This is a genomic window from Actinoplanes flavus, from assembly GCF_017592555.1.
In the GTDB taxonomy this organism is placed as follows: domain Bacteria; phylum Actinomycetota; class Actinomycetes; order Mycobacteriales; family Micromonosporaceae; genus Actinoplanes; species Actinoplanes flavus.
In genome coordinates this window covers 1-57671 of sequence record NZ_JAGFNS010000015.1, presented here as the reverse complement: position 1 = coordinate 57671, position 57671 = coordinate 1, and the positions used below count along the sequence as shown (strand labels likewise).

36 protein-coding genes and 2 tRNA genes (1 of these 38 running past the window's edge) are annotated in these 57671 nt (G+C 70.0%); 24 read left to right on the top strand and 14 right to left on the bottom strand.

Annotated features, from left to right (window positions below; genetic code table 11):
- On the top strand, positions 1–1561 hold the 3' portion of the coding sequence (locus tag J5X75_RS22810; protein WP_208469529.1) for a recombinase family protein. It extends 158 nt beyond the left edge of the window; 1561 of the gene's 1719 nt are visible here — the last part of the coding sequence; its start codon lies beyond the left edge, outside the window; the stop codon is at positions 1559–1561.
- 766 nt (positions 1562–2327) lie between these two features.
- Here the strand turns inward: J5X75_RS22810 and J5X75_RS46050 are convergent.
- From J5X75_RS46050 to J5X75_RS22795, 3 genes are all read right to left on the bottom strand, one after another.
- A complete protein-coding gene (locus tag J5X75_RS46050) occupies positions 2328–3149 on the bottom strand; it encodes a phosphotransferase family protein (protein WP_208469528.1) in 822 nt (273 codons plus the stop codon).
- A 76-nt stretch (positions 3150–3225) separates the two neighbouring features.
- Positions 3226–3390: a hypothetical protein gene (locus J5X75_RS22800; protein ID WP_208469527.1), complete on the bottom strand. Its 165-nt coding sequence runs from the start codon at positions 3388–3390 to the stop codon at positions 3226–3228.
- Between the two features lie 4 nt (positions 3391–3394).
- Positions 3395–4516, bottom strand: a complete 1122-nt coding sequence (locus tag J5X75_RS22795; protein WP_208469526.1) for a radical SAM protein — start codon at positions 4514–4516, stop codon at positions 3395–3397.
- 661 nt (positions 4517–5177) lie between these two features.
- Here J5X75_RS22795 and J5X75_RS22790 point away from each other — a divergent pair.
- The 4 genes from J5X75_RS22790 (at position 5178) to J5X75_RS22775 (ending at position 8480) form a co-directional block, all read left to right on the top strand.
- On the top strand, positions 5178–6368 hold the full coding sequence (locus tag J5X75_RS22790) for a hypothetical protein (protein ID WP_208469525.1): 1191 nt from the start codon (positions 5178–5180) through the stop codon (positions 6366–6368).
- A gap of 19 nt (positions 6369–6387) precedes the next feature.
- Entirely contained in the window at positions 6388–7314 is a 927-nt protein-coding gene (locus J5X75_RS22785) for an inositol monophosphatase family protein (protein ID WP_208469524.1), read from the top strand.
- A 215-nt stretch (positions 7315–7529) separates the two neighbouring features.
- Entirely contained in the window at positions 7530–7727 is a 198-nt protein-coding gene (locus J5X75_RS22780) for a hypothetical protein (RefSeq protein WP_208469523.1), read from the top strand.
- 156 nt (positions 7728–7883) lie between these two features.
- Positions 7884–8480: a recombinase family protein gene (locus J5X75_RS22775; RefSeq protein ID WP_208469522.1), complete on the top strand. Its 597-nt coding sequence runs from the start codon at positions 7884–7886 to the stop codon at positions 8478–8480.
- 86 nt (positions 8481–8566) lie between these two features.
- Here J5X75_RS22775 and J5X75_RS22770 read toward each other — a convergent pair whose 3' ends face one another.
- Positions 8567–8830 (bottom strand): mycoredoxin, encoded by a 264-nt coding sequence (locus J5X75_RS22770; RefSeq protein WP_208469521.1) that lies wholly within the window; start codon positions 8828–8830, stop codon positions 8567–8569.
- Positions 8831–8913: 83 nt separating this feature from the next.
- On the opposite strand from J5X75_RS22770, the gene J5X75_RS22765 reads away from it, so the two are divergent.
- From J5X75_RS22765 to J5X75_RS22755, 3 genes are all read left to right on the top strand, one after another.
- On the top strand, positions 8914–11052 hold the full coding sequence (locus J5X75_RS22765) for an ATP-dependent DNA helicase UvrD2 (RefSeq protein WP_208469520.1): 2139 nt from the start codon (positions 8914–8916) through the stop codon (positions 11050–11052).
- A gap of 122 nt (positions 11053–11174) precedes the next feature.
- Positions 11175–11510, top strand: a complete 336-nt coding sequence (locus J5X75_RS22760) for a hypothetical protein (protein WP_208469519.1) — start codon at positions 11175–11177, stop codon at positions 11508–11510.
- A 144-nt stretch (positions 11511–11654) separates the two neighbouring features.
- Complete coding sequence (locus J5X75_RS22755; RefSeq protein WP_188119735.1) at positions 11655–12017, top strand: WhiB family transcriptional regulator; 363 nt, start codon at positions 11655–11657, stop codon at positions 12015–12017.
- 311 nt (positions 12018–12328) lie between these two features.
- Here J5X75_RS22755 and J5X75_RS22750 read toward each other — a convergent pair whose 3' ends face one another.
- The 3 genes from J5X75_RS22750 to J5X75_RS22740 form a co-directional block, all read right to left on the bottom strand.
- Positions 12329–13675, bottom strand: a complete 1347-nt coding sequence (locus J5X75_RS22750; RefSeq protein WP_208469518.1) for an ABC1 kinase family protein — start codon at positions 13673–13675, stop codon at positions 12329–12331.
- A gap of 27 nt (positions 13676–13702) precedes the next feature.
- Positions 13703–14839 carry a hypothetical protein gene (locus tag J5X75_RS22745; protein WP_208469517.1) on the bottom strand — a complete coding sequence of 379 codons (1137 nt, stop codon included), beginning with the start codon at positions 14837–14839 and terminating at the stop codon, positions 13703–13705.
- A 207-nt stretch (positions 14840–15046) separates the two neighbouring features.
- Complete coding sequence (locus tag J5X75_RS22740) at positions 15047–15208, bottom strand: DUF5679 domain-containing protein (protein WP_183217047.1); 162 nt, start codon at positions 15206–15208, stop codon at positions 15047–15049.
- Between the two features lie 498 nt (positions 15209–15706).
- Here J5X75_RS22740 and J5X75_RS22735 point away from each other — a divergent pair, with 498 nt between their 5' ends.
- Together J5X75_RS22735 and J5X75_RS22730 are read left to right on the top strand one after the other, a co-directional pair.
- The gene (locus J5X75_RS22735; protein ID WP_188119731.1) at positions 15707–16237 is read left to right on the top strand and encodes a M48 metallopeptidase family protein; all 531 of its coding nucleotides are present in this window, start codon (positions 15707–15709) and stop codon (positions 16235–16237) included.
- Between the two features lie 332 nt (positions 16238–16569).
- Entirely contained in the window at positions 16570–17166 is a 597-nt protein-coding gene (locus J5X75_RS22730; RefSeq protein ID WP_208469516.1) for a hypothetical protein, read from the top strand.
- Positions 17167–17223: 57 nt separating this feature from the next.
- Here J5X75_RS22730 and J5X75_RS22725 read toward each other — a convergent pair whose 3' ends face one another.
- A complete protein-coding gene (locus tag J5X75_RS22725; RefSeq protein ID WP_238488933.1) occupies positions 17224–18390 on the bottom strand; it encodes a zinc-dependent metalloprotease in 1167 nt (388 codons plus the stop codon).
- A 159-nt stretch (positions 18391–18549) separates the two neighbouring features.
- Here J5X75_RS22725 and J5X75_RS22720 point away from each other — a divergent pair, with 159 nt between their 5' ends.
- The 5 genes from J5X75_RS22720 (at position 18550) to J5X75_RS22700 (ending at position 27592) form a co-directional block, all read left to right on the top strand.
- Entirely contained in the window at positions 18550–19578 is a 1029-nt protein-coding gene (locus tag J5X75_RS22720; RefSeq protein ID WP_208469514.1) for a YlbL family protein, read from the top strand.
- Positions 19579–19705: 127 nt separating this feature from the next.
- Positions 19706–22666, top strand: coding sequence for a UPF0182 family membrane protein (locus J5X75_RS22715; protein ID WP_238488916.1), 2961 nt, complete (start codon positions 19706–19708; stop codon positions 22664–22666).
- Between the two features lie 62 nt (positions 22667–22728).
- Positions 22729–22802: transfer RNA gene (locus tag J5X75_RS22710), tRNA-Met, on the top strand.
- A 1128-nt stretch (positions 22803–23930) separates the two neighbouring features.
- A tRNA-Met gene (locus J5X75_RS22705) sits at positions 23931–24007 on the top strand.
- Between the two features lie 546 nt (positions 24008–24553).
- On the top strand, positions 24554–27592 hold the full coding sequence (locus J5X75_RS22700) for an AfsR/SARP family transcriptional regulator (protein ID WP_208469512.1): 3039 nt from the start codon (positions 24554–24556) through the stop codon (positions 27590–27592).
- A 69-nt stretch (positions 27593–27661) separates the two neighbouring features.
- Here J5X75_RS22700 and J5X75_RS22695 read toward each other — a convergent pair whose 3' ends face one another.
- Complete coding sequence (locus J5X75_RS22695) at positions 27662–27817, bottom strand: hypothetical protein (protein WP_208469511.1); 156 nt, start codon at positions 27815–27817, stop codon at positions 27662–27664.
- A 214-nt stretch (positions 27818–28031) separates the two neighbouring features.
- Between J5X75_RS22695 and J5X75_RS22690 the strand changes: the two genes are divergently transcribed.
- From J5X75_RS22690 to J5X75_RS22680, 3 genes are all read left to right on the top strand, one after another.
- Entirely contained in the window at positions 28032–28388 is a 357-nt protein-coding gene (locus J5X75_RS22690) for a hydroxyisourate hydrolase (protein WP_208469510.1), read from the top strand.
- A 31-nt stretch (positions 28389–28419) separates the two neighbouring features.
- Complete coding sequence (locus tag J5X75_RS22685; RefSeq protein WP_208469509.1) at positions 28420–30105, top strand: 2-isopropylmalate synthase; 1686 nt, start codon at positions 28420–28422, stop codon at positions 30103–30105.
- A 98-nt stretch (positions 30106–30203) separates the two neighbouring features.
- Positions 30204–32975, top strand: a complete 2772-nt coding sequence (locus J5X75_RS22680; protein WP_208469508.1) for a helix-turn-helix transcriptional regulator — start codon at positions 30204–30206, stop codon at positions 32973–32975.
- A 64-nt stretch (positions 32976–33039) separates the two neighbouring features.
- On the opposite strand, the gene J5X75_RS22675 is transcribed toward J5X75_RS22680, so the two are convergent.
- Positions 33040–33717, bottom strand: a complete 678-nt coding sequence (locus tag J5X75_RS22675; RefSeq protein ID WP_208469507.1) for a 4'-phosphopantetheinyl transferase family protein — start codon at positions 33715–33717, stop codon at positions 33040–33042.
- Between the two features lie 231 nt (positions 33718–33948).
- Here J5X75_RS22675 and J5X75_RS22670 point away from each other — a divergent pair, with 231 nt between their 5' ends.
- Positions 33949–35076, top strand: a complete 1128-nt coding sequence (locus J5X75_RS22670) for a hypothetical protein (protein ID WP_208469506.1) — start codon at positions 33949–33951, stop codon at positions 35074–35076.
- Between the two features lie 45 nt (positions 35077–35121).
- Here J5X75_RS22670 and J5X75_RS22665 read toward each other — a convergent pair whose 3' ends face one another.
- The 4 genes from J5X75_RS22665 to J5X75_RS22650 are packed head-to-tail and all read right to left on the bottom strand — an operon-like array spanning position 35122 to position 38310.
- On the bottom strand, positions 35122–35292 hold the full coding sequence (locus tag J5X75_RS22665; RefSeq protein ID WP_208469505.1) for a hypothetical protein: 171 nt from the start codon (positions 35290–35292) through the stop codon (positions 35122–35124).
- 5 nt (positions 35293–35297) lie between these two features.
- Positions 35298–36266, bottom strand: coding sequence for an ornithine carbamoyltransferase (locus J5X75_RS22660; protein WP_208469504.1), 969 nt, complete (start codon positions 36264–36266; stop codon positions 35298–35300).
- 19 nt (positions 36267–36285) lie between these two features.
- On the bottom strand, positions 36286–37284 hold the full coding sequence (gene sbnA, locus J5X75_RS22655) for a 2,3-diaminopropionate biosynthesis protein SbnA (RefSeq protein ID WP_208469503.1): 999 nt from the start codon (positions 37282–37284) through the stop codon (positions 36286–36288).
- Positions 37285–37314: 30 nt separating this feature from the next.
- Positions 37315–38310 carry a hypothetical protein gene (locus J5X75_RS22650; RefSeq protein ID WP_208469502.1) on the bottom strand — a complete coding sequence of 332 codons (996 nt, stop codon included), beginning with the start codon at positions 38308–38310 and terminating at the stop codon, positions 37315–37317.
- Positions 38311–38548: 238 nt separating this feature from the next.
- Between J5X75_RS22650 and J5X75_RS22645 the strand changes: the two genes are divergently transcribed.
- The 5 genes from J5X75_RS22645 to J5X75_RS22625 form a co-directional block, all read left to right on the top strand.
- Positions 38549–39397, top strand: coding sequence for an AfsR/SARP family transcriptional regulator (locus J5X75_RS22645; protein ID WP_208469501.1), 849 nt, complete (start codon positions 38549–38551; stop codon positions 39395–39397).
- Positions 39398–39463: 66 nt separating this feature from the next.
- Complete coding sequence (locus tag J5X75_RS22640; RefSeq protein WP_208469500.1) at positions 39464–40405, top strand: TauD/TfdA family dioxygenase; 942 nt, start codon at positions 39464–39466, stop codon at positions 40403–40405.
- A 37-nt stretch (positions 40406–40442) separates the two neighbouring features.
- Positions 40443–40649: an MbtH family protein gene (locus J5X75_RS22635; protein WP_208469499.1), complete on the top strand. Its 207-nt coding sequence runs from the start codon at positions 40443–40445 to the stop codon at positions 40647–40649.
- Positions 40650–40682: 33 nt separating this feature from the next.
- Positions 40683–45623: a non-ribosomal peptide synthetase gene (locus J5X75_RS22630; protein ID WP_208469498.1), complete on the top strand. Its 4941-nt coding sequence runs from the start codon at positions 40683–40685 to the stop codon at positions 45621–45623.
- Positions 45620–57671, top strand: a 12052-nt coding sequence (locus J5X75_RS22625) for a non-ribosomal peptide synthetase (protein ID WP_208469497.1), incomplete at its 3' end; no start/stop codon positions are given. The genes J5X75_RS22630 and J5X75_RS22625, both read left to right, overlap by 4 nt.

Sequence of the window (57671 nt, the reverse complement as noted above, 5' to 3'; positions counted from 1 at the left end):
CTCGCCGTGGATGCGCAGCTCGCTCGGAGACTGGCTCAACAACCGGCGAGACGAGTTCGATCACATCATCGTGCTTAAGATCGACCGCATCGCCCGGTCCGTTCGTCACCTCGACCAGCTGATGGAATGGTGCACGACCAACGGAAAAGGCCTAATCTCGTGCGAGGAGGGGTTCGATCTCTCCAAGCCATGGGGCAAGGCGATCGTTCAGATTCTCGCCGTCCTGGCGGAAGCTGAGCTGGACGCAATCACTGCTCGGATCCAAGCTTCGCGCGAAGCCATGCGGAAGCGAGGCCGTTGGCCCGGTGGTCTCGTTCCATTCGGCCGACGCTCTGTCAAGGGAGCGGACGGCTTCACGCTTGAGCTAGATCCTGACTACGGACCCATCCTCAAGGAGATGATCCGGCGGTTCATCGAGAAGCCCAGCTTCTCCCGGGTGGCGCAGTGGCTCAACGAGGAGAGGGTTCCCACAGCCCTAGACATCGCCCGAATAAGGGCAGCTAGCGGCGAGAGCACGACGCGCCTGGTGGACCCGCAGCCGGAGGGCAGGCAATGGCTCCCGGCAGCGGTCCAGTCGATCCTCACGAACCGCTCCCTGCTCGGCGAATACCAAACGACCGATGGCTCTGTTCTGCGTCACGATGACGGCACGCCCATCATGAGATCCCAACCGGTCCTCAGCCCGGAGGAGTGGGCAGTCCTCCAGGACGCCGTGCATTCGGTGAAGTACAAGAAGCCCCGAGGATCATCCTCGCCTCTGCTGGGAGTCGCGTTCTGCCTCACATGCGGAAACCCTCTGTACTTCATGAAGGAGGAGCCGGCACGCAGCAGGAAAGCCCGGTACCGGTGTCACGGAAACAAGAGCAAGGGGCAGCAAGCCTGCAAGGGTCCCGCGGTCACTGCTGAGCGTCTCTATCCATGGCTGGAGGAACTGCTTCTCCTCCAGATCGGCGACATGGAAGTCATGGAGTCCGTCACCAGAGTCGGTGACGACGAGCAGGCCAAGAAGCTGGCGATCATTGACGGTGAGATGAACCAGCTCACGAAGGAGTTCCGAGCTGGCCGTCTTGAAGCGATCGTATTCAGCTCGCAGCTCGCCAAGCTTGCCGCTGATAGAGACCTGGTCATGAAGGCGGGCCAGGCCAAGCCGGTGACGGAGTGGATCCCAACGGGAGAGACCTACGGAGACTGGTGGAAGCGATCGACGGTCGAGGAGCGTCGGGAGTTCCTGTCCAGGCGTGGGGTTAAGGCGTACGCCGGTCTAGGCCTGCTCGTAATTACTCCCGGCGACCTGCTCGGCTACCTCCAGGAACGTCGAGTGATCAGCTTCGGTGACTGGGCTCCCGAAGCTTTCGGCAAGCCTCAGATCTGGTGGGACCGAGGCGATCACGAGACTGCGGAAGAGGCGAAGGAGAAGCTTCACGCGTCGGGCTTCTTCACCCGGTTCTTCAAGGATCTTCCCGCCGATGCACCTCGTGCTATCGCGGAGATGAGCGACAACCTGTGGGTTCCTCTACAAAGAGAGCCGGAGCCGTCAAGCGACGTTTCCTTGCCTGGCTAGTCAACTCGTTATTGGCCCTCTTAGGAGGGCCTTTAGCATCGATGTGAGTCATCTATTTGGCAAATTTTGAGAGGTCTCAAACCGCATGCTATGGAGGAGTAATCAAGGGTATGATGTGAGCTTTGATTGCCGGTTAATCAGTTACCCATAGACGACCCCGGAGGGGTCATTAAGTGGATACTTGGTTAGCGGTTACACGACTACTGGTTTCACGGTATGCAGTAGAAGACCCCGAAGGGGTCTCTAGCTAGTTGACGGTTAACCAGCTATCGGTTAACCAAGTAAGTTGTAGAAGACCCCGTAAGGGGTCTCTAACGGCTAACCAGAGACCCAGGTCAACAGCTAACGGGTTAAGAAGATAACCAGGTAACCAGTAGAAGACCCCGAAGGGGTCTCTAACCAGCAATACAGCATACCTGGGTTAACAGGTATGACTAGGGTTAACGGTTAACAGCATAACTACGTTAGTAGTTATTCCTCATTTCGCGCGCACGCGAGGGACCCTCATCTTCCCTGGTCTTCGCCGGTGCATCAAGCGTCAGCCGCACTTGCTGAGACCGTCAACCGACTGAGCGGCTCGTAGCGGCGTTGAAGATCGAAACCCAGCCGGGGGTCTAGGTGTCCCCCTGTTCGGCCCTCAGCGTGGACGTGAGGCCCCTTGGCGGGCCTTCGTGATCAAGGTGCAGCGCCTCGGGTCGACCCTCTAGTCTACCGGCAGTCGACCTCCTTAGCCAAGGGTTCGCGCGAGCCTGTTCGCCGCAAGGCGCTAGAGCCTTCCATTCCCCTTCGCCGCTGAGCGAAATTCGCGCCAGGTCTTGGATGCTTCCATCAAACGTCGCGTCCAGCCATCCGGATTCGATCCGCCAATTTCACGCCAAATTAGCTCGGTTGCCTCAGCGAATGCGGTAATCCCTTCGCTCTCGGCTGTCCGCCATGAAGGCACATGCGCCGCCCATTGTTCAGCGGAGCGGGGCGCATGCCCTGCGGCAATTAGCCAGAGAACCCAATAGCCGGCATCGAGCCAAGGGGCGCCGCGGGTCGCCCACCCCCAATCGACGATACGAGCCCCGTCGTCACTTACGAGAACGTTCGCATTATTCAAGTCGGTGTGCAGGAGCGCATCGCCTTCGAAGAACTTCAAGTCCTTTGCATCTACATATGACCCAAGCCGCTGTTCGGCCCGTCGCAGTGGAATACCTGGGCATTCGATCTGCCCAATAAGCGTAAGCAGGTCCGCTACTAGGGGAAGATCAGGTGAGCCGGGAGCGTAATTGGCCTGGTGCCCTTTCAAACCCTCGAAGACTAGAACGTCCCACCCTTCCTCGACGATCCTTGCGTGCAGGGCTGGAGCGACCTCGCCCACGTACGGAGCGACCTCCGCTTCCCGTGCTTGCGTCCACGCCCAGCGATGATCGGACGGCAGGGCCTTGATGAAGAACGTGCCCTTCGGGCAGACCAGCTTGACGGCAACCGCGCTGTTCAAGCCATCGGCAACCGGCTTGGCTACCTCGTAGGCGCCGGTGGCTTCTTCGACGGCACACCGTACGGCTAGTGGCAGATCCTCGTAGCGGATACGGCTGATCGACACGATGGGCCCTTCCACGGGAGTGCCTCGGAGCACCGCGCCATGGCACGTCAGCACTCCGAGGCAGTGACTGGCTACGTCAGTTGTACGGGTTGTCGTTGCCGCAGCCGCGCTCGTTGCCCGTGGTCAGGGTGTCGATCTGGGTGATGACCACCCCGGCCGGCTCCTGCCTCCGGGTGAGCGGCTTGGCGGCGTTACCCGCGTGAGGCGGACGGCTGATGATCTCGACGGGGACAGCGCTCATGACTTCACTTCTCCTTCATGCCGTGCTGACAGTAGTGACTGAGCGGGGCCTTCGCTTCCTGGTACACGCGCGCCATGGGACGGCATACCCGGCAGGTGGACGAGAGCTTGCAGCCCGTACATCCACCCGTGCGAAGCATCTGGGCGTCTGCGATCGCAGGCAGACGCATGAGGCCCTCCGGGCCCTCTGTGATCAAGCTGATGGGGTTGTCCCGACCTACCTTGCACATCGTCGTGAATCCGAGCGGATCGACGTGGAAGGACGTGTGCCCTGCCGGACAGCCTTGGAAGATGTCGCTCTTGCCCACCAAGCTCGGCACCTGGGCCTCTAGCGTCGAACCCTTGCCGGTGTAGGTAGGCGAGATGGAGGCGTACTCCTTGAACGGCAGACCTAGCCCACGAACCATCGCACGCATCTCGTCGAGTTCCTCGACGTTGTGCTTGGTGATGATCAGCGTGACCTCAAGCGGCAGGCCAACCCCGGCTGCGGCCACCAAGCCGCGATAGGCGTTCCTGAACGCACCGCGTGTCTGTGTCAGGGCATCGGCCGTTTCTGGGCTCGCCCCGTACATGGAAACGGTGATCTTGTGCGGTCGACGTGCCGTGAAGGCGTCGAGCAGTTCCTCCCGGTAGAGCCTGGAGCCGTTTGTCAGGACTTCCATCATCATCCCGGCGGCATGCGCATGCTCGTACGCGGGCACGAAGTCCTGATCGATCAACGGCTCTCCGCCGGTGATCTCGAACCAGAGCACTCCCATGTCGTGGAGCATGTCCAGCAGGCGCAGCTTCTCGGGTAGAGGCAGGCCAGCAAAGGGCCGTTGTTCTAGGTAGCAGTGCTTACAGGTGAAGTTGCAACCCTTGTTGATCTCCCATGACGCTCGGCTGTAGGTGACCAGAGAAGCCGAAGGCGGGCGCACCATCAGGACATCCCTGATGGGAAGGTCGGCCAGCTCGATCCGCCACGCTTGGCGTGCGGCGTCGCTGAACCAGTCCGGCACGATGCCACCCGCGTCCGAGAGATCGGCAAGGTCGGCGTAGTAGGCGGAGGGCAGTTGCATGGCCTCCTGTCGGCCAGCTCGCACGGCGACGAACAAATCCTCTTGTGGGCTGACGATTGCCTGGTACATCCGATCCTCCTGTCTCGGAAGTGCGGAGCGGGCATGGCCAGCACGGGGGGGGACCTGCCATGCCCGCCGCAGACCCCGTCAGGCGGCGCTAGACCGTGACGGGCGTTCTCTTGCAGCGTCAGTGCGGCGTCCAGCTGGTCCGTGCTCTGACGGCTTCTCAGGCGAACTGGCCGACGGACGCATGCTGGGTGGCACCCAGCCCAGGAACCGGGGCCAGAATTCGATGTCGACGCCCATGGGGAAGCGCACGGCATCGTTGATCGCTTCTTGCATTTGCGATGCGAGGTACATGCGCAACGTCAGCCGGGCGTGCTTGAACGTCTCCAGCAGCGCAGCCTTCTCCGTGCTGCAAGGCCATGGTTCGCCGCATCCCGGTGCCTTGCAGTTCCAGTCCGGGCGGGAAGGAACGTGCATGTTCGTGGACTCAGACATACCGCCTCCCCTCGTTGAATCCGCTCGCCGCCTTCGCTCATTGCTGGGACGGCGAGCGGGAGCCCCGGTGCCTCGCCTATGCAAGGTCAACGCTGCAAGAACAGTCGCACCGGTACGGGAGTCGGCACACCTGCACAGCAGTCCGAACACGGTCGGATCTCTGGGCGGTGTTCACCTGCGGGTTCACGGCACGGTGACTTCATTGCCCACCAGGATGGGCAACAGTAAGGTGACCGTCACGACCGGTGAGAGCCACAGCCGCACGATGGGCGGACGAAGGGACCACATGGGCGTTACGGCTCAGCACAGCCAGTCCCCGCAGAAACGTGGGCGCGAGCTTGCACGGCAAGGCAGAGCCCTGTTCTTCGAGTGCGGATCGGTCAGGGCAGCGGCTCACGCGCTGATGGACCGGCACGAAGATCTGCCCAGCATCCAGGCCTTCCGGTACGCAGCCGGCCTCTCGCAAGACCAGGCCGCCGTACGCTACAACGAGGTTGCAGGCAACCAGACCAGCCTTGGCGGAACCACGATCAACGCCTGGGAGAGCTGGGCCCGAGCGCGCGGAAGCGCGGGAGCCGGGTCACCGCCCTCGTACGCGAGTCTCCTCATCCTGGCGACTGCCTACGGACGAGGCCCGCACGGCGTGGCTGACGAGGTGATTTCACCAGGCGACCTCATCCAGGAGGCCTACGAGAAGCTCCCACCCGAAGAGCAGTTGGCGTTGAAGATGGCCGCTGGCCGCTCCTCCATCCCGGCTACGAGCGACACGCTCCGGGTGAGGAACGCCGTAGTGGATGGGTCGCCCGACGTCGACAACATCATCGGCGCGGACTTCAACCTCTTGGTGCCGACGATCGACAACGGGAACCCCGCTATCTGCGCGTTCTCGCTGCCCAACCCGAACCCCGGTCACCTGCTCGACCTCACCTGGAACACATTCGGGTTCGGGATCCAGCGGCTGATGAGACAGATCAAGAGTCTTGGCCGTCGTCTCGACGCTGACATCTGCTTCGGCGTCAACGAGGCCGGTCTCGCGATGGCGACCTTCCTTGCATCGGCTCAGTTCAACCGGTGCTCGATCGGGTACCTGCGGTGCAATCGGGTCAGGAACGAGATCAGCTTCGCGCCAGAATCGCACTTCCCCGATGCCGTGGAGGCCCCGGTCATTGTGATCTGCGACTTCGAGGTCAAGCACGCAGATGTGGTCGGCTTGGTCGCACGCACGCTACGCGACCGGTACCCCGGCGCCGAGCTGTACTTCGCCGTCTTCGGTGCCATGACCAAGAGTCATTCCCTCGACGTCGACAGCTTCGAGGAACTCACTGGCGCAAAGATCATGCAAGCGGCCAACTTCGAGGCGGTCTTCATCGCGGCAACCATGAGTCCGCCCGGCATCGAGCCGCCGCTAGAGCTGCGCTAATCAGACGGGAGAGGCATTGATGGAGCAGGTCAAAGACATCCCAGCGCTCGCCAACCAGATCGCCGAGACGGTCCGAGGGGTGATGCTCGACCTTCGGCCACGCCTCATCCACGCAGCGCTGACGGGCGAGCGTGGCGAGAGCGAAAACCTGCGGCATGAGGACAACTTCCTCTCCGAGCACGATCTGTGGATGCACCGCCGGTACCGGGAACTCCTGACTCCCATCCTCGGCTCGTTCGTCTACGCCTCGGAAGAGGCAGAGCCGGAGGTTATCGGCGACGACTCCGACCCTGACCTCTGTGTGCTCGTCGATCCGCTCGACACCAGCGAGCTGGCTGTGCGTGGCCTGCTCGGCTACACGCACGTCATGGTCTACTCCCGTGCTGCGGCTCAGCCCGTCATCGCGGTGGTCGGTGACATCTTCCATCACCTCCAGCTCTACGTCGGTGCACGCGACGACCAAGGCGTTGACCGGGCGTTCGTCATCACTGCGGACTCCCAGGCCTACGAGTTGAAGCAACGCTCGAAGAAGACGCTCCCGGAATCTCTGGTCACCAACTTCCTCATGCGTCCGGGCGAGCGGTTCATCCCGTTGTCCCGACAGAACCAGCTCATGCAGGCACTCGATACGCCAGGGTCGGACGGTAAGAGCCGAGGCCGGATCGGCGTGGACTTCGGATCCGTCAGCCTCTGCCACGTCGCAGCCGGCATGACCGAGTCCGTCATCGAGTTCGCCAAGGGTTTCGCCGTCTGGGATCTCGCGCCAGGGCACTACATCCTCCACGCCTCTGGAGGGACAGTGCTCGACCTCGAAGGCAAGCCGGTACCCCTTGACTACGGCTTCGACACCTTCTCGGAGGTCGCCAAGGCAATGGACCGCAGGCAACGGTTCGTGGCTGCTGGAAATCTCGACCTCGCCAAGGAGATAGTTTCAGCCCTCGAATAGCCAGGGTTGTAACGCTGTTCTCCCTGGTCGCATGCCAGTTGTTGAAGGTTCGAAACGACTCCAGAACCGTGGCAGATTTTCGGCTGCTATCACCTGCCGGTCGTTCGCCCTTGACGGCGGGGGTCATACCCCCTGTACGCGGTCACTGCCTCGACCCCTGTCGTCAACCGGGCCCTAGGCTCTTGGGAACGAGTGGATGTGAGGTAGTTCAGACGTTGAAGGTCTACGAGGCGCGGGTGCGTAGGTCCGGGGACTGGTGGTTCGTCGAGGTCCCCGGCGTGGACATGGGGTACACGCAGGCACGCAAGCTGGCCGATGTCGAGCCGATGGTGCGGGACATGCTCTCTCTCCTGCTCGACGTACCGGCGGACAGCTTCGCTGTATCCGTAAGCGAACCGGGGCGTGTTACGTAGAGCATGCAAGAAGCCTTCGTAGGGGTGTTCAAAAACGAAGGGTTTTGAGACGGCTGTTGGTTGGCTCGTTGAAGGCTCGAAACGCTGTCCATAACTCATCTCAAAACATGGCTCTCAGGCTTGAGGTTTCGAGATGAGTTATGAGACAGTTGGATCATGACGACGCACGCCGCTACCGGCACACTCCTTGGTTACGCCCGAGTCTCGACCAACGCCCAGGACGCGCAGCTCCAGCGCGACGCGCTCAACGAGGCTGGGTGTGCCAGGGTCTTCGAGGACAAGGCGAGCGGGAAGAACACGGACCGGGCTGGCCTCGCCGCCGCGCTGGACTGGGCGCGCTCGGGAGACACGTTATGTGTCTGGAAGCTTGACCGCCTTGGTCGCTCAGTCAAGGACGTGCTCACGATCGCCGACGACCTTCACGGGCGCGGCATCGGGCTACGCATCCTCACGGGCAAGCTCGCGGGTAACTACACGCCGACCGGCGAGGGCAAGTTCTTCTTCACGATGATGGCGGCGTTTGCTGAGCTTGAGCGCGACATCATCCGCGAGCGCACCCGGGCTGGACTGGACGCGGCCAAGGCTCAGGGGCGTACGGGTGGTCGTCCGTCTGTGGTGAACGAGGACATCCTCAGTGCGGCGCGTGCTCGGCGAGCCAAGGGTGAGAGCGTCAATTCGATCGCTGACGCGCTGGGAGTCTCCCGTCCCACCCTTCACCGTCACCTCAAGGCTGACGCGTCAGAGAGCGCGTGATGCGACGCAGTAATAAGGAGAAGCCCCGGCTCATTACCGGGGCCTCTCTGGGTTGCGAGGCCGCTGAGGCGGCCATGGTGGCTGGCTCAGCCAGGGACGCCGATGCCAGCCAAGGCCTGCTTGACCTGGACGATCGTCGGGTTCGTCATCACAACTTCGTCACCGCCGTTGGGGGGAACTATGCGGATCGTCGGCACGGTCTGGTTGCCTCCGTTGACGCTGCGCACGAACGCGGCCGAGGCCTCGTCCTGCTCGATGTCGACGACGTCGTAGGCGATGCCCTCGCGGTCGAGCTGCGACTTGAGGCGGTGGCAGTACCCACACCAGGACGTCGAGTACATGGTCAGCATCGGTCAGGGCTCCTTCGATCCAGGTCACACGGTGGTGCGTCCGACAAGCACAACACCCCGTACGGGTGTCATGATTCCCTACCGTGCGGACTGAAGGGGTGCTGGCCGGGCTGGATCCGGAACAGCGGACGGCGGTGACGGCACCCGCGGGTCCGGTCTGCATCCTCGCCGGCGCGGGCACCGGCAAGACCCGGGCCATCACCCACCGCATCGCGTACCGGACCCTCTCCGGCGAGATCAGCCCCCGGCACGTGCTGGCGGTGACCTTCACGGCGCGGGCCGCGGCCGAGATGCGGGCCCGGCTCACCGCCCTCGGTACGGCGGGGGTGCAGGCCCGTACCTTCCACGCGGCCGCGCTGCGGCAGGTCCGCTACTTCGCCCCGCGGCTGCTCGAGGGCCGGCAGATGCCCGAGCTGATGGAGAGCAAGGTGCGCGTCGTCGGTCTGGCGGCCGCGAAGGCCGGGCTGCGCACCGACCGGGCCGCCGCCCGGGACCTGGCCGGTGAGATCGAGTGGGCCAAGTCCTCCCTGGTCGAGCCGGGGGAGTACGCGGTGGCCGCGGCCAAGGCGCTGCGCGAGCCGCCGTTCGAGCCGGCCCGGGTGGCCGAGGTGTTCGCCGCCTACGAGTCGCTGAAGCGCCGCCAGGGTGTGATCGACTTCGAGGACCTGCTGCGTGCCGCGGTCTGGGGCATCGAGGAGCACCCGGACGTCGCCGAGCAGATCCGCGCCCAGTACCGGCACTTCGTCGTCGACGAGTACCAGGACGTCAACCCGCTCCAGCAGCGGCTGCTCGACGCCTGGCTGGGCGGGCGCGACGACCTGACCGTGGTCGGCGACGCCAGTCAGACCATCTACTCGTTCACCGGCGCCACCTCGGCGTACCTCATCGATTTCCCGCGTCAGCGGCGTGCCGCCGTGGTGGTCCGGCTGGTCCGGGACTACCGCTCCACGCCGCAGGTGGTGGGGCTGGCCAACGCGGTGATCCGGCAGGCCCGCGGCACCGAGGCGAAACTGCGCCTGGAGCTGGTGGGGCAGCGGCCGCCCGGTCCGGAGCCGGAACTCAAGATCTTCCCGGACGAGCCCGGCGAGGCGGTCGCGGTGGCCCGGCGGTGCCGGGAGCTGATCGCGGCCGGCACCCCGGCCAGTGAGATCGCGGTGCTCTTCCGGACCAACGCGCAGTCCGAGGCGTACGAGGAGGCGCTCGCCGACGCCGGGGTGCCCTACGTGGTTCGGGGCGCCGAGCGGTTCTTCGAGCGTGCCGAGGTGCGGCAGGCGATGGTCGCGCTGCGTGCCGCCGTGCGGTCGGTCCCCGGTGAGACCCCGCTCGTCGAGGCGGTCGTGGAGGCGCTCGCCGCCACCGGGTGGAACCGCCACCATCCCCCGCCGGGCGGTGCGGCACGCGAGCAGTGGGAGGCGCTCGCCGCCCTGGTCACCCTCGCCGAGGAGTACGCCGCCGAGCCGGAGATCCTGCCGATCGGTGAGGCCGGGCGGATCCAGCGGGACGTGTCGCTGTCCACCTTCAACGACGAGCTGGCCCGCCGTGCCGAACAGCAGCACGCGCCCACTGTGGCAGGAGTCACACTCGCTTCGCTGCACTCGGCCAAGGGCCTCGAATGGGACGCCGTCTTCCTGGTCGGTCTCGCCGACGGGACGCTTCCGACGACGTACGCGAAGACCGCTGAGCAGCTGGAAGAGGAGCGCCGCCTGCTCTATGTGGGGGTGACCCGGGCCCGTCACCTGCTCTGGCTCTCCTACGGCCAGTCCCGCGCCCCCGGTGGCCGGGCCCGCCGCCCCTGCCGGTTCCTTCCGCAGCTGGAACGTTCGATCACCAAGGAACGCACTCCGGTCGATGGAAGTCGGAAACCCGACCGGCGTCCGTTGCGGGTGTCCTCGTGCCGGATCTGCGGCGCCACCCTGCTGGCCGGCGCCGACCGCAAACTGGGTCGCTGTCCCACCTGCCCGTCGGACCTCGACGAGGACCTCTACGAGCGCTTGCAGGTGTGGCGTGCGAGCACCGCGGCGGAGCTCAAAATCCCTGCGTACGTGGTGTTCACCGATGCGACCCTGGTGGCCGTGGCGGAGCGCCGTCCGGCCGGCCCGGCGGAACTGCTGGCGATCGCCGGGATCGGCCCCCGGAAGCTGGGTCAGTACGGCGACGCGGTCTTCGCTCTGGTGGCCGGAGCGAGCCCAGATGATCTTGCGCCGAAAAACTTCGGAAACTAGTGCGTTAATTCGTTTGCCCTCCCGTGTAGGGCAGGCATAGCCTCAGGACACGTCTTGGCGAGCGGTTCGCTCGCTGGGGTTCTAGCCACGAGTGCAAGGTCATGGAGAGGGAGGTGGCAACGATGAAGCTCAACATCACGATGACGATCCCGTCGATGCTGCCGACTGCTGCCTGGCCTCTGTCCGCCTCACTGCCCGCCACCGCCGCTCCGTCGGCGCAGCTGGTCGCTGAGCGGATCCCGTCCGAGCTCGTCCGGGCCCTGCCGACAGCGGCAGCGCTCGTCCCGGCTCCGCGGGAGCACCAGGTCCGCGCCCAGGCCGAATTGGGCAAAGCGACCGTGGTGCGCATGGGTGGAAGCAACGGGACCACTGGCTTCAAGGGCAGCAACATCACCATCTCCAGCAAGCGCTACACGGATGGTGGCAGCGGTGTCCCGCCTCGAGGAAGGCCGGTCTGACAAACAGACCTCCGGCTCACCTCGAGGCCGCGGAACCCAGAAATGGGATCCGCGGCCTCAAATCTTTTCCGGCCCTACCCGGCCGGTGCACGACCCGAAACACGATCCAGAAGATCGAGAAGAAGAGAGAGGTGACCGGGCTTTATGAGTCTGGCGCTGGCCCCGATCGACGTGAGCGTCGACATCGAGGCGAACCTGCCCTGTCGGAAGTTCGACCCGGACCTGTGGTTCTCCGACTCCCCGGCCCAGCTCGAGCTGGCCAAGTCGCTCTGCGGGGACTGCCCGCTGCGCGCCGAGTGCCTGGCCGGTGCGGTCGACCGTGCGGAGCCCTGGGGTGTCTGGGGTGGCGAGATCTTCGAGCGTGGCGCCGTGGTTCCGCGCAAGCGGCCCCGTGGTCGTCCGCGTAAGGCCGACGTCGCTCGCGACGCCGAGCTGGCTGTCGAGGTCGAGGAGCGGCTCGCCGCGAACGGTCTCGACTCCCGCAGCTCGGTCCGTCTGGCGGCCTGAGATGCACACCCTCCCCACATCCGAGATCGAAATCCGAAAGCCGAGTAACGACATGAACCCGAGTGGAGCCCCGAAGATGAGACTCATCCAAGAAGCGTTGTCCCGTGCCCGAATGCGTCGGCCTCAGAGTGACCGTGCACCTGAGGCCTACCGCTCCGCCCGCCAGATCACCATGGACGCCCGCAGCAGGGCTTCCCGTGATCGCGGTGTCGGGCTCTGATAACCGACCTTGATGGAATGACGGCCCGTCCGCTGGTGCGGACGGGCCGTTTCCTCGATGCGACCGGCTTCTTCGATGCGACCGGTTTTCTCTATGCGACCGGGGCGAAACCCGGCAACCATTTCTCCAGGATCTCGCGATAGGACGCTTCCGCCTCGAGCTGGCAGAGCACCCCGATCGATCCCAGTGTCACCCGGTGGATGAGCAGGTAGGACGGTGGCAGGTTGAGTCGCCGGCTCAGCTGGTAGGCCGGCCCCCGGGGATTGGTCAGCCTCGTCGCCTCCGACCGCAGCCAGCTCCGGGTGAACCGGAACCGCTCGACCGACACCGGCTCGATCATCGGCAGGAGGAAGTCGAGCAGCGCCTGGGCGTCGAGATCGTCGGTCGACTTGACGAAGCCCTCGTCGCGCAGCCCGTCGACCACCGCCTGGGCCTGGCCGTCGAGGGCGAGCCGGACCAGCCGGCCGATCGGCTCCGGGTGGCCCTCGGGGAGCCGGGCGACCGCGCCGAAGTCGATGACGCCGAGCCGGCCGTCGGGCAGGACCCGGAAGTTGCCGGGGTGCGGGTCGGCGTGCAGGAGACCGGCCCGGCCGGGAGCCGAGAAGTGCAGGACGGCCATGAGCCGGCCCGCCTCGTCCCGCTCGGCCGGCGAGCCACCGGTGATCACCTCGGCCAGCGGGGTGCCGTCCACCCACTCGGTGACCAGGACGCGCGGGGCGGAGGCGACCACGCGGGGCACGAAGATCTCCGGATCGTCCCGGTACGCCTCCTCGAACGCCCGCTGGGTCCGCGCCTCCATCTCGTAGTCGAGCTCCTCGGTGATCCGGTCACGGAGCTCGGCCAGCAGCGGTTTCACATCGATGCCGGGCTGGATGATCTTGAACATGCCGGCCAGGCGGGAGAGCTGCTTGAGGTCGGATATCAGGGCGTCGCCGGCTCCCGGGTACTGCACCTTCACGGCCACCGGCAGCAGCTTCGGCTTCGCGTTCCGCCGGGCCGGCGGCAGTTTCCACACGGCCCGGTGCACCTGTCCGATGCTGGCGGCGGCGGCCGGGCTGTCGTCGAACTCGGCGAACCGGTCCCGCCAGTCCGGGCCCAGCTGCTCGGCCAGCGCCTTGTGCACGTTGGCCACCGGCATCGGCGGCGCGGCCTCCTGGAGCTTGGTCAGGGCCTGGCGATAGGGCCCGGCCATCTCCTCGGGCAGCGCGGCCTCGAACACCGACAGGGCCTGTCCGAATTTCATCGCCCCGCCCTTGAGCTGACCCAGCACGCTGAAGATCTGCTCGGCGGTGCGCTGTTGAATGTCGGCCGAGATGACGTCGGACGCGATGCCGACGGCACGTTTGCCGAGACCGAGGGCGGCGCGCCCGGCGAAACCGAGCGGAAGTGCGGCGAGCTTCGCCGTGCGGGAAGCGGCGCGGCGCGGTATGTCCGTCACCAGATCATTGTGACCGACGTCCGGTCCTCACCCGGCCCGCCGGAAGGTGGTTTGGTGGTTATGCGGTGAAGGTCCTGTGAAGGTTGGCCTCCGCCGACCTCGCCGGCAACCACATCGGGGGTGCGGCGGCCAGGTTCGGCGCCGGAACCGGCCGGCCGTGGAGATCTCCACGGCGGCGCCGATGGTCTCCGGAGTGGCCCCGTCCAGGAAGGCGAGCGCCTCACCGGTCGCGTAGGCCGTGGCCGCGAGCAGCGTGGTCACCGTGCACGGCTCGACCCCGTCCGGGGCGGCCGGGGCGGCGATCCCGGTCCAGTCGGCGTCCCGATCCCGGCGATGAAGGTCCAGGCAGTTCAGGCAGGGTGCGCCGGTGGCCGGCACGAGCGGCCCGATCACCCCGGCGCCGTCGCGCACCGTCACGGACAGATGCGGCTGACGGCGGGCCTCGTGCCCGGCCGCGACGAGGGCGGGCGGCTCGTCGTGGGCCAGCTGGATGACGAGCGAAGCGGGAACACGCCGGATCGGATGCACTCCGGTGCCCGGCACGATGCGCTCGAGCGCCGCGGTGACCGCCTTGTGACGAGGGCTGCCGACGTCGGACGTGAGCAGCGGGGTGCCGGTGATCTCGGCCGGCCCGACCACCCCGGCCAGATCCGGGAACACGTGGCCCACCCCGGCCTGGGCCAGCGCCACCGCGATGGTCGAGCCCAGCCGGCCCCGGCCGGTGAGCACCACGCGGGCCTCCCGGCGGCGGCGCAGGATCTGCGCGGGCGACGGGCCGGACCGGTCGGCGCCCGGCCCGCGGGAACGGGCGGCGCGGCTCAGCGCGAGAGCCGCGGCCTCGGCGGTGAGCCGGTCCCGGACGGCCGCGGGCAGCGCGGCGGGCAGCAGTGCGGCGGCGGGCAGCACCAGGCCCGCCTCGTGCAGCAGATCCAGCAGATCACGGGCGTCGGCCGGCGGGACGTCCAGCTCGGCGGCCCGGACCAGGACGAGCCGCTCGGCGCGGTCGCCGTCCAGCAGATCGAGGAGCCGGGCGGCCCGGGGATCGGGCAGCCGCAGCAGCACGGCGTGCGCGGGATCGAGCCCCAGCTGCAACTCGCCGGCGGTGCGCCAGAAGCGGGACAGCCCGGGGACCAGGGTCGGCCGAGGCAGCGGTGTCCGGTTCATGCATGACAGGGTGTCACTGCGAAGCTGCGCAGTGGTGATGTTATCCACAGGCCTGAGGACTACGACTACGGTTGTCCACAGGTTCGGGGCTAGTTATCCACAGGGCCGAGTGGGCCCTATTCACTCAACGTGTCTGAGTGGACACGGTTACGGCTGACCGCTCCGCCGGGGAGGTGGCCGTGGTGGCTCCTCCCCGGCGGAGGCGGCTCACGCCTTGGCCTTGCCCAGGATCCGGTTCATCGTCGTCCCGCAGACCGGGCACTTGCCCTTGGCCATGTTCATGCCGGTCTTGGAGACCTCCACGTTGCCCTGGAAGTCACGCTTCTCCTTGCACTTGACGCAGTAGCCGTTGTAGGTGGTTTCGGCCACGGTTCCTCCTCGTCGTATCGTCGGCCGCCCGGCCCGGTGCCTCTGTTCGCGGCGGCGGGCGCGAACCTCTCTGCGGCGCTGGACCGCAACGCGGCCACGCGGATGTGGCCACCCCTGTCCGGGTGGTCGTGTGCTCCCCGTCCGGGGCGCTCACTTACCCAGGTCAGAACGGTTCCATGTCAGCGCAGCGTCGGCGGTGTCGCCGACGACGTGAGTGTGCCGGTCCTAAGTACCCTTTATAGCCTCTTTTGCCCAGACACGCCGACAATTCTCATCGGAGAGGCATAAACCGGACAGGCAGGCCTGTTGAGTGCTTGAGTCGACGATGGTCTAGGTTGACGGATGTCACCGGTGTTGCCGGTGGGGAAATTTTTTTCGGGTATATGCGGGCGAAGTGCGCATATTCCGTGACAGTCATTGTCAGTACTCTTGCGGTGACCCGGGTGCGGCGGATTAGCGTCTCAACGTGAACCCGAATCTGGGCCGCGCGAGCCGGTAATGGCTCGCGCGCGCAAGCCTGTCGTGGAAGTGCGGCGCAGTCAGCGCCGGCGACGGACGGTGTCCGCTTATCGCGACGGCGAGCGCGTCGTGGTGCTCATCCCCGACCGTTTCTCCCGCGCGGAGGAGACGGAGTGGGTGGAGCGGATGCTCGCCCGGCTGGCCGCCCGCGAGGAACGCCTGCGGTGCACCGACGCCGAGTTGCTGGCCCGCGCCCGCCGCCTGACCAGCCGATACCTGGCCGATCACGCCGACCGGGTGGTGCCGGCCAGCGTGCGGTGGGTGACCAACCAGAACGGGCGCTGGGGATCCTGCACCCCCGACGACGCGACCATCCGCATCTCCCACCGCATCCAGGAGATGCCCGACTGGGTCATCGACTACGTCCTGCTGCACGAACTCGCCCACCTGGTCGTGCCCAGCCACAACGCCCGCTTCTGGGACCTGGTGAACCGCTTCCCCAAAGCCGAACGCGCCCGAGGCTATCTGGAAGGCGTCTCTGCGGCCGGCACGCTCGTGATGGCCGAATAACCCCTTCATCGGTACGCCTACGCGTCCCCCGGTCGGGACATTTTCGGCTCGCTGCCCACTCCCGGCCGCGGCGCGCCTGCGGCGCGAGGGGCCGGTCCCGCCCGGTGAGATCGCTGTGGTGGGTCACCCTCCCGGCCCCACTCCCGCTCGCGTCCCGCTTCAGCTGGCCGTGAGACAGCGCCGTGGGGTTGTTTCGGTGGCCGTGAGGCAGCGCTGACAGCCAGCTGAAGGTTCGGTTCTGGGGCGGTCGGCTGAGCGGAGGATGCGGGCACGACGGCGAGCGGTGGGTCGGTGTGGGGGTGGAAGGGGGCGCCGGTCGGTAGGGTGACGGCGTGACGCGGCGGGTGGTTGTGGCGATGCTGGTGCCGGTCCCGTGGAGCCCGCCGGGTGTCGACCGGGTCGCCTGGCGGACCGCGATGGCCGAAGACGTGGTCGACCTGCTCGCCCGGCTGGCCCAGGCGGAGGCCGCGATCGCCGCGGCGCCCGGGGACCGGGCCCTGGCCGAGGAGATCGCCTGGCCGGGGATGCGCATCTACGAGATCCCGGCGCCGACCGTGCTGCCGGTGCTGCGGGCCGCCGCGGAGGACGGTTTCGATCAGGCCGCGGTGATCGCCGCCGACGCTCCGGACGTGCCCGGGATGACGCTGGGCAAGCTGCTGCGCCCGCTCGACGGCAAGGCGGTCGCGGTGGCCCCGGGCGGTCCGGGTGGCGGCCTCTTCGGGGTGGCCACCAGCCTGCCCGCGCCCGCATGGCTGGCCGACCACGACCTGGATCAGGGGTCTGCCCCGGCGCTGCGGAAGACCGCGCCCGCCCCCGGCGAGGTCACCTCCACCCCGCAGTGGCGCCGTCTGCGCGGCCCGGCCGACCTGGCCACCCTCGACCCGGCGCTGGAAGGCTGGGAGAACACCCGCGCCCTCCTCGGCGGCTGAGGACGACGCACCCCGGGGCGCCCGGCCGGGCGCCCCGGGGTGACCTGCCTCGTCGGGTCAGTCCTCCTTCGGGCCGTCTTCGAGGCCCTCGAGCTCGCTGAGGTCCCAGTCGGTGCGGCTGCGCGCGAAGCCCTCCGGGTCGGCGAAGTCGTCGTTGGTGGGCAGCAGGTCGGGGTGGTCCCACAGGGCGTCCCGGCCGGGGATGCCGCGGTGCTCGGTGACGGCGGCCCACAGGGCGCCGGCCTCGCGCAGGCGGCGTGGGCGCAGCTCCAGGCCGACCAGGGCGGCGAAGGTCTGCTCGGCCGGCCCGCCGGCGGCCCGGCGGCGGCGGAACGCCTCGCCCAGCGCGGCCACCGACGGCAGACGGTCACCCGCCGCGGCGTCGACCACGTGGCCCACCCAGCCCTCGACCAGGGCGAGCGCGGTCTCCAGCCGGGCCAGCCCGGCCTTCTGCTGCGGGGTGTCCTCCGGCGTGAAGATGCCCTCCAGGGCCATCGCCTGCATCGACTCGGGATCGCTCGGGTCGACGCGGCTCATCGCCTCCTCGATGGCCTCCCGGTTGACGGTGATGCCGCTCGCATACGTCTCGACGGCGCTGAGCACGTGCGCCCGCAGCCACGGGACGTGCCCGAACAGCCGCTGGTGGGCGGCCTCGCGCAACGCGACGTACAGCCGGACCTGGTCCTCGGGAAGCTCGAGGCCGGACCCGTACGCCTTGATGTTGGACGGGACCAGCGCGGCCGTGCCGGCCGGACCGAGCGGAAGGCCGATGTCGCCGGCCGAGAGGACCTCGGCCGCGAGCTGGCCGAAGGCCTGGCCGAGCTGGCCGCCGAAGAGCGCGCCGCCGAGGGTGGCGACCATCGACTGCATCGGGCCGAGCTGGGCGCGGGCCTCCTCGGGAACGAGGTCGCCCATGGCGCCGACCATGCGGCCGGCGATCGGCTCGCACAGCTTCTTCCAGACGTCGAGAGTGTTGTAGATCCACTCGTTGCGGTTCCACGCCACGGACTTGTGGATGCCACTGGGAAGCGCGCACACCGGGTCGAGCCAGAGATCGGCGAGGCGGAGCGCCTCCTCGACCTGGTGGCGCTCCAGCATGTTCACCGCGGGGTCACCGGACGCCGAGAGCTGGCTGGCGGCGACCTGTCGAGCCAGGTCCCAGTTGACCGGGCCACTGCCGGGCGCGGCGAACATCTGCTGCAGCTGCGCCATGAACTGCTGCATCTGCTGCGGGTCGGAGGGGTCGGGCGGCTGAGCGCCCGGCAGGGAGAAGCCGAACGGGATATCAGGCACGACCCCAACGGTACGCGCGAAAACCCCGTAGCGGACTGAGGGAGGTGTCAGCTCAGAGAGAACTCAGAGAAGGTGGGTACGCTTCCGCGCATGAGACGTCGCGGTGTCACCGTCATCCTCGGCGCCCTGATCACCGCACTCCTGGCTGCCGGTGTCATGGTCGCACCGATGCCCTACGTGGTGCTCAAGCCCGGGCCCACGGTCGACACCCTCGGTTCGGACAACGGCACCGAGGTCATCCAGGTCACGAAGGGCGAGACCTCGAAGTCGGCCGGGCAACTGCGCCTGACCACCGTCAACGTGCAGTCACAGGTGGAGCTGGTCCAGGCGATCCGCAGCTGGCTGAGCGACTCCGACGCGGTGGTGCCGCGTGAGCTGATCTATCCGCCGGACCAGAGCGAGAAGCAGGTCCAGGAGCAGAACGCGCAGGAGTGGAAACAGTCGCAGAGCAGCGCCGAGACGGTGGCTCTGCGTGAGCTGGGTTACCCGGTGCAGGTCTACGTGGCCAAGGTCACCCCGGGTGGAGCGGCCGAGGACGTGCTGCGACCGGACGATGTGATCACCGCTGTCGACGGCACCCCGATCACCGACCGGGCCCAGGTGACCGAGCTGGTCCGGAGCAAGCCGGCCGGGTCCACGCTGACCGTCGCCTACACCCGGGGCGGGCAGCCGGCCACGGCGCGGCTCACCTCGCGCGCCGACGAGAAGGACGGCACGCCGCGGATCGGCATCGAGATCGACACCAAGCAGCCCAACCCGTACGAGATCGAGATCGACCTCGACAAGATCGGTGGGCCGAGCGCCGGCCTGATGTTCACCCTCGGCATCATCGACAAGATGCGCCCCGAGGATCTGACCGGCGGCCGGGTGATCGCGGGCACCGGCACCATCGACGACAGCGGCAACGTCGGCCCGATCGGTGGCATCCCGCAGAAGCTGGTCGGCGCCAAGAAGGCCGGCGCCGAACTCTTCCTGGTCCCCAGGGAGAACTGTGCGGAGGCGCTGAAGAACGCCGTGCCCGGCCTGCCGATGGCCGAGGTCGCCACGGTGGACGACGCGCTCACCGCGCTACAGGCCTTCACCTCCGGCAACACCCCGAAGCCGTGCTCGGCCTCGTGACGGGTGTGCCCGGAGTGACGAGACAGTTCTGCCGCGTATCGAAGCTGGATGCGACATCGTAAGGTGAAGAACCGGCCAGAGGAAGTGTGGAGCCAACGTGGTCATGCGTAACAGTCCTCTACCGAGGATGAGCCGGCGCGGTCGCGTCACCGTCGGCGTCCTGGTCGGGGTCTTCGTCCTATTCACGCTGCTCGGTTGGGGTATCGACGCGTACACCGACTATCTGTGGTTCTCCGAGGTCCAGAAGACGAACGTCTTCTCCGGAGTGCTGCTGACCCGCCTCGTCCTGTTCGTGGCGGTCGGTGCGGTGATGACGCTGATCGTCGCCGGAAACCTGTACCTGGCATACCGTCTGCGGCCGCTGCTGCGCCCGCACTCCGCCGAACAGGCCACCCTCGAGCGCTACCGGATGATCCTCGCACCCCGCCTGGGCCTGTGGATCGCGGTGACCGGCCTGGTCATCGGCTTCTTCGCGGGCCTCTCCGCGCAGAGCCGGTGGAGCGACTGGATGCTGTTCCGCAACGGCGAGCCGTTCGGCGTCCCGGACCCGCAGTTCAACGTCGACATCTCGTTCTACGTGTTCGAGTACCCGTGGCTGCGCTACCTGCTCGGGCTCGGGTTCACGGCCGTGGTGCTGTCGGTGCTCGGCGCGCTGGCGGTGCACTACATCTTCGGCGGCGTGCGCCTCCAGGGTGTCGGCGACCGGATGACCGGTGCGGCGCGCGCCCACCTGACCACCCTGGTCGCGGTCTTCGTGCTGCTCAAGGCGGTGGCCTACGTGCTGGACCGGCGGGCCCTGCTGCTGGAGAAGCACGTGTCGCCGGATCTCTACGGCGCCGGCTACACCGATGTCAACGCGCTGCTGCCGGCCAAGGAGATCCTCGCCTACATCTCCATCGTGGTGGCGATCGCGATCATCGTCTTCTCCAACGCGGTGATGCGGAACCTGGTCTGGCCCGGCGTCTCGCTGGCCCTGCTGGCCATCTCGGCCGTGGCGATCGGTGGCATCTACCCGTTGGCGGTGCAGAACTTCCAGGTCAAGCCCAGCCTCTCGGACAAGGAGTCGCCCTACATCCTACGGTCGATCGAAGCGACCAGGGCGGCGTTCGGGTTGGAGAACACCGACGTCACGCAGTACGCGGCACGCAGCGCCCGGCCACCGGAGACGCTGGCTGCCGACACCAGCGCGCAGAACGTCCGGCTGGTCGACCCGCAGCTCGTCTCCCAGGCGTTCACCCAGTCCCAGCAGCCCCGTGGCTTCTACGACTTCGGCGAGAAGCTCGACGTCGACCGGTACACGATCGACGGCAAGAGCCAGGACTACGTGGTCGGCGCCCGCGAGATAAACGACGACAAGCTCACCGCCCAGCAGCGCAACTGGATCAACCGGCACACCGTCTACACCCACGGCTACGGCCTGGTGGCGGCGCCGGCCAACCGGGTCTGCGGCACCGGCCTTCCGTACTTCGTCTCCGGCTTCCTCGGCGGCGGCGGACAGGGCCAGACCGACTGTGCCGAGGCGACCGACCTGATCAAGGCGGAGCAGCCGCGGATCTACTACGGCGAGCAGTCCACCGAGTACGTGATCGTCGGCCAGGAGGACAAGACGAAGAACGTCGAGTTCGACCGGCCGCAGGAGCAGAACGCCAGCAGCGGCGACGTGCTCTACACCTACGAGGGCAAGGGCGGCGTCGAGATCGGGTCGTTCTTCCGCCGGATGGTCTTCGCGATCAAGAACACCGAGAGCAACTTCCTGCTCTCCGACGCGGTCAACGCGGATTCCCGGCTGATGTACATCCGGGAGCCCCGTGAGCGGGTCGCCAAGGTCGCGCCGTTCCTCACCATCGACGGCGACCCGTACCCGGCCGTCGTCAACGGGCGGATCACCTGGATCCTCGACGGTTACACGACCGCGAAGACCTACCCGTACGCCCAGAAGATCAACCTGGCCACCGAGACGCGTGACGAACTGACCGGCACCGGCTCCTTCGCCCTGGCCAAGGACGACGTCAACTACATGCGCAACTCGGTCAAGGCGACCGTCGACGCGTACGACGGCACCGTGACGCTCTACGAGTTCGACGAGCAGGACCCGGTCCTCAAGGCGTGGAACAAGGCGTTCGGCGGCGACCTGATCGTCCCGAAGAGCCAGATCCCGGCGGCGCTCGCCGAGCACTTCCGCTACCCGGCCGACCTGTTCAAGGTGCAGCGCAACCTGCTCACCAAGTTCCACGTCACCGACGCGCGGACGTTCTTCTCCGGCGACGACTTCTGGCAGGTCCCGAACGCTCCGGACTCGCCGCAGAGCGGCAAGCAGCCGCCGTTCTACCTGAACGTCAAGCTGCCCGAGCAGGAGGAGACCCGGTTCCAGCTGACCTCCGGCGTCACCCCGGCCAACCGGGAGAACATGGCGGCCCTGATCTCCGGCTCCTACGTCGACGGGCAACCCAGGCTCGAGATTCTCGAGCTGCCGGACAACACGGTCGTGCCCGGTCCGGTCCAGGTGCACCAGCGGATGGTCAACAACTCCCGCGTCTCGAACCAGTTGACCCTGCTCACCCGTGCCGGTCAGGCCACGGTCCTCTACGGCAACCTGATCTCGCTGCCACTGGCCGACGACATCCTGTACGTCGAACCCGTCTACGTCCGGGACAGCCAGGCCAGCACCGCGCCGCTGCTCCAGAAGGTGCTGGTCTCCTACGGTGACGCCGGCAACTACGTCGTCCTCGAGGACAACCTCACCAAGGGCCTCGAAGCCCTCGCGGCCCTCGGCAAGGGCGCGCCCAGCACCGGCGGCACTCCGACGACGCCGACCACCCCGACGACCCCCAACCAGCCGCCCGGCGAGATCAGTGCCGAGCTGGCCCAGGCGGCCGCGGACGTCGACAAGGCCATCGAGGACCTGCGCGCCGCGAGGCAGGCCGGTGACTTCGTCAAGGAGGGTGAGGCGATGAAGGCCCTCGACGAGGCGATGGCCCGCTTCCAGGCGGCCAGCAAGCCCGGTGCCGCGCCGAGCGCGTCGCCGAGCCCGTCCACGGCCGCCAGCCCGTCCACCGCCGCCAGCCCGTCGGGAACGTCGGGCGGGTGACGATCGTCTCCGGGGGCCGTTTTGCGGCCCCCGGAGTCGGTGCGCTAGGGTTAAGAAACCGACGCGGGGTGGAGCAGCTCGGTAGCTCGCTGGGCTCATAACCCAGAGGTCGCAGGTTCAAATCCTGTCCCCGCTACGAGTGAAGAAGGGCCTGTGTTCGCGGAAACCGCGAACACAGGCCCTTCTCCTTTTCCCCGGCCTCTGCTGTGTTCCGCGCGGCGCTCTTTCCAGTACGGGCTACGCCGCCCCCGGCGATTCCTGCCCGTGTTGCGGCCTCCCGCGAACACCTGCCGGGTCGAGCCCGTGCCGCGACCCCGGGCCCAGCTCGGTGGTCCGGCTGGCTCTCAGCGCTGCCTCAAGGCCCTCAAAACGGCGCTCACGGCCAGCTGGGTGGTGGGCTGGGGTAGCGAGCGCGGTTGCTGGGTGGGTGGATCTCTTTGGCTGGGTGTGGCTCTTTCGAGGCGGCGCTCACGGCCGGCTGGGTGGTGGGTTTGGGCAGCGGGTGCGGTTGTTGGGTGGGTGGATCTGTTCGGCTGGGTGTGAGGCTGTTTCGAGGCGGCGCTCAGGGCCAGTTGGGTGGTGGGCTTGCGCGACGGGTGCGGTTGTTGGGTGGGTGGATCTCTTTGGTTGGGTGTGTGGCTGTTTCGAGGCAGCGCTCACGACCAGCTGGACCCGGGGACCCGTGCGGCGCCAGCCGCCCGGGTCGGACCGTGCGGCGCCAGCCGCCCGGTCAGGCTGGACCACGGAGCTCAGCCCGGTGGGCGCGGCACTGGCTGGAGCGGCAGTGGCTCGCGTGGAGCCGGCGGGGCGGCCAGGATTCGGCGGGGCGGGGGAGCCCGTACCGGAAAGGAAAGCGGGAGAGAAGCGCGTAGGCCGCGGCAGGGTCGTCGTCACGGCGATTCGGGGTAGCCATGGCTGTCCGCTTCACCTGGCGTCAGCGATGGTCAGGGCTGTCGGGTTCGTTCGGTGTCAGGGGTGGTCAAGGCTGTTGGGTTCGTTCCGGTGTCAGGGTTGGTCGCGGTTGTCGGCTTCATCCGGCTTTCCGCAAGCGTGACTCGGCGGCGCACCAACCGAAGCCGACAACCACGACCATCCCGGGTGCCCTCCTCCAGTGACTTGTGTCCGGGTGGTCGCGGCGGTCGGGTTCGGGTGGTGTTTGGGCTGGTCGTGGTGGGTTGGCCTGGTGCTCTGGCGTTGTGGGCGGGCGGCATCCGGGGGGTGGTGTGCGGGTCTCGCGGGGGACGGGCTAAGCTTTACCTACCGACGCGGGGTGGAGCAGCTCGGTAGCTCGCTGGGCTCATAACCCAGAGGTCGCAGGTTCAAATCCTGTCCCCGCTACCAACGGAAAACGCGGTTCGTCAGCAGACGGGCCGCGTTTTCCGTTTCTCCGGGGCTTGATCCGTTCGTTGTCCATTCCGGTGTGGGTGGGAAAGGCGCGAACAAGTGAATGCGTATTCGTTTCATGGGTGCCTCCCCTGTCGGAAAGTCGCCAGAGCCTCGTTCCCTTTTCATGATCGACATCAGTCGGTAACGCTGCCGTAACCCCTGCGCATCGTCGAAATCGCAGCTCAGTACGTTCCTGTGGGAATGCCATGAGAGTGGCCGCATTCGTGCCGCCGACCTGCCGTGGGTGCGTCCCCAATGGACGCAACCGATAGATCGGGCACTATGTCTTGGCCCGTTGGTATCCGATTAGTGGGCAGGAGGTGGCGACCACTTCGGATAGTTCGTAGGCTCGGGGCGACTCATGGGGGACAGAGACTTGCGGACACGACTCAACAGGAGACCCGCCTTCGGCCCGAGAGCCGTAGCTCCAATCGGTAGAAAGGGGCAGATAGGAAATATAACGGCGCTTCTACTTCCACCCGGCCGGCGATAGGGGCGCGCGTGGAATTTCATGTACTGGGACCGCTGGAAGCGGTCGTCGACGGTCATCGACTCGACATCGGCGGTAACCGTCAGCAGATCGTTCTGGCCAGTCTCGTTCTGGAAGCCGGAACGGTCATCTCCATCGACCGCCTGATGAAGGCGGTCTACGGCGAGAGCCTTCCCTCCAGCGCCCGGGTCCAGGTGCAGATCTGCGTCTCCGCGCTGCGCCGGCTGCTCGGCACGCACGGCCATCCCAAGGCCATCGCCACCCGAAATCAGGGGTACGTGCTCGTGCCCACCGGGATCGACATCGACCTGCACCGGTACGAACGGCTCGTTCAGGAGGCCCGGACCGCCGGCAACGCCGGTCGCCGGGAGGAGTCGACGGCCCGGTACCGGGAGGCGCTGGGCCTGTGGCGCGGTCAAGCGCTGGACGGGCTGGACAGCGAGCCGCTGCGGATGGTCGCCGACCGGTTCGCCGAACGGCGGCTCACCGTCAACGAGGACTGCATCGAGTACGACCTGGAGCTGGGCCGGCACCGCGAGGTGATCCCGGAACTGGTCGGACTGGTCGCCGCCCACCCCTTGCGGGAGCGGCTGCGCGGCCAGCTCATGCTGGCGCTCTACCGTTCCGGGCGGCAGGCCGAGGCGCTGGACGCCTACCGCGCGGCCCGCCGCACGCTGATCGACGAGCTGGGCCTGGAGCCGAGCGAGTGGTTGCAGCAGCTGGAACGCTCCATCCTCACCTCGGACGCCGACCTCAGCGCACCCGAGGCGGTCACCGTCGCCGCGCCGATCGCCGTACCGGGGCCGGAGGTGCCGTCGCTGGGCATCGTGGCCGGTGAGCCGGAGCCGATCCGGGCGCCTCCGGATCCGGTGCCCGCGGCCCGTCCCGGCCAGCCGGTGCCGTGCATGCTGCCCACCGACATCGCCGACTTCACCGGCCGCAGCCGGCAGATCGACGCGATCCAGTTGCAGCTGGCGATGGCCGCGGCGGACACCGACCAGCTGGCCGTGCCGATCATCGTGGTGGCCGGCAAGCCGGGCATCGGCAAGACGGCGCTCGGCGTCCACGTCTCCCACCGGCTGGCGTCCCGCTACCCCGACGGGCAGCTCTTCGCCGACCTGCACGGCCGCAGCTCCGACCGGGTCAGCCCGATGCAGATCCTGGAGCGGTTCCTGCGGACGCTCGGGGTGGCCGGCACCTCGATCCCGGACGGGCTGGAGGAGCGCGCGGAGATGTACCGCGGGCTGCTGTCCGACCGTCGCATGCTGGTCGTGCTCGACAACGTCGGCTCCGAGGCCCAGGTGCTGCCACTGCTGCCGGGCAATCCGCGTACCGCCGTGCTGATCACCACCCGCAGCCGGCTCGGCGCCCTGCCCGGCGCGGTGCACGTCGACATCGACGTGCTGGACCCGCCGCAGTGCCTCGACCTGCTGTCCCGGATCGCCGGCGACGACCGGGTCCGGGCCGAGCGGGAGGCGTCCGAGGCGCTGATCGAGCTGTGCGGACGGTTGCCGCTCGCCCTGCGGATCGCCGGCGCCCGGTTGTCGGCGCGCCCGCACTGGACGGTCGAGGACCTGGTCGACCGGCTGGAGAACGAGTCGCGCCGGCTGGACGAGCTCAACCACGGCGCGATGGGCGTACGGGTCAGCATCTCGATCACCTACGACAACATCAGCGAGCCGGCCCGGCGGCTGTTCCGCCTGCTCGCCGTGGTCGACTGCCCGGACTTCTCGGCCTGGGTCTGCGCCGCGCTTCTGGACGAGCCGTTGCCGGACGCGCACGACCTGCTCGACGAACTGGTGGACGCGCAGCTCGTGGAGACCGTCGGCACCGAGCACAGCCGGCACCGGCAGTACCGGATGCACGATCTCATCCGGGTCTTCGCCCGGGAGCGCCTGGCCGCCGAGGAACCGCTCGCGGAGCGGACCGCGGCGCTGCGGCGCGCGTTCGGCGGGATGCTCTATCTCGCCGAGGAGGCACACCAGAAGTTCAACGGGCAGGGCAATCCGCTGCACAGCCGGGCGGCGCGCTGGCCGCTTCCGCCCCGGGCCACCGATCGGATCCTGAGCGACCCGCTCGATTGGTTCGAACGGGAACGGCAGTGCATCGTGGCGGCGATCCGCCAGGCGGCCAAGGTGGGCGCCGCCGACTACTCCTGGGGGCTGGCGATCACCGCGGTCACGCTGTTCGAGTCGCGGGACTACCTCAGCGACTGGCGGGAGACCAACGAGATCGCGCTGGCCGCCGCTCAGCAGGCCGGCGACCGGTTCGGCCAGGCGGTGATCCGGTACTCGATGGGCTCCCTGAGCGTGGTGGAGAGCCGGCTCTCCGACGCACGCCGGTACCTGGACGACGCCGTGGCGCTGTTCGAGGCGCTCGGCGAGGAGCACGGCGCCGCGGCGGCGAACCGGCACCTCGCCTATCTGGACCGGATGGACGGCGAGCTTGGTCAGTCCTACCACCGGTACGAGCAGGCGCTCACGGTCCTGCGCCGGGTCGACGACGTGACAGCGACCGCGCACGTCCTACACAACATGGCGCAGGTCGAGCTGGATCGCGGGGAGCCGGCGAAGGCCACCGCCCTGCTCGTCGAGTCGCTCGAGGTCAGCCGCCGGTCCGGCAGCCGGCGTATCGAGGCGCAGGCGCTGTACCGGCTCGGTCAGGCCCATCTCCAGGCCGGCGACGTGCACGAGGCGGTGGCGGTCTTCAACGACGTGCTGACCGCGACGCGGGATCTCGGCGATGTGATCGGCGAGTCGTACACGCTGCTCGGACTGGGCGCCGCGCACCTGGCGGGTGGGGACCACGCGGCGGCCCGGGTGGCCCTCTCCACCGGCCGGGAGCGGGCGGCCACCAGCGGCAAGCCGATTCTCGAGGCGAGATTCGAATACCGGCTCGGCGAACTGGCGCTCGCGAGTGGGGACCGGGAGACGGCGATCACCCATCTGGAACGGGCCCGGGGCATGTTCCGCGAGATGCGCGCCCCGGTGCTGGAGGAGAGCGTGCTGACCATGCTCGCGCGGGTGAACGGGCGATGCAACATCGGTTGATCGGTCCGCACACGAAAAGGGAAAGGCATCCGTCCGGACGCCTTTCCCTTTTTGCTGCCGAGTTCGATTTCAGTTCCAGGGTTCGATGCCCATGGTCGAAACCGTCGTCGTGGTCTGAGTGGTGTCCGGCGTCGCCGTGTCGTCGGCCTGCGCGGCGCCGGCGCCGAGAACGGCGAAGGCGATTCCAGCGACGGCGGCCAGGGCGAAGCGGGCGAAAGAGCGCATGATGAAGTCATCCTTCGGTAGGGATTTTCCGACCCGGTGCATTCCGTGTCGACACCGAAGACGTTATGGACCCCCCCTATCGGCCAGTTATCAAATGATTTATGCGCGGCCGCAGGCCCGGCGATAACGAAGAGAATGCGTGACGATAACGCGATAACCGAGGATGGCGTCAAGGGGCGGTGACGCCACGGATCCGACGGCAGGGTGAAGCCTCATGAGTATCTCCGCGCAAGCAGTGGACGTCGTCTACGGACGGCCGGCAGCCGGTGTACGTGTCCGCCTCCAGCGGAAGATCTCGGACCTGGGTCGCGAGCTCGATGACTGGCTGACCATCGACGACGCCGAGACCGACAGTGACGGCTGCATCAAGGACTGGACGGCGGAACGGTTCGGCCGGGGGCCGTACCAGATCGTCTTCGACAGCGACGCCTATTTCGCGATGCTCGGGCTGAGCACCGCCTACAAGGAGGTGTCGGTCGTGGTGCGGCTGGCCGACGAGTCCGACGACTGCCGGATCCAGGTCCGGCTCGCGCCCTATTCGTACTCGATGGATTTTGGATTCCGGGGCTGAGCGGTCCCGTTTGCGGAAATCAGGGAGAGTCATGTCGGAACAGTTTCGGCGGGCGGTGGAGAAGTACGTGCGGCCGGCCGCGCCGGTGACGAACGCGGAGCGTGCCTGGCCGGGGCGGACCATCACCTCGGCCCCACGGTGGCTCTCCACCGATCTGCGCGACGGCAACCAGTCGCTCGCCAACCCGATGAGCCCACAGCGCAAGCTGCGGATGTTCCAGCTGCTCACCTCGATGGGCTACCGGGAGATCGAGGTCGGCTTCCCGGTCGCGAGCCGGGACGACCACGACTTCCTGCGGCTGCTCATCGAGAGAGACCTGATCCCGGACGACGTCCGGATCTCGGTGCTGGTGCAGGCCCGGGACGAGCTGATCCGCCGGACCGTGGAGAGCCTGGAGGGCGCGCCGCGGGCCACCATCCACATCTACAACGCCACCTCGCCGCAGTTCCGCCGGGTGGTCTTCGGCATGGACCGGGCCGAGTGCCGGGAACTGGCGGTGCAGAGCACCCGGCTCATGCTGAAATACGCCGACCGCACCCTGGCCGGCTGCGACCTCGGCTTCCAGTACTCGCCGGAGCTGTTCAACGACACCGAGCTCGACTTCTCGCTGGAGGTCTGCGAGGCGGTGATGGACGTGTGGCAACCGGAGGCGGGCCGCCCCATCATCCTCAACTTCCCGACCACGGTGGAACGGGCCACCCCCAACGTGTTCGCCGACCAGATCGAGTACATGGACCGCGGGCTGAGCCGCCGCGAGCACGTCTGCCTGTCGGTGCACCCGCACAACGACCGGGGCACCGGCGTGGCGGCCGCCGAGATGGCGATGCTGGCCGGGGCCCAGCGGATCGAGGGATGCCTGCTCGGCAACGGTGAGCGGGCCGGCAACGTCGACCTCGTGACCCTCGCGCTCAACCTGTTCAGCCAGGGCGTCGACCCGGGTGTCGACTTCTCCGACATCAACGAGGTCCGGCGGGTCGTCGAGGAGTGCACGGGGATCCCGGTGCACCCGCGGCATCCGTACGCCGGTGACCTCGTCTACACCGCCTTCTCCGGGTCGCACCAGGACGCCATCAAGAAGGGCTTCGACGAGCGCAAGCGCACCGGGGCGGCCGCCTGGGAGATTCCCTATCTGCCGATCGACCCGGGCGACGTGGGGCGCACCTACGAGACCGTCGTACGGATCAACAGCCAGTCCGGCAAGGGCGGGGTGGCGTACGTGATCAGCTCCCACCTCGGCCTCAACATGCCCCGCGACCTCCAGCTGGAGTTCGCCGCGCTGGTGCAGGCCCGCGCCGACGCCGAGGGCGGCCCGATCAGCGCCGACCGGATCGTCGAGTTGTTCACCCGCGAGTACGTCACCCGGCCGCTGCTGCCGGTGCCGCTGCCGCCGCCCGGGGTGTCCGTGGTGGTGCACGTCGACGGTGCCGCCTTCGAGGTCGGCGCGGTCCGGACGGACGCGGTGGAACGGGTCAAGGCCCGCCTCGCGGCCTGGCGTATCGATCTGCGGGCCGTGCACCGGACCGGAACCGGCCTGGCGCACACCGGTGGGACCGGCGTCTACGCCGAGTTGCGGACCGGCGACCGGCCACTGTGGGGCGTCGCGGTCGACGACGACGTGGAGACCGCGATCCTGGCGGCGGTCCGCTCCGCCGCGGCCCGGCTGGGCCGTGCCGCCGAGCGGCCGCGCGGCACCGTACCGCTCGCCCGAGCAAGCTGATATCCCCAGGTCACAGGCGATAACCAGGAGATAACGCATCGACAAGGAGCACCCGTAGCGTTCGGGTCACCGGTCGATACCGCTAACGAGGGAAGATCATGGAACTGGTGGAACGGGACGCCGCGATGGCGGTGCTGGACGGCATGCTCGCCGCCGCCGTCGCCGGAAAGGGACGGGTCGCGATGGTCACGGGTTCCGTGGCCACCGGTAAGACCGAACTGCTGAACACGTTCGCCGAACGGGTCCTGGACCTGAACGGCCTGGCCATCACCGCGGTCGGCTCGCGCGCCGAGCGGAACCTGCCGCTCGGCGTCTTCGGCCAGCTGCTGATGGACGCCCCACTGGTCGCCGAGGAGAGCCGGCGCGCCATGGACCTGCTGCACGAGGGCGCGCAGAGCATCCCGGCCGGGCCGGACGGCACCGCCCGGCTGGACCCGCAGATCGTGCACGGGCTCTGCGCGGTCCTGCTCGACCTGGCGCAGCGCTATCCGCTGGTGATCGTCGTCGACGACCTGGACCTCGCCGACCCGGCGTCCGTGCTGTGCCTGTCCTACCTGGCCCGGCGGGCACGGTTCGCGCCGCTGCTGGTGGTGTTCAGCCACTCCGGGCACGGGCGCCCGGACGAGCCGGCTCTCGAGCTGGAGGCGCTGAGCCGGCCCCCGCAGGGCGCGCATCTCACGCTCGCCACGCTGACCGCGGAGGGCGTACGGCGGATGGCCGCCGGCGTGCTGGCCGACGACGACGCCGAGCGCGTCGCGGTCCGCTGGCACCAGCTCAGCGGCGGCAACCCGCTGCTGGTCGCCGGCCTGATCGAGGACCACCGGCAGATCCTCGCCGAGGGCGGCGCCCCGGACGACGAGCCGGTCGCCGGCGGCCACTACGCCCGGGCGATCGTCTCCTGCCTGCACCGTGCCGACCCGCGCCTGGCCCGGGTGGCCCGCGGCGCCGCCATCCTGCCCGGAGCCGGCTTCCTGGACCAGTTGATCGGTGTCGAGACGGCACAGATCGGCCAGGCGGTACGGGCACTGACCGCCGCCGGCATCCTGCACCAGGGTGACTTCCGGCACCCGGTGGCCCGCGACGCGGTGCTCGCCGAGATCGACGGGGAGGAGCGGTGTGAGCTGCACCGGCGGGCCGCGGTGCTGGCCCACCACGGCGGCGCGCCCAGCCGGGTGGTCGCCGACCAGCTGCTCGGCGCCGGACGGGCCGAGGAGCGGTGGGCCGTCCCGGTGCTCGAGGACGCCGCCCGCTGGGCGCTGCGCGAGGGCCGGGTCGACGCCGCGATGCGCTACCTGCGGCTGGCCTGGCAGGCCTGCGGCGACGAGCAGCACCGCGCGAAGATCATGACGACCATGCTGCGGGCCGCCTGGCGGATCAACCCGGGCACCTCGACCGGCTACCTGCCCGAACTGACCGCGGCCCTGCGCCGGGGCCACCTGCGCGGCGGCGACGCCCTGGCGCTGACCAAGGCGCTGCTGTGGGACGGCCGGTTCACCGACGCGCGGTCGGTGTTCGAGCACCTCAACGAGGCGGGCGACGACCTGGACCAGGAGAGCCTCACCGAGCTGGCCATCGCGCGGCCGCTGCTGCGCTCGACGTACCCGTCGTTCTTCGCCCTGCTGCGCCAGCCCGCCGAGCGGCCCACGGCGGTGTCGACGGTCGCCTCCAGCCACCGGCTCGAGGCGGCGTCCGCGCTGGCCACGGTCCTCACCCGGGGCCCGTCCGAGAAGATCGCCACCGCGGTCGGCCGGATCCTGCACAACTCCCGGCTGGACGAGATGAGCCTCGACACCGTGGAGAGCGCGCTGCTGGCGCTCACCTACGGCGGCTGGTTCGACCAGGCGGCGTCCTGGTGCGACCTGTTCGTCGAGGAGGCCGTCACCCGGCGCGCGCCCAGCCGGCTGGCCCGCCTGTCGGCGATCCGCGCCGAGGTGTCGCTGCGGGTGGGTGACCTGCCGGCCGCGGTACGCCACGCGCGGCTCGCCCTGGAGGTGATGCCGCCGACCAGCTGGGGTGTCGCGATCGGTTCCGTGGCGGCGCCCATGATGATCGCGGCCACCGCGATGGGCCGCTACGACCTGGTCCGCGAGCAGCTCGACCAGCCGGTGCCGGAGGAGATGTTCCAGACCCGGTACGGCCTGCACTATCTCCAGGCGCGCGGCCGCTACAGCATGGCGATCGGGCAGCTGCACCTGGCGCTGCGCGACTTCGAGTACTGCGGCGAGCTGGCCGGAAAGTGGCAGCTGGACACGCCCGGGCTGGTCCCGTGGCGGGTGGACGCGGCCGAGGCGCTGCTGCGGTTGGGCCGCCCGGACCGGGCGCACAAGCTCGTCGAGGAGCAGCTGCACCGCTGCGGCAAGGAGAACCCGCGGGTGCAGGGCATGGCGATGCGCCTGTACGCGGCGGCCGGCGAGCTGCGCCACCGCCCGATGTTCCTGCGCCAGGCCGTGGAGTTGCAGACCACCGACGAGTACGAGCAGGCCCGCGCGCTGGTCGACCTCACCGACGCGTTCCAGGCGCTGGGCGAGCCGCGGCGGTCCGGCATGATCGCCCAGCGGGCCCGTGCCCTGGTCGAGAAGATCGAGGCCGAGCCGCTGCTGGCGGCGCTGGACCCGCGGCCCGCCGGCACGGACGACGGCAGGGCGCAGGCGGTCGCGCCGTCCACCCCGGCCGCGACGCTGAGCGAGGCCGAGCGGCGGGTGGCCGTCCTGGCCGCGGACGGGTACACGAACCGGGAGATCTCCAAGAAGCTGTACATCACGATCAGCACCGTGGAGCAGCACCTGACCCGGATCTACCGGAAGCTGAACGTCACCCGCCGTACCGATCTGCCGGCGCACCTGGTGCGGGACCACATCGTGACCGGCTGAGGGCCGCTCGCACCGACGGGGAACGCCCGGCCGAAGAGGCCGGGCGTTCCTTCGTCGTCGGTGTTCAGGCGGCGGTGGCCAGAGCCGGCTCCAGGATGGTGATGGCGGTGACCAGCAGGCCGTCGCCGATCACCCAGCGGCCGGTGAAACCGGTCAGGTCGGCGCCGTGCAGGCGCGGCCCGGTGACCTCGAGCCGGGCCGTGAAGGTGGCCGTCGCCGGGTGGAAGGTGACGCTGGCGTCCTCGAAGTCGAGCCACCGCGCGGTCAGCGGGTACCAGGCCTTGTAGACCGACTCCTTGGCGCTGAACAGCAGCCGGTCCCAGTGCACACCGGGATGGTCGCGCCGCAGGGCCGCGAGGTGCTCGCGCTCCTCCGGATGGGAGACCGCCTCCAGCACGCCGGGCGGCGTCGGCTCGTGCACCTCGGCGTCGATGCCGACCGTGGTGACGCGCGCGGTCGGCGCCACGACAGCGGCACGGTACCCCGGACAGTGGGTGATGCTGCCGACCAGACCCGCGGGCCAGCGGGGCTCGCCGCGCGGGCCGGGCAGGATCGCCGACGGGCGGTGCCCGATCCGCCGCATCGCCTGGCGCGCGCACCAGCGCCCGGTGGTGAACTCGGCACGCCGCTTGTGCACGGCGGCGCTGATCAGCGACTCCTCCTCGGGGAACAGGGTCGCCTGAGGCGGGTCCGTGAAGGTGTCGACCGCGGTGACGGCGCCGGGCAGGATGGTCTCGATCATGACGTCCCCGATACCGGTTCGGCGCACGCCGGCGGACGGGGCCCAACCTTCTCGACAATGGACATGAATCCACATTAAGGGCCGGTCCGGCGGCGCGGAACGGGAGCCGGGGTACCCTGCCGCCGGCTAGGGGCGGCGGATATAAAACACCGATAGATCCGGATTCGACACTGGGCGCTCCAACACCTCACGTGGGGAGTGACCCTCTTGATCCGTCGAACCTCTCGTATCGTGGCCGCCGCTCTGCTCCTGACCGCCGGCCTGGTCGGCGTCGTCCAGCAGCCCGCCGCGGCGGCCTCCTGGCAGGCCGTCCCGGTGCCACTCGGGGAATATCGCAAGATCGCCTCGGCGCGGATCCAGGTCTTCGGCGCGGACTCCGCGCTGATGTACGCCGGGACCGAGCCGCAGATCTGTTTCGAGTGCACCGTCCGGAACCAGATCTTCCAGTGGAACGGCTCGGCCTGGACCGAGCTCGTGGTGCCGCCCAACGCGGCGGGCGGCACGCCGTCCTACGCCGGCAGCTCGCCGTCCGACCAGTGGAGCTTCGCGGCCACCGGCAACGACTACACCTTCTCCGCCTACCACTGGAACGGCTCGGCCTGGACCGAGCGTTCCGCGCCGGGGGTGAAGTTCCAGACCGACGCCGTCCACGTCGTCGCACCCGACGACGTGTGGGTCGCCGGCCGGGACCGGACCGGCGGGGGCTTCCACGCGGCGGCCGGGCACTGGGACGGCGCCGCCTGGACGTTCGCCCGGCTGCCGGAGGCCAGCAGGACCAACAGTCCGGAGGCGGTCCGCAGGATCAGCGACACCGAGGTCTGGGTGGTCGGCACCGCCTACCCGGCCGTGAACACGTTCCGGATGAACGCCGCCCGCTTCGACGGGCGGACCTGGACCACCGTGCCGATGCCGGACGGCGCCGGCCGCGGCAGCGTGGTGAACGGTGCGCCCGGCGACCTGTGGATCACCGGCACCAAGCTGACCGGCGGTACCGGGCCCATGTGTGGCATCACGCTGCGCTCGACCGGGGGCGACTTCACCCGTACCGACATCTGTGGTGACCCGGCCGGCACCGACGGCGGCGTCTGGCGCACCGGCGTCGTGAAGTACGGCGCCGACTGGTACGCGGCCCTGCAACCGCGCTGGAGCAGTGACAAGATCCCCGGCGGCGCGCTGCGGAAGTGGACCGGCTCGGCCTGGCAGGGCATCGCCGGGCCGTTCCCGACCACCACGAACGTGGAGGCCCTGGAGCCGATCCCGGGCGGCGGGCTGTGGATGGTCGCCGAGGGCCGTGACGCGGCCGGCAAGCTGGCCCTCACCGGCCCGCAGGTGTTCCGGGTGACCGGCGCGCTCGGCTGAGCACACGACGAGGGGCCCACCGCACGGGTGAGCCCCTCGTCCTGTTCAGCGGTCGCGGAGGGCCAGGTGAATGGCCCGGTCCAGGACCGTGGCCCGGTCGGCGGGCGCCACCGACGCGAGGATCTCGTCGGCCCGGCGCATCGCCGAACGCACCCGCAGGGAATGGGCCGAGCGCAGCAGGCCGGCGATCCGGGTCACCGCATCGTCCGCGCCCACGGCGATCAGTCCCGCCCGGCGAACGCGTACTCGAGCACCGCCATCGCGCTGCACAGTTTCATCCGCGCCTGCGACCACGCGACCGAACGGGGCCCGTCCAGGACGGCGCCGGAGACCTCCTCACCCCGATGGGCCGGCAGATCGTGCAGGAAGAGCGCTCCCGGCGTACCGGAAAGGAATGTCTCGTCGATGTGGAAAGGCCGGAAGGTCTCCCGCCACGAAGCGTCGGGTTTGCTCGTGCCGGTGGTCTGCCAGCGCGTGGTGTAGACGAAGTCGACGTCGGCCGGCACGGCTGACGCGTCGTGCGACTCGGTGACGAAACCGCCGTTGCCGGACGCCCGGGCGGTGGTCTCCTTCAGCACGTCCTCGGGCAGCCCGTAGCCGTCCGGGGTGAGCAGGTGCAGCCGGGCGTCGGCGAAGTTGCTGAGCCCCTGGGCCAGCGCGGTCGCCGTGTTGTTGCCCTCACCCACGTAGAGCACCCGCACCCCGTCCAGCGAGCCGCGGTGCAGCAGGATCGTGGCCAGATCGCAGACACCCTGGGTCGGGTGCTCCTCGGCGGCCATCGCGTTGACCACCGGCAGCCCGCTCTCCGCGGACAGCTCCCGCATGTCGGCCAGCGGCCCGGCGGTACGGGTGACGATGCCGTCCAGCATCAGCCCGAACATGCGGGCCGTGTCGGCCAGCGACTCGCCGGTGTTGGTCTGGAGATCACCGGGACCGTAGCCGACCGCCCGGCCACCGAGCCGTTCGACGCCCGCGGTGAACGCGGTCCGGGTCCGGGTGGAGGTACGGGTGAAGACCACACCGACGAGCAGCCCCCGCAGCGGATCGCGGTGTGCGGTGAGATCACGGTAGAACGCGACGGAACGGTGGGCCAGCGCGGCCAGCCGGTCCGGAGTGAGGTCGGCCAGGGAGAGCAGCCCGCGCGGGTCGCGCCGGGGCGGCAACCCGGTGAAGGCTTCGGACAGGGACATGGGTTCCTCCGTGTGCTGGTCAGTGGGCGTCGGAGTAGGAGCCCGCGGGTTCGAGCAGGCCGGCCGGCGCCGGGGGCCGGTCGAGTCCGCGTTCGGCGAGCCAGCCGGGGTCGTACAGGGTGCCGGCGTAGCGGTCGCCCAGGTCGGGGCTGATCGCCACGACCACCGAACCGGGGCGCAGCATCCCGGCGCGGGCCGCCACCCCGCTGAGCACGGCGCCGGTCGAGCCGCCGCCGAGCAGCCAGTGACTGTCACGCAACCGCCGGCAGGCCTGTACGGCGTCGTGCTCGGAGACCATCACCAGGTCGGTGACGTGTTGCAGGGAGGCGATCGCGGGCGTACGGCTGGTGCCCAGGCCCGGGATGTGCCGGCGGCCCGGCGGCGTCCCGAACGTGGTCGACCCGACGATGTCGACGGCGAACACCTTGGTCTCCGGCCGGTGCCGGGCGAAGTACTGTGCGCAGCCGGTCAGCGTCCCGGTCGTGCCGGCGCCCACGAACACCGCGTCGACCTCCGGGAACTCCTTGAGGATCTCGGCCGCCGTGGTGTGGTAGTGGGCCATCGTGTTGATCGGGTTGGCGTACTGGTTGGGCCAGACCAGCGCCGGATCGGCCCGGACCCGGTCCTGGAGGTATTTCAGGCGCATCGACAGGTAGCCGCCGTTGGTGTCCCGCTTGTCGATCACGACGACGTGCGCCCCGTAGGCCCGCATCAGCTCGATCGTGGCCGGGGCGGTGTTCATGTCGGTGACGCAGGTGAAGCGGTATCCCCGGGCGTTGGACACGATGCTCAGCGCGATGCCGAGGTTGCCGGAGGACGACTCGATGATCCGGCTGCCCGGCCGGAGCAGGCCACGCTGCTCCAGGTCGTCGAGCATGGCCAGGGCCGGCTTGAACTTGATCGAGCCGGCCGGGTTCATCGCCTCGATCTTCAGATAGAGGCGGCTGTCCGGAAGGAAGCCGGACAGCTCCAGGAAGACGTCGGGAAACGTCATGTCCAGCGCGGATTCGACGATCATGGTAGCTCCACAAGGGTCGGATGATGCGGATCAGAGCAGGTCGAGGAGCTGCCCGCCGCCGGTCTCCCGCGCGACGCCGGCGACGGCGTGGATCAGGGCGACGTCCAGGACCGCCATGCCGAACGGGTTGCTGATCACGTACCCCCGGTCCGGCCGCCGCGCGGCCCGCCGGCCGATCAGCACCTCGCCCAGGCTGGGCGGGTCGCCGACGGCGCCCTCCTGGAGCAGGCGGCCCATGATCCGGCGCGGGTTCTCCCGGATCAGTTCCCGGTCGTCGACGACGATCCCCTCGGCGGACCGGAAGGCGTCCTCGGTGAGGTCGTCGAGCGACACGTGCGCGACGAACTGGCCGGCGGTCAACCACCGGGCCGGAATGTAGGGGTCGTTGCTGGTGGTCACGGTGATCAGCACCGGGGCGGCGCCGGCGGCCCGTTCGGCGCTGTCCACCACCACGACCTCCAGCCCAGACCGGCCCCGGAGGTCGTCCCGGAACGCGGCGGCGCGTGCCGGATCGAGGTCGTGGACGTAGGCCCGGCGCACCGCCGGGAACGCCGCCGTGATCGCGTCCAGGTGCACCCGGGCCAGCGTGCCGGTGCCGATGAAGCTCACCTCGCCGAACGACTCCGGCCCCAGCTCGCGCAGGCTGACCACGGTGTAGGCGGCGGTACGGACGGCGCTGAGCAGCCCGGCCTCGGCGACCACGGCCGGACGGGCCGTCTCCGGGTCGAAGGCGAAACTGAGCCCACCGGCCCGTTCCAGGCCGCGTGCCGGGTTGCTGACCGATGCGTTGATCAGCTTCATGCCGTACGACATCGCGCCGCCGGACGGCACGGCGCCCAGCATGGCGATCGCCCGGCTGTACGCGCCGACACTGTTGGACCAGCTCAGATAGCCCTCGGCGGGAAGTTCGGTACGGCCGAGCGTGTGATCGCGAAGTGTCTGGGCGACCACCTCGGTCGCGTCCATCTTGGACAGGCAGACGGCGACGTCGGCGCGGTTCAGGAAACGAATGCTTTCGCCTGGCATGTTCTCCTCACTCCATTTTCGGGTGGTCGCCGGGGCAGACCAGACCGGGGCGAGCATCCGGTGGGCTTCGATACTTTGCCTATCTCCACCGCACCCCTGAGGGGGCCGGTACGCCGTTCCAGCGACCCCTATCTCCGCCGTCTCCTGTGGAATTCGCCGGCCCGCGTGAATGAACCTCCCATCAAGGAAACCAACGGGGGCTGTACCCCGGCCTCGTGCCGGGTGCGGAGGTGGAATCGTGAGTGACCTTGAGTTTCGAGTCCTGGGACCGGTGGAGGTGTGGCGCGACGGACGTCGTGTCCTGCTGCCGGGTTCCAAGATCACAACTGTTCTCGCGGCGCTGCTGCTGGCGCGCGGAAAGGTCGTGCCGCACGGCGAACTGAGCGCCCTGCTGTGGGGCTGGGACCCGCCGGCGACGGTGGACGCGCAGATCTACACGTACGTCTCCCGGCTGCGCAAGCGCCTCGACTTCCAGGTGAAGATCGTGCGCGAGCACGCCGGATACACCCTCGACATCGGCGACGCCGCCGTCGACCTGTTCGCCTTCGAGAAGCTCGCCGCGCGCGGTGGCGTCGACGCCCTGCGCGAGGCGCTGTCGCTGTGGCGTGGCCCCGCCCTCACCAACGTGGCCGAGCCGCTGTCCGAGCGGCATCTGCCCTGGCTGGACGAGGCGTACGCGCTCACCTGCGAGCGCAAGGCCGACGCCGAGCTGGACCTGGGCGCCAGCCTGGAGATCATCCCCGAGCTGACCGAGCTGGTGGCCCGCTATCCGCTGCGCGAACGGTTCCGGGCCCAGCTGGTCCTGGCCCTGCACCGGGCCGGCCGCCGCTCCGAGGCCCTGGTCGCCTACGACCGGGCCCGCCGCACCCTCGCCGACCAGCTCGGCGTGAACCCGGGCGAGGCGCTCACCCACGCCTACCAGGAGGTGCTGCTCAGCGACGTGTTCGACGAGCCCTCCTCGCTGGTGACGGCCGAACAGGTGCTCGACATGTTGCTCGAGGCCCGGCTGGTCGAGGAGGTCGCCGTCGACCGCGGCGCCAGCCAGTTCCGCATGCCCGGCCTCCTTCACCTGCTGAAACACGTATAGGGCGGCTATAGCCCGCCGCGGGACGCTGCGCACGACCTCAGCCACCACAGGGAAGGAACCGCTTCGATGGCCGGGCAGAGCTGGAAGCCGTTGGACATCACGGCACAGGACATCGGGGCCGCGGCGACGACCGAGGCCCTCATCAACCACCTCGACGCCCTCGGCGCCGAGCTCGACGACCTCCTCGTACGGGAGAAGGCCCTGGTCTTCCGGGGTTTCGGAGTGCGGCCCGAGGAACTCGACGGCGTCTTCGACCGGCTGCTGCCGCGCCGGCTCGCGTACGTCAACGGCAACTCGCCGCGCACCAAGGTGGGGTCGAACCTCTACACCTCCACCGAGTACCCGTCCGAGTTCACCATCTCCATGCACAACGAGATGTCGTACGCCACCAGCTGGCCCAGCCGGCTGGCGTTCTACTGCCAGATCGCCGCGGAGACCGGCGGCGCGACTCCGCTGGTGGACGCCGCGCTCTGGCTCGAGTCGCTCGACCCCGAGGTGCGCGAGGCGTTCGCCGGTGGGGTCCGCTACACCCAGAACCTGCACGGTGGCCAGGGCCTCGGCAAGAGCTGGCAGGACACGTTCGAGACCCAGGACCGGGCGGCGGTCGACGACTACCTGTCGACGGCCGGCGCCGAGTGGACCTGGCGCAGGGACGGCAGCCTGCACGTCGAGCAGCCGCGCCCGTCCACCACCAGGCACCCGGTGACCGGGACCGAGGTCTGGTTCAACCAGTCCGACCAGTGGCACCCGGCCGCCCTCGGCGACGACACCGCCAAGGCGCTCGCCCAGATCCTGCCGCCCGAGGAACTGCCGCAGTACGTGACGTTCGCCGACGGCAGCACCATCCCCGACGAGTACGTCATCCAGGTCCGTGACCGTGGCCTGGAGAACGCGGTCGACGTCGACTGGCGGGTCGGCGACGTCATGGTCTTCGACAACCTGCTGGTCGCGCACGGCCGGCGGTCCTTCACGGGCAGCCGCCGCGTGCTCGTCGCGATGACCGACTGACCCATCCGTAGGCAAGAGATTCGAACAAGGAGTTCAGATGTCCGAGCAGAACACCCACCGCGTCGTCCGCAACGACGAGGAGCAGTACTCGATCTGGTGGAACGACCGTGACCTGCCCGCCGGCTGGACCGCCGAGGGCTTCACCGGCAGCCAGGACGAGTGCCTGGCACACATCGAGACGGTGTGGACCGACATGCGCCCGGCCAGCCTGCGCCGCCGCATGGCCGAGCAGGCCGCCGCCTGACATCCGATCCGTTCTTAAGGAGACAGCACTGCCATGCCCGCAACCCTGAGCACCCAGGCCACCACGGCGCTCACGCCTGACCTCATCGGCTCCCAGGCAGTGCTGACGCCGGACGCCGTAGCCGTCATCGACGGCGTCCGGCGGCTCACCTACCGGGAACTGGACATCCGCTCCGCGCAGCTCGCCGGCCTCCTCCGGGAGCGGGGCGCCGGCCCGGGCACACACGTCGGTGTGCTGCTCGGCCGGAGCCTCGACCTGATCGTCGGGCTCCTCGGAGTCTGGCGTGCCGGCGCCGCCTACCTGCCGCTCGACCCGGCCCACCCGCAGGACCGGATCGACCAGATCATCACCGCCTCCGGCTGCGCGCTCGTGCTCTGCGACGCCGACGGCGCCGCCACGGTCCTCGCGGCCGGCGCCCAGCCGGTCGACCAGACCGCCCTCGCCGCCGACCTGGCCACCCGGCCGGTCACCGCGCCGCGGATCCCGGTCAGCGCCGACGACGTCGCCTACGTCGAGCACACCTCCGGCTCGACCGGCGTGCCCAAGGGCGTCGTGGTCACCCACGGCGGCCTGGCCAACCTGCTCGACTGGGCGGTCCGCGACGTCGGTGTCACCGCGGCCGACCGGGTCCTCCAGCGCACCTCGCTCGTCTACGACGCGCACGCCTTCGAGATCTTCACGCCGCTGGTGTGCGGCGGCACCCTCGTGCTCGCCCCCGACACCGCCCCGGCCACCCTGCTGACCACCATCGCCGACCACGGCGTCACCGTCATGCAGGTCGTCCCGTCGATCCTGCACACCCTGGTCGAGGAGGACGGCTGGGCGGGCTGCGGCACGCTGCGGCTCGTCGTCTCCGGTGGCGAACAACTGCACGCCGAACCGGTCCAGCGCCTGCTCGGCCTCGCCGACGTCGAGGTCTGGAACGTCTACGGCCCCACCGAGACCACCATCAACTCGCTCGCCACCCGCGTCGACCCGGCCCAGCGGTCCGGGCCGATCCCGATCGGGCGGCCCCTTCCGCGTACCCGGGTGCAGGTCGTCGACGAGCGCGGCCGGGTCGTCGGCGTCGGCGTCCCCGGTGAGCTGCTGATCGGCGGCGCCGGGCTGGCCCGCGGCTACCTCGGCCGCCCCGACCTGACCGCCGAGAAGTTCGTGCCCGACCCGCTGGCCAAGGACGGCGGCCGGGTCTACCGGACCGGCGACGGCGTCCGCTGGCGTGCCGACGGGCAGCTGGAATACCTGGGCCGCCTCGACGACCAGGTCAAAGTCAACGGGGTACGCCTGGAGCCGGCCGAGATCGAGGCGGCCCTCGCCACCCACCCGGACGTCGTGGCCGCGGCCGTCACCACCTACCGGCTCGCCGACGGCGCCGCCCGGCTCGCCGGATACGTCGTCCCGCGTACCGGCGCCGGACCGGACCTGGACGCACTCCTGCGGGCCCACCTGCTGGACCGGCTGCCGCAGTCGCACGTGCCCGGCCGGTTCCTGCACCTCGACGCGCTCCCGCAGGTGGCCAGCGGCAAGGTCGACCGCCGCGCGCTGCCGCACCCCGACGAGACCGGAACCGATCAGGCGGTCACCGGGGCCGCGCCGTCCACCGCCGCCGAGCTGGTCGTCCAGCGCGCCTGGCGGGAACTGCTCGGCGACCGGGAACTGACCGTCGAGGACGACTTCTTCAAGCTCGGCGGCACCTCGCTGCAACTCACCAAACTGCTCTCCGACCTGCGTACGCGGACCGGCGCCGACCTCAACCTGCGCGCCCTGCTCTACGCGCCCACCCTGCGGGCCCAGGCCCGGCTGCTGGACGGCGCCCGGGCCGGATCGGTGATCCCCCGCGCCGACCGTACCGGTGGCCTGCCGCTGTCCAGCGGTCAGCGCCGCCTGTGGTTCATGGACCGGCTCAACCCGGCCAGCCCGGAATGGATGGCCGGCCTGCTGTTCCGGCTGCCCGAGGGCGCCGGCCGCGACCTCGCCGAGCGGGCCCTGAACATCCTGGTGGCCCGGCACGAGTCGCTGCGCACCGAATACCGCGAGGTGAACGGCGAGCCGCTCCAGTTCATCCGCCCCGAACTCGTCATCGCGGTCGGCGAGCGGCGCACCACCCCGGCGGACCTGCCGCAGCGGATCGCCGCCCTGCTCGGCCGCGGCATCGCCCTGAACGGCGACGAGCCGCTGCTGCGCGCCGAGGTGCTCGACGTCTCCGACGGCCGCCGCCTGCTGGCCGTCGCCATGCACCACATCACCACCGACGGCTGGTCGGCGGCCGTGCTGGAGCGCGAGTTCGCGCAGGTGGCCGCGGCGCTCGTGGCCGGGCGCACGCCGGAGCTGCCGGAGCTCGACATCCAATACGCCGACTTCGCCGCCTGGCAGCGGGACCGGCTCACCGACGAGGTCGTCGAGGCCGAACTCGGCCACTGGGCGAACGTCCTCGACGGCCTGGAGCCGCTCGCCCTGGTCACCGACCACCCGCGCCCGAAGATCCGCGACGGCAAGGGCTCGATCGTCGGCGTCACCGTGCCGCCCGCCCTGGTCCGCTCGCTGGACGACCTCGCCGCCGCCACCGGCGCCACCCGGTTCACCACGATCCTCGCCGTCTACGCGCTGGTCCTGGCCCGGTACAGCGGCCGGTGGGACATCCCGGTCGGCACCGTCGTCGCCGGCCGCGGCCGCACCGAGCTGGACGGCGTGGTCGGGTTCTTCCTCAACAACCTGGTGCTGCGCTGCCGCCTCGACCCGGAGGCGACGGTGACCGAGGCGGTGACCCGGCTCGCGGCCGTCACCCGGGACGCCTTCGCCCACCAGGAGCTGCCGTTCGACCTGCTGGTGGACCGGATCGTGCCCGAGCCCGACCTGTCCCGCACCCCGCTCTACCAGGCCGCCTTCGACCTGCACGGCGCCGACTTCAACGAGACCGTCGACGACGACCTGGACACCATCCGGCAGATGTGGCGGGTCACCCACACCGACCTGACGCTGCTGCTGCGCCCCTCCGCGGACGGTGGACTGGTCGGCGGCCTGGAGTACGCCACCAGTCTGTACGGCGCGGAGACGGCGGGACGCATCGCCCGTACCCTCGAAAACGCTCTTGCCGAAGTGGCCGTGCGGCCCACCGCCCCGCTGGCCGCGCTGCGCGCCGTGCCCGCGGGCGACGCCGCGGCCGGGGACCGGTGGCGCCGGGGCGCGCGGGCGATCGACGGCGCCGTCGTGCCGGCCCGGCTGGTCGAGCAGGCCACCCGTACGCCGCGGGCGATCGCGGTCCGCGGCGACGGCTTCACCCTCACCTTCGGCGAACTGCTCACCCGGGCGGGGGCGGTGGCCCGCTCGCTGAGGGACGCCGGAGTCCGCCGCGGCGACCGGGTCGGCGTGCTGATCGAGCGCGGACCGTGGCTGCACGCCGGGCTCCTCGGCGTGTGGCTGGCCGGGGCGGCCTACGTGCCGGTCGACCCGGACTTCCCGGTGACCCGGGCGCAGTCCATGCTGGACGGCGCGGCCGCGCTGGTCACCGACGCGTCCCGGGCCGGGGTGTTCGACGGCCCGGTGACCGTGGTCGACAGCCTGGTGCCGACGGTGTTCACCCCGGTCGAGGTCGACCCGGACGAGCTGGCCTACGTCATCTACACCTCCGGTTCGACCGGCCGGCCGAAGGGCGTCGCGGTCACCCACCGGGGCCTCGCCAACCACGTCGGCTGGGCGGTCCGGGACCTGGCGTCGGCCGGCGCCGGTGGTGGCGCCGTCTTCTCGTCGGTCGCCTTCGACCTGGTCGTCCCGAACGTGTGGGCGCCGCTGCTGGCCGGCCGGCCGGTCCACCTGTTGCCGCAGGACCTGGACCTGGCCGAGCTGGGATCGCGGCTCACCGCGGCGGGACCCTACGCCTTCCTCAAGTTGACCCCCGGACACCTCGAGGTGCTCTCCCACCAGCTCACCCCGGAGCAGGTCACCGACCTGGCCGGCGTGATCGTGGTGGCCGGTGAGGCGCTGCCCGGCGCCCTGGCCGGCCGGTACTCCCCGGCCGGCCGGCTGGTCAACGAGTACGGCCCGACCGAGGCGAGCGTCGGCACCTGCGTCTTCCCGGTGCCCGCCGACCCCGGTACCGGCGTGGTGCCGATCGGCGCCCCGCTGCCCGGCATGGTGATGCGGGTTCTCGACGAGCGGTTCCACCAGGTGCCGGTCGGCGGTGTCGGCGAACTGTTCGTCGGCGGCACCGGCGTGGCCCGGGGCTATGTGGACCGCCCCGGCATGACCGCCCAGAAGTTCGTGCCCGACCCGTACGGCCCGGCCGGCTCCCGCATGTACCGCTCGGGTGACGTGGCCCGCTGGCGCGGTGACGGGGTGGTCGAGTTCCTCGGCCGCTCCGACGACCAGGTCAAGATCCGTGGCTACCGGGTGGAGATCGGCGAGATCGAGGCGGTGCTGCGCGAGCACGCCGGTGTGGCCGACGCCCGCATCCTGGTCGACGACCGGGGCGAGACCACGCGGCTGGTGGCCTGCTGGGTGCCGGTCGGACCGGCCCCGGTCGCCGACGACATCCTGCGCGAGCACTGCGCCGGGATCCTGCCCGACTACATGGTGCCCACCGGGTTCCTCGCCATCGACGCCATCCCGCTCAACGCGAACGGCAAGGTGGACCGGGCGGCGCTGCCCGACCCGGCCCCGGCGGACGCGAACCGGGACGAGGAGCCGCTGTCCCCGGTCGCCGAGTACGTCCAGCAGCTCTGGCGGGAGAAGTGCGGGATCGCCGCCGGCCCCCGGGAGAGCTTCTTCCACGCCGGCGGCAACTCGATCATCGCGATCCGCCTGATCGCCGCCATCCAGGACGAGTTCGGCGTCACGCTGCCCGTCCGCGCCGTCTTCGAGGGCCCCACGATCGTCCAGATGGCGGAGCTCATCGAGAACCTGATCCGTGACGAGATCGACCAGATGTCCGACTCGGAGGTCGTCGCGGACCTCACCATGACCGAGGAGCCCCAGGCATGACCGCCCAGCAGTCCACCAGGAACGTCGCCGACCTCCGCGCGGAGTTGCTGCGCAAGCGGCTGGCCGGGCAGTCCGGCACGGCCCGCCGCGACACGATTCCGCGCGCCGGCCGCGACGGCGTACTGCCGCTCAGCCACGGCCAGCAGCAGATGTGGTTCCTCAGCCGGTTGGACCCGTCCAGCGTCGAGTACCTGGTTCCGCTGATGATGCGGCTGCGCGGCCGGCTCGACACCGACGCGCTGCGCCGGGCCTGGGAGCACGTCTGCGCCCGGCACGAGGTGCTGCGTACCCGGATCGAGCTGCGCGGTGTCGAGCCGGTGCAGGTCATCGACGCGCCCCGCCCGGTCGCCCTGCCCGAGATCGATCTGACCGGCCGGACCGAGGCCGACGTCGAGGCGTTCCTCCGCCGGGACCTCCAGGCGCCGTTCGACCTGGCCGCCGACTGGCCGGTCCGCGGCGCGCTGCTGCGGCTCGGCGACGACCACCACGTGCTGGCGGTCGTCTTCCACCACGTCGCCTGCGACGCCTGGTCGACCCGGATGTTCGGCGCCGAGCTGAGCGAGGCGTACAACGCGCTGCTTCACGGCGGGACGCCGGCGCTGCCCGAGCTGCCGGTGCAGTACGCCGACTTCGCCCAGTGGCAGGGCCGGGAACTGGCCGGCGAGCGTGGCGAGCGGGAACTCGCCTACTGGCGGGAGCGGCTGGCCGGACTGGAGCCGATCTCGCTGCCGATCGACCGGCCCCGCCCGCCGGTCCGTAGCCACGACGGCGCCGACGTGGTGTTCGACGTCCCGGCCGAGCTCGCCGACCTGGTCCGGGCGCGGGCCCGCGAGTTCGACACCACCACCTTCACCGTGCTGCTCAGCGCGTACCAGGCGATGCTGTCCCGGTTCAGCGGCACCGACGACGTCGCGGTCGGCACGGTGGTCTCCGGGCGCACCCACGCCGACCTCCAGCGGGTCTTCGGCTACTGCATCAACACGCTCGTCATGCGGGCCGAGTGCGACGGCTCCTTCGCCGAGTTGCTGCGCCGGGGCCGGAGCATGGTGCTGGACGGGTTCGACCACCACGCCGTGCCGTTCGCACGGCTGGTCGACGAGCTCCAGCCGGACCGCGACCAGTCCCGTACGCCGATCTTCCAGGCCGCGTTCACCCTGCACGAGTACCGCCTGGACGTGCTCCAGTTCGCCGGCCTGACCGCCGAGCCGTTCGGCGACGACGACGGCATCGCGAAGTACGACCTCACCCTCCAGATGCAGGAGCGCCCGGACGGCACGATCCACGGCCGCCTCCAGTACGCGACCGCGCTGTTCGACCCGGCCACCGCGTCCCGGCTGGCCGGCGCCTTCCAGCGGGTCCTGGCCGCCGCCGTCACCGACCCGGAGACCCGGCTGTCGCACATCGAGATCCTCAGCCCGGCCGAGCGGGCCGCCGTGGTGGTGCCGCCGGTCGAGGGTCCCGCGGTCCTGGCGACGGCGCACGAGTTCTTCGAGGCGCGGGCCGCGGAGAATCCGGACGCGATCGCCGTGGTGGCAGGGGAGACCCGTCTGACGTACGCGGAGGTCAACGCCCGGGCGAACCGTCTCGCCTGGCTGCTGCGCGACGCCGGGGTGGGGCCCGAGGACCTGGTCGGTGTGCACCTGGACCGTGGCGTGGATCTGATCCCCACCCTGCTGGGCGTGCTCAAGTCCGGCGCGGGCTACCTGCCGTTGGACCCGGCCAACCCGATGGAGCGTCTCGCCTACGTGCTGGAGGACGCCGGCGCGAAGATCGTGGTGACCTCGCCGGAGCTGGCGGAGGGACTGACCGAGGTGTTCGCCGGCCGGGTGACCACGCTCCCCGAGGACGGCTGGACGAACAACCCGCCCCGGAGTGCCACGCCGGAGAACGTGATCTACACGATCTACACCTCCGGGTCGACCGGTAAGCCGAAGGGCTGCATGCTCACGCACGCCAACGTGGTGCGCCTGATGGAGGTGTGCCGGACCGAGCTCGGCATCACGCCGGATGACGTGTGGTCGCTGGTGCATTCGTACGCGTTCGACTTCTCGGTGTTCGAGATGTGGGGTGCGTTGATGTACGGCGGCACGGTGGTGGTGGTTCCGCGGTCGGTGGCGCGGTCGCCGGAGGACTTCTTCCAGTTGCTGGTGGACGAGAAGGTCACCGTTTTGTCGCAGACGCCGACGGCGTTCCGGTCGTTGACCCCGTTCGCGGGTGACGAGCGCCTGTCGCTCAGGTCGGTGGTGTTCGGTGGCGAGAAGTTGGAGATCGCCGAGATCCAGCCGTGGGCCGGCACGGTGGCGCTGGTCAACATGTACGGCATCACCGAGACCACGGTCCACGTGACGGTGCACGAGTTGACTGAACGTGACTTGATCAACCCGTCGGTGAGCCCGGCGGGCGTGGCGCTGCCGGACCTGTCGGTGTACCTGCTGGACCAGGCTGGTCAGCCGGTCCCGATCGGTGTGCCCGGCGAGATCTATGTGGCCGGTCCGGGTGTGGCCCGGGGTTACCTGGGCCGTGCGTCGCTGACGGCGCAGCGGTTCGTGCCGGACCCGTTCGGCGAGCCCGGCACCCGCATGTACCGCAGCGGTGACCTGGCCCGCTGGACGACCGAGGGCAGGCTCGAATTCCTGGGCCGCGCCGACGACCAGGTCAAGATCCGCGGCTTCCGCATCGAGCTGGGTGAGGTCTCCGCCGCTCTCTCGGCCTGTGCGGGTGTCCGTGAGGCGGTCACCGTCCTGGCCGGCGACCGCCTGGTCGGCTACCTGGTCACCGAGGGCGACCTGGACCGGGCCGCCGTCCGCGAGGAACTGGCCCGCACCCTGCCCGACTACATGGTCCCGGCCGCCCTGGTCGAGATCGACGGCATCCCGCTCACCGCGAACGGCAAGCTGGACAAGCGGGCCCTGCCCGCCCCGGACGGCGCCCAGTTGCGGAGCGCGGGCGAGTACGTGGCGCCCCGCACCCCCGCCGAGGAGGCCGTCGCCGCGGTCTGGCGTGCCGTGCTCGGCGCCGACCGGGTCGGGGTCACCGACAGCTTCTTCGAGCTGGGCGGCGACTCGATGCGGGCGGTGGCGCTGGTCGGCGCGCTGCGCGAGGCCGGCTACCGGGTCAGCGTCCGGGACGTGTTCGAGCACCGTACGGTGGCCCGGCTGGTCGAGTTCGCCGGCGAGGCGAGCGCGGACGCCGCCTACCGGCCGGTGCGGCCGTTCGAGCTGATCGACGAGGCGGACCGGGCCCTGCTGCCGGACGGGATCGTCGACGCCTACCCGCTCGGCCAGAACCAACTCGGCATGGTCATCGAGATGCTGACCGACGACGGGCAGAACAACTACCACAACGTGTCGGCGTACTGGATCCACGACGACCAGCCGTTCGTGCCGGGCGCGTTCGCCGAGGCCGGGCGGATCGTGCTGGCCCGGCACGACGTCCTGCGCACCTCGATCGAGCTGACCGCGTACTCCCGCCCGATGCAGCTGGTGCACGCCCACGCCGAGATGACCACCGACGTCTGGGACTGCTCCGGGATGACCGCCGAGCAGGTGCGCACCGAGGTTCAGGAGTTCGGGGTACGCGAGCGGGCCAACCCGTTCGACATGAGCGTCCCGGGCCTGATGCGGTTCCACGCGCACACCACCACCGGACTCGGCGGCTGGTGGCTCTCACTGGTCGAGTGCCACCCGATCCTCGAGGGCTGGAGCTACCACTCGCTGCTCATGGAGTTCGTCACCACGTACCTGACGCTGCGGGCCGGGAACACCCCGGAGCAGGTGGCGGCGCCGCCGATCCGGTTCGCCGACGCGATCGCCGGTGAGCTGGCCGCCCTGGACTCGGAGGACGACCGCGCCTACTGGCGGGACCTGGTCCGCTCGCACGCCCCGCTGAGCCTGCCGGCGAGCTGGGGTGACCCGGAGGCGCCGGCGGCGGCCCCGTACAAGACCGGTTTCTCCTGGCGTGACCTGGAGTCCGGGCTGCGCGCGCTGGCCGCCGCGACCGACACCTCGATGAAGGCCGTCATGCTCGCCGCCCACCTCAAGGTGATGAGCCAGCTCACCGAGGAGGAGTCGTTCCACAGCGGGCTGGTCTGCGACGTCCGGCCCGAGGTGACCGGCGCCGACCGGGTGTACGGCATGTTCCTCAACACCCTTCCCTTCCCGTACGCCCGTGGCGCCCGCACCTGGGGTGACCTGGTCCGGGACGTGTTCGCGGCCGAGGTGGACCTGTGGGGCCACCGCCGCTTCCCGCTGCCGGCCGTGCTGCGCGAGTGGCAGGGCAGCGGCCGGATCATGGACGTCTACTTCAACTACCAGGACTTCCGTCAGCTCGACACCGAGGTGGTGGACGCGGCCTCGGGCATGGACGACAGCCCGACCGAGTTCCCGCTGACCGTCGCGTCCCGGGCCGGCTACCTGATCCTGACCGCCAACCGCCGCCACCTGACGACCGCCGCCGCCGACAACCTGGCCGCCATGTACCGGGCCGTGCTCCAGAGCATGGCGGCCGACGGCGCCCGCGGGGACGCGCAGACCGTCTACCTGTCACCGGCCGAGCGGGCCGCGCTGACCGCCCCGCCGGCGGTCCGGCCGGAGACCGACGTGCTCGCCCACGAGCTGTTCGAGGCGCGTGCCGCGGCGAACCCGGACGCGATCGCGGTGGTGGCGGGTGCCGTCGAGCTGACGTACGCCGAGGTCAACGCCCGTGCCAACCGTCTCGCGTGGCTGCTGCGCGACGCCGGGGTGGGCCCGGAGGACCTGGTCGGCGTGCACCTGGAACGCGGCGTGGACCTGGTCCCGACGCTGCTGGGTGTGCTCAAGTCGGGCGCCGGTTACCTGCCGCTGGACCCGGCCAACCCGCTGGAGCGCCTCGGCTACGTGCTGGCGGACGCGGGCGCGGAGATCGTCATCACCTCGCCCGAGCTGGCGCCCGGCCTGGCCGACGTGTTCGACGGGACGCTGGTCCTGCCGCCCGCCGAGGGCCGGACCGACAACCCGCCGCGGGTGTCCACCCCGGACGGCGTCATCTACACCATCTACACCTCCGGTTCGACCGGCCGTCCCAAGGGCGTGGTGCTCAGCCACCGCAACGTGACCCGGCTGCTCGACACCGCGCAGGAGCACTACTCCTTCACCGAGGCCGACGTGTGGTCGATGGCCCACTCGTACGCCTTCGACGTCTCCGTCTTCGAGATGTGGGGCGCGCTGGCGTTCGGCGGCCGCCTGGTCGTCGTACCCCGCTCGGTCGCCCGCTCGCCGGAGGACTTCCTCGACCTGCTGCTGAACCAGCGGGTCACCGTCCTGTCGCAGACGCCGACCGCGTTCCGGTCGGTCGTGACGGCGGCCGGCGAGGGCGACGAGCGGATCGACCGGCTCGCCCTGCGCGCGGTCGTCTTCGCCGGCGAGAAGCTGGAGGTGGCCGAGCTCAAGCCGTGGGTGGACCGGGTCGGCCTGGACCGGGTCGCGCTGGTCAACATGTACGGGATCACCGAGACCACGGTGCACACCACCTACCACCGGCTCGACGAGCTGGACATCGCCGACCCCGGCATGAACCGGGTCGGCGACCCGCTCGCCGACCTCGCCGTCTACCTGCTCGACGCGGCCGGGCACCCGGTGCCCTTCGGCGTCAGCGGCGAGATCTACGTGGCCGGCCCGGGTGTGGCCCGCGGCTACCTGGGCCGCCCGTCGCTGACCGCGCAGCGGTTCGTGCCGGACCCGTTCGGCCCGGCCGGCAGCCGCATGTACCGCAGCGGCGACCTGGCCCGCCGCCGCACCGACGGCACCCTGGAGTTCCTCGGCCGCGCCGACGACCAGGTGAAGATCCGCGGCTTCCGCATCGAGCTCGGCGAGATCAGCGCGGTCCTGGCCGCCTGCGACGGCGTCCGCGAGGCCGTCACCGTGCTGGTCGACGGCCGCCTTGTCGGCTACCTGGTCGGTCAGACTCCCGACCCGCGGGCTATCCGCGAGACCCTCGCCCGCACCCTGCCCGAGTACATGGTCCCGGCCGCGTTCGTCGAGATCGACGCGATCCCGCTGACCAACAACGGCAAACTCGACCGCCGCGCGCTTCCCGCGCCCGGCGAACAGACCTACGACAACGACCGGTACGTCGCCCCGCGCACGCCCGGCGAACAGCGGATGGCGGAGATCTGGGCGCACGCGCTCAAGCTGGAGCGGGTCGGCGTCGAGGACGACTTCTTCGAGCTGGGCGGCGACTCGATCCGGGCGGTCAGCCTGGTCGGCGCGCTCCAGGCGGCCGGCTTCGCGGTCGGCGTGCTGGACGTCTTCGAGCACACCACGGTGGCGGCGCTGTGCGCGTCGGCGACCGGCGACACCGTCCAACAACCCACCCCGGTACGCGCGGTGGCCCCGTTCGAGCTGATCAGCGACGAGGACCGGGCCCGGCTGCCGGAGGGGCTGGACGACGCCTACCCGCTGCTGCGCACGCAGACCGGCATGCTCGTCGAGACGCTCGCCTCCGGGGAGCGGGCCAACTACCACGACTTCACGTCGTTCCTGGTCCGCGACGACGCGCCGTTCGACGCCGGCCTGTTCCGCGAGGCGGTCACCCTGGTCGCGCGGCGGCACGACATCCTGCGTACGTCGGTGGACCTCACCGGCTACAGCGTGCCGATGCAGCTCGTGCACCACGACGTCACCATCCCGGTGGCCTGCCACGACCTGCGCGACGTCGACCCGGCCGAGCTGCGGGGGACGCTGGAGGCGTTCGCGGCCGCCGAGCGGGGCGACCCGTTCGACCTGTCGACGCCGCTGCCGCTGCTGCGGATCAACGTGCACGTGCAGACCGACGACTCGTGGCGGCTGTCGTTCACCAAGAGCCACGCGCTGCTGGAGGGCTGGAGCTACCACCAGCTGCTCAAGGAGCTGGTGGAGGCGCTGCGCGGGCTGCGCGACGGGACCGGGGTCGGCTACGACGCGCCGCCGGTGCGGTTCGCCGACACGGTCGCGGCCGAGCTGACCTCGCTCGCCTCGGACGCCGACCGCGACTTCTGGAACGGGCTGGTCGGCGAGTACGAGCCGCTGACCCTGCCGGAGGACTGGCACGGCGACCTGACCGTACCGGCCGAGCGGATCGACGGCGGGTTCTCCTTCGCGGACCTGGAGCCGGGCCTGCGTGAGCTGGCCGCCACGGCCGGCGTCCCGTTCAAGGCGGTGCTGCTCGGCGCCCACCTCAAGGTGCTGAGCCAGCTCACCGGCGCGGAACGGTTCTTCACCGGTCTGGTCGGGCACGTCCGGCCCGAGGTCCAGGGCTCCGAGCGGCTGATCGGCATGTACATCACCACGCTGCCGCACCCGTCCGCCCGCGACGCCGCCACCTGGGGCGACCTGGTGCGCCGGGTGTTCGACGACGAGGCGGCCGCCTGGCCGCACCGGAACTACCCGATGCCGGCGATCGCGTCGGCCGGGCAGCGCCTGATCGACACGTTCTTCAGCTACCTCGACTTCCACCTGCTCGACGACGGCGACGTGGTCGACGAGGGCAACGGCATCAACCGGACCGCCATGGAGTTCGGCCTGGCGGTGACCGCGATCGGCGGCGTCCTCGGCCTGCGCAGCAACACCCACCTGCTGTCCCGGGCGAACATCGACCGGATCGCCGGCATGTACCGGGCCGTCCTGGAGGGCATGGCCGCCGACGGTACGGGCGGGGACGCGCGGGCCACGTACCTGCCGCCGGCCGAGCGGGCCGCCGTGGTGGTCCCGCCGGTCGCCGGGCCGTCAGCAGACAGGCTGGCGCACGAGTTCTTCGAAGCTCGTGTGGCGGAGAACCCGGAAGCGCTGGCAGTGGTGGCGGGGGAGTCCCGCCTGACGTACGGCGAGGTCAATGCCCGCGCGAACCGTCTGGCGTGGCTGCTGCGTGACGCCGGGGTGGGCCCGGAGGACCTGGTCGGTGTGCACCTGGAGCGCGGCCCGGAGCTGATGCCGGCCCTGCTGGGTGTGCTCAAGTCCGGCGCCGGTTACCTGCCGCTGGACCCGGCCAACCCGATGGAGCGCCTGGGCTACGTGGTGCAGGACGCGGGAGCCGGGATCGTCGTGACGTCCCCCGAGCTGGCGCCGGGGTTGTCCGAAGTGTTCAACGGCAAGTTGATCATTCTGGACGACACGGAGGAAGGGCGGACCGACAACCCGCCGACGGTCGCCACGCCGGACAACGTGATCTACACGATCTACACCTCCGGCTCGACGGGCCGCCCGAAGGGCTGCATGCTCACCCACGCCAACGTGGTTCGCCTGATGGAGGTGTGCCGCACCGAGCTGGGCATCCGGAGCGACGACGTCTGGTCGATGGTGCACTCGTACGCCTTCGACTTCTCGGTCTTCGAGATGTGGGGCGCGCTGATGTACGGCGGCACGGTCGTGGTCGTGCCGCGCTCGGTCGCCCGCTCGCCGGAGGACTTCTTCCAGCTCCTAGCCGACGAGAAGGTCACCGTCCTCTCGCAGACCCCGACCGCGTTCCGGTCGCTGACCCCGTTCGCGGGTGACGAGCGGTTGTCGCTCCGGTCGGTGGTGTTCGGTGGCGAGAAGTTGGAGATCGCCGAGATCCAGCCGTGGGCCGGCAAGGTGGCGCTGGTCAACATGTACGGCATCACCGAGACCACGGTCCACGTGACCGTGCACGAGTTGACTGCACAAGACTTGATCAACCCGTCGGTGAGCCCGGCCGGTGTGGCCCTGCCGGACCTGTCGGTCTACCTGCTCGACCAGGCTGGTCAGCCGGTCCCGATCGGTGTGCCCGGCGAGATCTACGTCGCCGGTCCCGGTGTGGCCCGGGGTTACCTGGGCCGCCCGTCGCTGACCGCGCAGCGGTTCGTGCCGGACCCGTTCGGCGAGCCCGGCACCCGCATGTACCGCAGCGGTGACCTGGCTCGCTGGACGACCGAGGGCAGGCTCGAATTCCTGGGCCGGGCCGACGACCAGGTCAAGATCCGCGGCTTCCGCATCGAGCTGGGCGAGATCAGCGCGGCCCTGTCCGCCTGTGACGGCGTCCGTGAGGCGGTCACCGTCCTGGCCGACGGTCGCCTGGTCGGCTATCTGGTCCCGGCCGCCGGCCGCCCGGACACCCGGGCGATCCGCGAGACCATCTCCCGCACCCTGCCCGACTACATGGTCCCGGCCGCCCTGGTCGAGATCGACGCGATCCCGCTGACCACCAACGGCAAGCTGGACAAGCGGGCCCTGCCCGCCCCGGACGGCGGACAGCTCCCGGCCGCCACCGGCGTCGCCCCCCGCACCCCGCTGGAGCAGCAGCTCGCCCTGGTCTGGGCGCAGGTTCTGGACCTGCCGCAGGCCGGTGTCGAGGACTCGTTCTTCGACCTGGGCGGTGACTCGATCCGGGCGGTCAGCCTGGTCGGCGCGGTCCGGGCGGCCGGCCACGACATCTCGGTCACCGACGTGTTCGAACGGCGTACCGTCGCCGGGCTCGCCGAGCTGATCGGCAGCCGGACCGCGCCGGCCGAGCCGCACCGGGCCACCGCGCCGTTCGCGCTGATCAGCGAGGCGGACCGGCGGCTCGTGCCGGACGGGGTGGCGGACGCCTACCCGATGCTCCAGGCGCAGGCCGGCATGCTGTTCGAGCTGGAGGCCGGCGAGGTGGCGCACTACCACAGCACCGGCGGCTACAAGGTGATCGACGACGCGCCGTTCGACGTGGACGCGCTGCGGGCCGCGGTCCGGGCCGTCTGCGCCCGGCACGAGGCGCTGCGGACGTCGTTCGACCTGTCCACCTACTCGATTCCGCTCCAGCTGGTGCACGAACGGGCCGAGCCGCCGGTCGGCGTGGTCGACCTGCGCGGCCTGGACGACGCGGCGCTCCAGGCCGCGCTGAACGACTACGTCACCGGCGAGCAGTCCCGGCCGATCGACCCGGCCGCCGTCCCGCAGCTGCGGATCGGCGCCCTGGTGGCGGACGACGGCTGGTGGCTGGCGCTGTCCCGGTCCCACATGATCACCGAGGGCTGGAGTCAGCACGAGATGCTGATGGAGCTGGTCGACTGCTACCGGGCGCTGCGTGACGGCGCCACCCCGGCGCGGCCGGACGCCCTCGGGGTCCGGTTCGCCGACACGGTCGCCGCCGAGCTGGCCGCGCTGGAGTCCCCGGCGCACCGGGAGTTCTGGCAGGGCGTCGTCGACGACCGGATGCCGTTCCGCCTGCCCGCCTGGGGCGACACGACCGGGCCGGACGAGGCCTACCAGATCACGGTTCCGGCCATGGACCTGGAGGGGCCGCTGCGCGGGCTCGCCATGAGCTCCCGGACGTCGGTGAAGAGCGTGCTGCTCGCCGCCCACCTCAAGGTGCTCAGCCAGCTCACCAACGAGCCGGCCTTCCACGCCGGCCTGGTCTGCGACACCCGGCTGGAGGTGCTCGGCGCGGACCGGGTGCACGGCATGTTCCTCAACACCCTGCCCGTCCCGTACGACCGGTCGGCCGCCACCTGGCGGCAGCTGGTCCGCGCGGTGTTCGACGCCGAGGTGGCCATGTGGCCGCACCGCCGCTACCCGATGGCCGGGGTCTCCCGGCTGGCCGGCGGCACCGGGCGGCTCGTCGACGTCATCTTCAACTACCAGGACTTCCACAACCTGGACGGCGAACGGATCGACCTGGCGGCCGGCTTCGGCACCGGCACCAACGAGTTCGGGCTGACCGTCACCACCTCCAACGGCGGTCTCACCCTCAAGACCCGTACGTCGATCCTGTCCCGCGACCACGCCGACCGTCTCGCCTCGATGTACCGCCAGGTGCTGGAGGCGATGGCCGCCGACCCGGAGGGTGACGCCACCCGGGTGTTCCTGCCCGCCGCCGACGTCACCCGGATCGCCGGGTGGGAGCCGGCCGCCGAGGGCACGGTCACCGGGAAGCCGGTGCCGCTGGCCCTCGCCGAGCAGGCCGCCCGTACGCCGAGGGCGCTCGCCGTCCGCGGCAGCGGCTTCGAGGTGACCTTCGCCGACCTGCTGGGCCGGGCCGGCGCGGTCGCCGCGCGACTCCGGGAGGCGGGCGTGTCCCGTGGCGACCGGGTGGGTGTGCTGGTCGACCGGGGTCCGTGGCTGCACGCCGCGATGCTGGGTGTCTGGTTCGCCGGTGCCGCCTACGTGCCGGTCGACCCGGCCTTCCCGGCGGCTCGCGCGCTGTCCATGCTGGACGGCGCGGCCGCCCTGGTCACCGACGCGGACACCACGTTCGGCGGCCCGGTGGTCCGGGTCGAGGGCCTGGAGCCGGTGGCCTTCACCCCGGTCGAGGTCGACCCGGACGAGCTGGCCTACGTCATCTACACCTCCGGTTCGACCGGTAAGCCGAAGGGTGTCGCGGTCCCGCACCGGGGCCTCGCCAACCACGTCGGCTGGGCGGTCCGGGACCTGGCGGTGGCCGGCTCGGAGATCGGCGGCGGCACCGGTGGCGCGGTCTTCTCCTCGGTCGCCTTCGACCTGGTGGTGCCGAACGTGTGGGCGCCGCTGCTGGCGGGTCAGCCGGTCGAGATGCTGCCCCAGGACCTGGACTTGTCCGAACTGGGCGCACGCCTGCACTCGGCCGGACCGTTCGCCTTCCTCAAGCTCACCCCGGGCCACCTCGAGGTGCTCTCCCACCAGCTCACTCCGGAGCAGGTCACCGCCCTGGCGGGTGTCATGGTGGTCGCCGGCGAGGCGCTGCCCGGCGCGCTGGCGAGCCGCTACTCGCCGTCCGGCCGGATCGTGAACGAGTACGGCCCCACCGAGGCCAGCGTCGGCACCTGCATTCACCGGGTGCCCGCCGACCCGGGCACGGGCGTGGTGCCGATCGGCGCCCCGCTGCCCGGCATGGTGATGCGGGTTCTCGACGAGCGCCTCAACCAGGTGCCGGTCGGCGCCCTCGGTGAACTCTGCGTCGGCGGCACCGGTGTGGCGCAGGGCTATGTGGACCGTCCCGGCCTGACCGCCCAGCGGTTCGTGCCGGACCCGTACGGTCCGGCCGGCTCCCGGCTGTACCGGTCGGGTGACGTGGTCCGCTGGCGGGGTGACGGGGTGGTCGAGTACCTGGGCCGTTCCGACGACCAGG

Coding starts and splice junctions, on each gene's coding strand:
- J5X75_RS22800 (WP_208469527.1), bottom strand. CDS start 3,390: ATGAGCGCTGTCCCCGTCGAGATCATCAGCCGTCCGCCTCACGCGGGT.
- J5X75_RS22795 (WP_208469526.1), bottom strand. CDS start 4,516: ATGTACCAGGCAATCGTCAGCCCACAAGAGGATTTGTTCGTCGCCGTG.
- J5X75_RS22785 (WP_208469524.1), top strand. CDS start 6,388: ATGGAGCAGGTCAAAGACATCCCAGCGCTCGCCAACCAGATCGCCGAG.
- J5X75_RS22775 (WP_208469522.1), top strand. CDS start 7,884: ATGACGACGCACGCCGCTACCGGCACACTCCTTGGTTACGCCCGAGTC.
- J5X75_RS22770 (WP_208469521.1), bottom strand. CDS start 8,830: ATGCTGACCATGTACTCGACGTCCTGGTGTGGGTACTGCCACCGCCTC.
- J5X75_RS22760 (WP_208469519.1), top strand. CDS start 11,175: ATGAAGCTCAACATCACGATGACGATCCCGTCGATGCTGCCGACTGCT.
- J5X75_RS22755 (WP_188119735.1), top strand. CDS start 11,655: ATGAGTCTGGCGCTGGCCCCGATCGACGTGAGCGTCGACATCGAGGCG.
- J5X75_RS22745 (WP_208469517.1), bottom strand. CDS start 14,839: ATGAACCGGACACCGCTGCCTCGGCCGACCCTGGTCCCCGGGCTGTCC.
- J5X75_RS22735 (WP_188119731.1), top strand. CDS start 15,707: ATGGCTCGCGCGCGCAAGCCTGTCGTGGAAGTGCGGCGCAGTCAGCGC.
- J5X75_RS22725 (WP_238488933.1), bottom strand. CDS start 18,390: ATGCAGCAGTTCATGGCGCAGCTGCAGCAGATGTTCGCCGCGCCCGGC.
- J5X75_RS22720 (WP_208469514.1), top strand. CDS start 18,550: ATGAGACGTCGCGGTGTCACCGTCATCCTCGGCGCCCTGATCACCGCA.
- J5X75_RS22715 (WP_238488916.1), top strand. CDS start 19,706: ATGAGCCGGCGCGGTCGCGTCACCGTCGGCGTCCTGGTCGGGGTCTTC.
- J5X75_RS22695 (WP_208469511.1), bottom strand. CDS start 27,817: ATGCGCTCTTTCGCCCGCTTCGCCCTGGCCGCCGTCGCTGGAATCGCC.
- J5X75_RS22690 (WP_208469510.1), top strand. CDS start 28,032: ATGAGTATCTCCGCGCAAGCAGTGGACGTCGTCTACGGACGGCCGGCA.
- J5X75_RS22685 (WP_208469509.1), top strand. CDS start 28,420: ATGTCGGAACAGTTTCGGCGGGCGGTGGAGAAGTACGTGCGGCCGGCC.
- J5X75_RS22680 (WP_208469508.1), top strand. CDS start 30,204: ATGGAACTGGTGGAACGGGACGCCGCGATGGCGGTGCTGGACGGCATG.
- J5X75_RS22675 (WP_208469507.1), bottom strand. CDS start 33,717: ATGATCGAGACCATCCTGCCCGGCGCCGTCACCGCGGTCGACACCTTC.
- J5X75_RS22660 (WP_208469504.1), bottom strand. CDS start 36,266: ATGTCCCTGTCCGAAGCCTTCACCGGGTTGCCGCCCCGGCGCGACCCG.
- sbnA (WP_208469503.1), bottom strand. CDS start 37,284: ATGATCGTCGAATCCGCGCTGGACATGACGTTTCCCGACGTCTTCCTG.
- J5X75_RS22650 (WP_208469502.1), bottom strand. CDS start 38,310: ATGCCAGGCGAAAGCATTCGTTTCCTGAACCGCGCCGACGTCGCCGTC.
- J5X75_RS22640 (WP_208469500.1), top strand. CDS start 39,464: ATGGCCGGGCAGAGCTGGAAGCCGTTGGACATCACGGCACAGGACATC.
- J5X75_RS22635 (WP_208469499.1), top strand. CDS start 40,443: ATGTCCGAGCAGAACACCCACCGCGTCGTCCGCAACGACGAGGAGCAG.
- J5X75_RS22630 (WP_208469498.1), top strand. CDS start 40,683: ATGCCCGCAACCCTGAGCACCCAGGCCACCACGGCGCTCACGCCTGAC.